Source organism: Paenibacillus chartarius, assembly GCF_042432825.1.
Classification (GTDB): Bacteria; Bacillota; Bacilli; order Paenibacillales; family NBRC-103111; genus Gordoniibacillus; species Gordoniibacillus chartarius.
In genome coordinates this window covers 1-57,671 of record NZ_JBHLWN010000001.1, presented here as the reverse complement: position 1 = coordinate 57,671, position 57,671 = coordinate 1, and the positions used below count along the sequence as shown (strand labels likewise).

Genomic DNA, 57,671 nt, shown 5'->3' with positions numbered 1-57,671 from the left:
CCTGTACGATCTTCATGCCGGCAATCCGCTCCACCAGCACGCCCGACATCCGCTCCATCTGGCGGTGCACCGACCGCCATGCATAACGAATCCGTACGTTGATATTCGTAAAGGTCAAATAATAAACGGGAAGCAGCCAGAGCGCGAGCAGCGCCAGCTTCCAGTCCATCTGAAACAGCATGAATCCGGCAAACAAGACCAGAAACAGATCGATAACCAGATTAATAACGCCGGCCCCGACCAAATTCTGCGCTCCATTCACGTCGTTCAAAATGCGGGAAACGATGCTTCCCACTTGGCGGCTGTCGTAAAACCGCTGCGACAACCGCTGCATATGCTCGTACAGCTGAAACCGGATGTCGATCACCATGGAATTGCCCATCCTGGCCATAACCCATTGCCGGACATAGTTGACGGCCGTTCCGAACACGTAAACGGAGGCCAGAACCAGGATGACCTTCTGCAGCGTCCATGCGGTTTCAGCGTTGCCGGGCAGCACCTCGTCGATCAGCACCTTCGTCATCCAAGGCACCGTGAGCGGTACGGCAAATTGCAGCACACCAAGTCCGACAATCGTCAAGATCATCAAGCGGTAAGGCTTCAGAAATTGAAAATAGCGCCGGACGAGCTTGGAGCTTCCATCCTTGTTCATATCTGCTTCCTCCTTGCGCGGCCGGACTCCGGCCGAAGCATCAGACGGCCGCATCGTTCACAGCCGGTACTGACTCGGCCGTGTTTAGCCGTCCTTCCTCCGCAAGCCAGCCGTCGGCGTCGGGAACGTCGAAATACCGCAGCATTCCCGGAATAATAAAGCTGAGCGAATCATGCTCATCGTAGAACGGTTCCCGAATCCAATCGCCGATGCTGTTCATCCGGTTGGCCAAACTAACGGAACGTACGCGGGGCTCAAGCAGGGCTGCGAGCTCCGCATACAAGGCATATTTGCCGCTGCCGTACAGCCGGATATCGGAGGAATCGATATATTTCAGCGCGGAAGCGAGCTCCACGGCCCGCAGCACGTCGTAGGTCCGCACGGCAGCCATACTGTCGCCCAGCCACATGAGCTCATCGGAATACCGGTCCATCAAACCGAACCGCTTGAACGGGCGTTCCTCCGCATTGTTGACATAAGGAAGCAGTGCGCCGATGCCCGTCGGATTCAGAACCATGGCGATCCTTCCGGCCGCGCACGTCTCTTGAATCCATGCCGCATGCTCCTCGAGCTGCTTGGTGCCCCCGTCCCATACGGCGATCGTCACGGGGAGCTTTCGGCTTGCAAGGCTCGAATCGAGAAACTGCAAGGAATGATTCAATAGCCCCGGCTGGCTCCACCATACGGTGCGGTACACCCACAGCTGCTCGATCTCCCCGCCTCCCGACGGCCGCGGGTTTAGATCGCATGCCTTGCGGCCGCCGATAACGGTCCGGCGAAGCCACTCGAGGGCGCTGCGTTTGCGCTGCCCTTCCGGCGTCGCCCGGCGCGCCGCCTCGAACGATTCGAGACGCTCCACATTTTCTTTATGCACATTCCTGGCATCCGGGTAGTCGCCGGCCACTTGCCCGCTCTTCGTACACTTCAGCTCCTGCGCCGGCAGCAGCTGAATCGCTCCGTCCTCCGGGATGACCTCGCAGCCCAGCAAATGCTTGGAGAAAAAGCCGGCCGCAGCGCGAGCTAGCGGAACCGTAAAGCGATGTACATTCTCATCCTCGGCAATATTCAGGTCGCTGCCAGCGCCGTACATCTCCCAGAAGCGGCGGTTGACCGCTACGGTATGGCGCGCTCCCTCGATCGGGACGGAGTCGTAGGTCGTGGCGAGCACAAGCACCGGTCTAGGCGCCATCGCCAGCACAATATCTTCATGATCGAAGCCGAGTGCGGAGAAGCCCGGCCATTTCTGCTCCGCGTCCTGCGCTTTGCCCGTAAGCAGAAAATACGGCCGGTTCATGATGAATCCGCCCGGCGCCGCCGCCGCAATGCGCTCGTCGTACATCATGAGCAGCGATGTTTGAGTCCCGCCGCCGGAATGGCCGGTGACGCCGATCTTCGCCGGATCCACCTCCGGGCGCGTGCACAAATAATCGACCGCTCGCACGGCGTCGTGCAGCATATACCGTGCGAGGCTGTCGCCGAGCGGCATGCACTGCCGGCCGACATTCTCATGCTCGGTTACGCTCGTCATCGGCGTCTCGCCGGACTGCGGATCGTAGAAGCCGAACCGCTCCCCTTGCCCGATCGGATCGAGCGCCATGACGATAAGACCGGCATGGACCAAGTAATGGCATACCGTCTGGTACTCGTCGCAATGCTTCGCCTGCTCGCGGTGGCCGCAGAGGAGCAGCACCGCGCCGCGTCTCCCGGTTACCCCCTCCGGTATGTAGACGTTGGCCGTTGCGTATACTTGCGGCCTCGGCTCGAAGACAACCTTCTCGACGCGGAAGCCGTTACCGGCCGCTGTTCCCGTCACTACCGCATGGAGCGGCGTATCCGAGGAGGGCATCCCGCCCAGGCAGCGCGCCAGCCCTTCGCGGATGTCCTTCTGCCTTCTCGCCAAATCCTCGAGGCTTCGCACTGCGTCCCGCGCCTTGCTGCCTTCGCCTGCGGCCCTCATCGCAGATTCATAGATCCATCTCGGCAGCTGGCTCTTGACATCGAAATGGGCGATTTGTACGTTCTCAAACTTTTCAAACATGCGCCTTTCCCCTCTCCTCTGCTTCCGCCGGCTCGAGCAAGTCGGCCAGCCGAATCGGCTTGTTCGACTGCACCGATTTCCATACGGCTTCTCCGGTCAATACCGCCAGCGCCCCCGCTTCCGCTCCCGCCATAATGTCATAAGCACGCAGCGGATCGGGTCCGAGAAACAGATCTTCCAGCAGGAGCGGATCGCCCCCGCCGTGACCTCCGGGCTTTGGCACAACACGGATCGTTTCCTTGGCGCCGAACAGCGGGAACAGCTCAATCGTCTGTTCGGGTACCGCGTGAGAGGTTCGTTTGGACATTACCTCCATCGTTTCAATCCGGCCCTTCGTCCCGTTGATCGCCAGCCGGTACCCTTCGTAAGGCAGCGAGAAATTGACGGAGTAGCTTAGCATGGCGCCTTGCTCGTACTTTACGACTGCTGCATACGTATCTTCAATATCGATCTCGGCATCGAATATACAAGCGTCGGCGCGGTATCCGGTGAAGCCTCCCGACTTCACATCAATATTCGTGACATGGTCGTCCTCCGGCACGATTTCCTTGCTGCGCGTCGACCAGCGCATGTAGTAAGCGCAGCTCGGCTTGACCTTGCACGTGCCGCAGTATCTCCCGTCCTCCTTGGCCGGGTTGAGCTCGCCTTCGGGTCCGAAATAGTTCAAGGCACCGTACGCAAACGCTTCCACTGGCTTCTGTCCGATCCACCACTGGACGAGATCGAAGTGATGCGTGCTCTTGTGCACGGACAAGCCGCCCGAGCTGCCCCGCCTCCGGTTCCAGCGCTTGAAATAGCTGGCCCCATGATACGTATCCAAATACCAGTTCAAATCAACCGAAGTAATGCGGCCGACCCTCCCTTCCAGAATCAGCTCCTTGATTCTCGTATGAATCGGACTATAGCGGTAGTTGAACGCCACATAGAGCTTGCCGCTGCTGCGTTCCTGAGCGTCAAGCACCCGCTTGCAGTCCGCTCCGCTGGTCACCATCGGCTTCTCCGAAATCACATCGAGCCCATGCTCAAGTCCCTTCACAATGTATTCGGCATGCGTATAATCGACCCCGGCGACAATAACAGCGTCGGGCTTCGTCTCCTGAATCATGCGCTCGAATTGATCCGGCGCGTATACGGGCGTTCCGGCCAAAGACGGAAACTTCTTAAAGCAATTCGCAAAGCGTCCCGGGTCCGCATCCAGCAGCCCGACGATTTCGCAGTGCTGGCCGAACGTCTCCAGCATGGGCTTGATGAACATGCCGTTCGCCCGGGTACTGACGCCGCAGATGACATATCGTTTTCGCGCCACTATCGTTCCCTCCCTTGCATCTACGGTTAAGTATACAAACAGGCAAGCGGCAAACCATTAGTATAATCTAGCGTGATTATAGGCCGATCCTGTCTTGGCAAAACAAATCCCCGCCGGTGCGGTCCGGCAGGGATTAGGTCTCGTGCTTTTAATTTAAAATGATTTGCGACTTCGCCGACGTCTTGCCGCCTACGAGATACACGGTGAACGATTGAATGTTGTTCATGTTGCTGTTTCCTTTTCTTGTATACGAAATCTTGAAATCCGGCGTAACCGTCACTTCGTCCTGCTTGGCCGGATCGGTTTCCGTATACACGATATTTCCGATAAATGCCTGCACCCCGATCAGCTCGTTGATTGGCGTAAACTCTTCAACGTTGTTGATGTCTGTCGGCGTGTCGGCTGGACATGGCGACACGTCTTTGACATTGCATTTATTCGTAAATGTGCCGTAATCGTTAGTCGTAATTTGAATTTGACCCAACAAGCTGTTGTCCCAAAGCGGAAGGCCGTTAATAGGGTTCACAGGCGTACCGTTACCGCCGGATACCGTCTTGGTTCCATTGGCTATCTTGATCCCGCTCGGCACCAAAGAGTCGACGCCGGAACCGAGTCCCTGGGTCAGTGACTTGACCCCCTGCGGGGTATCGAAGTAGACTGTGAAGTTGAATTTCCCGCTGTCCAGACCGATGATTTTTCCGATTCCCTTCTCCGTCGTATAGGCCATCGCCTTCGGGTTGTCGGAAGTGACCGCTCTGACTTTCACGCTAAGCCCGGTATCCAAGCCTTGGCTGTCTTTGACCAGCAAATTGACATCCTTGGCCAGTGCTTTGTAATGCTTGAATAAGTAGGTTGCATTCGTAACGGTATCGATCTTGTTGGCGTCATATAAAATTCTTCCGATGGCCAGCAAATCCCCGGATTTCATATCGAGCGAGTAGGTCAGATTCGGATTGTTCTGATCGTCGACATCGACAATGAGCGAATCGAAGCTAAGCGTCGACCCAATCTTGCCCTCACCGTACGTTACCAGCGATGCAGTCAGCATGTAGCTTCCTTTTTTCTTTGCATCGGGAACGAGATCGATAGATTTCCCCCCGCTCTTGCTGACGAGGTCGGTAATCTCGATAACGGAGGATGGCTTGGCATCGTTGAGAGTCACAGGCCCTTTCGTCGTGAGGGCCCCGGACTCGCCGCTCACTTTCTCCAGCTTCATCTCGACCTTATAGTCGTCCCGTTTCGTATAGTACTCGGCTCCAAACTGATCGTAAATCTTGAATACGGCCCCCGTCTTCGCTTTCGCCAAGCCGTTGATCGCGAGTATGCTTCTTGCGGAGCTGTTCTCATCCAGGACAATGGAGTCCGGCCTGCGGATCGCTTCGATGTTTAACGGCAGCGTTACGGTCTCATTCAATCCCGTTATGCGTACCGATATGAAGGCAGGCCCCGGAGCGGTCACTTGCTTAATACGAATCGCACCGCTCAGATCGACTTTAACTTGCCGGTCCTGTCCGGTTACCGGATCCTTACGGATACTCGGACTTGCTTCCAGCACAAGATTGCCGCTGCTGGACACGGAAATTTTACCGGTCGTTTCCAGGTCGGCGATTTCCGCTCCTTCCAATGCGGTTCCTGTTGAATCAATGACCTTCAAACCGATCGTTTTATCCGTATCTCCCTCCGTCAATTGGGAGGTGAGCGGCCCGATTACGACGGTGTAAGGCGTCTTCGAAGCAAGTACAGTGACGTCCTGGGATACTTGCTTGCCGTTAAACAGCAAATTCACCGTTACGGTCTTATTGCTGTCCAGGTTCGGAAAGGCTGCCAGCTGCAGCTCCGGGAAGCCGTCGTTATCGAAATCGACAAAATCGTTAGGCGAATCCATCCGGAACGAATTGCCGTAAGCTCCGGTAAACAATTTGCCAATTTGCATGTTTAAGTACTTCGGATCCACGATGCGGTTGCCGTACTGGTCGAAGGCTTTGAAGGTCAAATAGGCTCTGCCCCCGGCTTTAAACACGGTTTGCCCGCTCGGCAGCTTCACATTGCTTTCCGGGTCGCCCAAATCGAGCTCCTGAATCATCGGCGGTTCGCCGACGGTGAAGTCCTTCAGGACCGCGATATAGCTGCTCTTCTCCCAGAGCCTTACGGTTACGGTATCCTGCGGTCTGGAACCGCTCAAGTCAAGGATGATGGCATTGCTGTTATCCAGTATGGTCTGCGGCACATGGATCCCTCTTGTGTCTATGGCGAATATCTCCATATTCCCTGCCGTCAGCTTCATGTTCTCTCCATACTGGTTGACAGCCTTGTATTCAACGAGCGCTTTAGACCAAGGGAGCTTCTCGGTATCGGTCACAAACTCGATTTTGGTTACGCGCTCGTTCTCCGCCATGAACGACAGAGTACCGACCTCGACGTCAACACCGGTCAAGATGACGTCGTACCGGCCGAACTTGAAGAAATCGTCGTTCATTTCCACTACGGCTGTCGCTTGGTCATCCGACCATTCGGTCATTCCCGCATAGTCCACCGGCTTGTTGTCGGAATCCAATTCGCCGGCTTTTCGGATCATAATTTCCGCCTTGCCGCTATCGACGTCCCGGTTCAAGCGTACCGACAATTTGTTTTTGCCGATCAGCTTCACTTCGGCAATCGAGGCTTTGTCCGGCTTTGCCGACGTTTGGTGCAAGTTTAACGCTTCGTAAGCGGCTAGAGCCAGCGTTTTCCTCGTTACGTTGGACTTGCCCTCAAATTTGCCGCCCTGCTGATTGGTCATGATCTTCTGCTTGACCGCGTAGGCGACATAGCTGCGATATTCGCTGTCGACGGTATCGTCCTTCACAGGCGGCTCCGCTTCGGCATCCTCAGTGAGCCCCAAACCTTGAACGAGCAGCTTGGCAAGCTCCTGTCGCGTCACCGGATTTAACGGATTGTAGGTTTCGGCTTTATCGTTTACCAGCTTGGCCGTTCTCAGCGCCTCAATATAAGGAAAGGCCGGATCGGTGGTGCTGACATCGCGATAGCTGGACGATACCAGCGTCTTGATCGTGAGCCCCAAGGTAAGGGCGGCTGTTTTCGCCATTTGCGAACGTGTAATTTGCACATCCGCGCCGAACGTATCGTCGGACGTCTGGTCGATGGCGTACATCACCAGCAGCGTATTGATTTTTTTCCTGTCGTCCTTGGACAACGTCTTGAGATCTTTAAGCTGATCCGCCCAATACGTCTCCTCCGTTACTGTTGTTTCGGGGTTCTCGTCGGAGGTCTCATCGGACTTCTCATCGGATTTGTCTGAAGCCGCAGCTGTCGGTGAGACATCCGATGGCTGTGAAGCAGACGAACTTCCCGCCGGCGTCTGGACGGACTGGGCAGCAGGCTCTGCGGCAAGAGCCGAGGGAGCAAAACTCATTAGCAACAGCAACCACGACAAGAATAAGGCAAGCTTCTTATTCATTGGACACGCCTCCCGCAAACCGTTTGCGCCGATAAGTAAAACGCTTCCATTTTGTAGCACTCATTCGTTTTCCCGATCATATCAACCCTCTTTCCCCACATTGAATTCGATTGCATGGCCTTACTTTATTACAATAGTGTGAACGTAACCTATGGGGGAGGCGTACCTCTTTATAGGGTATTTATTTCATCCTTCAAGCTGTCGTGGCGGCAGCAGGACGATCTTTCCATCCTCTAGCAAAACCTGTATTTTGTTGGTGTTCGACAAGCCGATCGATTCGAGATAGCCGGCCGGGATTTGCAGCCTGCCCGCCCCGTCCAGCACCGCATATTCGACATGCGACCCTTCTTCTTGCTCCCGCTCCTCGTTTCCGCGCTCCGCTTCCGGCTCCAGCAGCTCCTGCTCGTACGATTTGCGCCGCAAGATTTCGGACGAGGTTTTGCCGTCGCGGATGACGACGACCCGGTCTACCTTCCTCGCCAGCATCGGATCATGCGTGACAATCACAACCGTAATCCCCAAGCTGCGGGACAGCTGGCGAAACAAATCCAGAATCTGGTTCGCCATTCGCGTATCGACCGAACCGGTCGGTTCGTCCGCCAGCAGCAGCTTCGGATGGTTGGCCAGCGCAATGGCGATGGCTACGCGCTGCTGTTCGCCGCCGGACAGCTGATTCAGCCGGTTATGCTTGCGGTGGCTTAAGCCCACGGCCTCGAGCAGCTCCAGCGCCCGTTCCCGCTTGCGCCCCCCCTGCAGCAAAATCGGGAGCTCCACATTTTCTAGCGCCGTCAAATACGGGATCAGGTTGCGGGCGTTGTTCTGCCACACGAATCCGACAGACTCCCGCTTGTAGCGGACCAAATCTTTCTCCTTCATGTTGAGAAGATCCTTGCCGTCCACGGTGAGCCGGCCTGCGGAGGGACGGTCGAGTCCCCCCAGCATATTGAGCAGCGTCGATTTGCCGCTGCCGCTGTTGCCGATAATCGCCATCAATTCGCCGGCATCCACGTGCAAATCGAGCCCCTGCAGCGCGACGACCTCCAGATCGGCGACTTTATAAATTTTCACCAGATTCTCACAATGGATCATATTAATCCTCCCCGAGCTTGACGGCTTGATGGATCCGGATCCGCGAGACGATGCGGCCCAGCACCGCGAGCCCGATCACGATCATCACCGTCACGATCGCATACAGCCGCTCGCGGTCGCGAGAGTCAAACGTGACCTGGAAAGGCGGCACCTGCGTGCCCGGATCGAACGACAGCTCGAACAGCGGCACGAACAAGTAGCTGGCCAAATTGCCCGTCAGCACGCCGATCGCAATCGCCGCTCCCGATATCATGATCTGCTCGCCGGCCAGCATGACGATCAGCTGCAGCACCGACACGCCCATCGCCCGAAAAATGCCGTACTGCAGCGTTCTCGCCGATAACGACAACACCCAGTACAGCAGAAAGCCGAAGAAGCACACGACGATGGAAATCAGAAACCCGAGCGTCATCACGCCGTTGATCGCCATCTGAAACGGATCCTTGACTGCCTCGATCAGCTTCTCCTTCGCATCGGTTACCGCCTCAATGCCATACCCGTGGTTCTTGACGGCTTCATAGACGGCATTGCTGCTTGCGTCAGGCTTCAGCTTCATCCACACCTCATAAGGCTCAAGCGCAATATTGTTCTGGATATAGCTCAAGTGACCGACAATCAGCATCGGCTTTCTCACCTTCGTGCTCGTTCCTTCTTTCGTCGTTACGGTAACCGTATCGCCCGCTCCCGGGTTCGGATTCCAGGACGGCCAATAATCGATCAAGCCGAACACCGTGAACTGCGCCGGCTCCGCATTGCCCCAGCCTACCGTAATCGTATCGCCGGCCTTCACGTCGTACTCTTCCGCGATCGATCGCGAAATCAGCACCGCTGACGGCGTGCGGGCGATCAAATTCAAATAGTCGTTTAGATGATGGTCGAGCAGGCGGTCTCGCATCCAAGCGGTTTCGCCGAAATCTTTCGTATCGATGCCCATCAGCCGGACGGTGGCGCTCGTCTTGCCCTTGGTCAGCGATGCGTCATTCTTCACGAACACCTTCGCCGCATGCTCAACCCCGGGAAATTGAGTGAACGGCAGGAAGGACGGCTCGCTGTACTGGATTCTGGGCGGAGTAGCCGCTGCACCGACGCCTTCAATATCGGAAGACGCCGAAGCTTCGCCGTCGTCGCCCTCCAAGCCGAGGAGGATGGCCGGAGGAGCGTCATTTTCCCAGTGGATTTGCATCGTAATATCGGCCCCGGCCGCATACCGGATCTTGTCGCTCGTGTTCTGATTGATAGTCCGCGTCGCACTGGCGCTGAACAGTCCTGTGGCAACCGTAATAATCAAGAACACCATAATGAACTGATATTGAATGATGGAACGGCTCACCTGAATCATCGTGGTATAGATCGAAGGCGGCCACCACCGTCTTCCGGCCCGGTACAGCAGCTGTACCGCCCATGGATACAGGCGCAGCACCAGCAGCCCGGTTCCGAGAACGAACATGGCCGGCACAAGGAACAGCATCGGATCGACCTTCAGATCCGACGATTTGAGTCCGAGCGACAGCATATCCTTGACGCGGTTTTTGTAGGAATACAGCCCGTACAGCGAGACGGCGACCAGCATGATGTCGATCCCGAATCGGTGCCAGAAGGATAGCTTCTTCAATCGGGCCGACTGCTGTTTGTGCCCGACGATCGTTACCCTTGTTGCGAGGAAAACCGGAATCAGCGTCATGACCAGCGAAGCGGATACCGCAATGAGCGCATATAGAAACGCATCCCGGTTCAGCTTCGTCTCAAGCCTGGCGCGCTGCACGAACTCGAGAAAACCGCTGGAGGCTCCAAGCACCTTCGTCATCAGCTCGCCCAAATACGGCCCGGCGATGAAAGCGACCGTCCCCAGCACAAGTCCTTCCGCCGCATAGCCGAGAATAATTTGCCGGCGGCTTGCTCCCCGGCTGCGCAGCACGGCAATCTCCGTCTTCTGCCGGTCGGTAATCAAATTCGCCACCATATATAAGTAAAACGCAAGCATCAGCATAACCGGCACGTTCAGCGACCAGAGCATCATCCGCAAATTGGCTTCTTTCACATAATAATTGCTCAGCGTCTGCAGCGCCGGCACGTTCTTGTTGTGCTCGGTATACAAGCCATCCATAAAGTTGCCGATATGATAATCATTCCAGAGGAAATCATCCGCCGACTCCAAAGTCATCTTCGTATAATCGAGAGCGTAATACCAATAACTAGACTGAACGTTCAGCTTGCCTCCCGCCGTAATGTCCCGCTCGAACAGCTGGAAATCGATCAGGAGACTGTTTTTGTAGCCGCTTGTATTGTTGTACCAGAACAGATCGGAGTAGTCGCTACGGTCGAAGACGCCGACCGGCTGCACCTTAATCGGCTCCTTGAGGCCGGGGTCCTTCACGATAAACACCGTTCCCAGCACCATGCTCAGCTCCGTCAGCGCTTCGGGACCTACCAGCGCCTCGTACACGCCGTTCACCGGCTCCTTGGCCGGAAGGCGCCCGTCGACAAGCCGGATATGGCTTTCCATTCCGTCTATGGCCGAAATATCGGCGGACCGCTGTACATTCACATCGATTTTCTCAGGCTCCGCCGGGGCGAGTTCATAGCGCTGTGTCGCCCGCTCGCGCACAAACGATTGGACCGGTACGCCGAATTTGCCGCTGACCCCAGTCAGGAAAGCCTCCGTCTTGGCGACCGTTTCCTGTTTCTGAAGATCCTGCGCAGACATCGGGGCCGAGATCCAGTAAATGCCCGGATATTGATTGCTGGCAAGCTGCAGCTGCTGCATCTCTTGAATCAAGAGCCGCTGCAGAATGGCGTTCGTATAGATCGGCATGCTGCTGGCCAGGGCGACCGACAAGATCAGCCCGAACAATAAACTAAGCTCCAGCCATTTATTGTTGATCATTTTGCGGAGGATCATGATAAATAGCGCCAAAGGGTTACCCTCCCTGCAGGAAAGCTCGGCTCTTAATTGCTCAATATAATTTGCTGGCCTTCAGTGATGCCCTTGAGGATCTCGACTTCGGTCGCAGCGACGATGCCTTTCTCCACGTCGATTTCCTTGCGGCTTTCTCCGTCAAGCACGAGCACGTAATCGCGCCCCATATAGCTGCGCAGTCCCGCCCGCGGAATGACCAGCGCATTGTCCCTCTTCTCGGTAACGATCGTAAGATCCGCCTGGGCGCCGATCGTCATGTCCGGAGGCAGATTCTTCACGTCGATCGTCAGCGACTTATTATTTTTTTCCTGTATCGCTTTATTGCTGTTCGGTGGTGCGGTTAGCGGCGTTTGCACCACTTTCCCGGCGTAGCTCTGCCCCTTGATTTTCACTTCCGCGTCCATCCCGACCTCAACGCCGGACAGTTCGCCGATGCTCCCGGCCGTATAGACGAGCTTCATCTGACTCGGGTCGGAGATCGTCACCAGCTGCTTGTAAGCGGTAACGGAATCACCCGGCTGAATCGGGTCGAGGAAGGTCACGATGCCGCTCACCTTGGCCGTCAGCTTGGAACGCTTAAGCTGGTCGCGCAGCGACTCGAGCTGCAAATGGGCGCTCTGCAAATCCAGCTTCTTGAGCCGGACTTCCGGATCGTCGGGGCTTTTGTCCATCATCTGCTGCTGCAGCGTGATTTGGCTCTTCTCCACCGCAATTTCCTGCAGCCTGATTTTCATCTCGAGATCCCCGGTCTCCGTCGTCGCTACGACGTCGCCGGCTTGGACGGCATCTCCCAGCTTCACATGAATCGATTCGAGCTTGTTCCCGGAATCTTCGAAGTACAAATAATCCATCTTATCTGCCGTGAGGGTCGCTACGCCGGTAATTTGCTTGGCGATATTGGCGCGTTTGACGACATACAAGCTGAGCGTCGCCTTGGCCGGCTCTACGAGCGACGGCTTCAGCACCTGCTCTTCAACCGGAAGCAAGGAACATCCGGCGAGTACGGCCGCCATCCATCCGAGCCCAAGTAGCGACAGCGCCGTTCGATTACGTCGATTCGACAATCTGCCCATCCTCCAATGCATATACGTGATCGGCTACCTTCATGATCGCAGGATCGTGCGTAGTGAGGATGATCGTCATCCCCTCGTTATGGACCAGGTCTTGAAATACCCGCATCACCTGCATGCCCATCTTGCTGTCGAGCTCGGCCGTCGGCTCATCCGCAAGAATCAGCGTCGGCCGGTGGGCAATGGCCCTCGCGATGGCGACGCGCTGCTGCTCGCCTCCCGACATTTCAAACGGTCTGTGCTTCATCCTGCCCTTCAATCCTACGTACTCGAGCGCGCTCTCCGCATATTCCTTAAACCTTGACGCCTTCACTCCGGCAATGCGCAGACCGAATTCCACATTCTCGTAAGCCGTCATCAGCGGGACAAGACCGAACGATTGGAAAATAAGCCCGATCTCCTTGCGTCTAAGCGCATTGCGTTTATGCTCGGAGAAAGCGCTGATTTCGCGGCCGTCGAAAATCACTTTCCCTTCCGTAGGCCGGTCAAGCGCTCCCAGAATGTTGATTAGCGTCGTCTTGCCCGATCCCGATCTTCCTCTTAAGGCAACCAGACGCCGGGGCGGAATCGAGAGACTGGCTCCTCTTAAAGCATGAACGGACGCTTGACCGCGCCCGAACACCCGGGTGATCTGATCCGCGATAACCAGGGGCCCGGCAGCGGCGTGATTCGATTGCTGATCTCTCATGGCGGTCCCTCCTGTCAAGCAGCGCATCCTCCCTGAAATGAATCTCCCCGCGGCAGGCCGCGGGGAAACTGGAACATGGCGTTACTTATTCTGAAGCGTAAACACGACGAGATTGTCCAGCAGCTTCAATGCATCATCGGTCAAGTTGTCATTGCTCCCGGATATGAAGATGTACGAAGTGCGCGCCTTCACTTCAAAGCCGCTGTCGGCCTTGGAGCCCTTATTGTAGTAATACAACGGCGACAGCTTATCCTTGCCGGGGATCGTCGCCACCTTCTTCGCTTCTTTACCGGGAATCCCATAGGCAAGGGCGGTTTTGGGATCGGTCGTTCTCAGCACATCGACTGCACCGGACAGACCGGCCGCAGCTTCATCCTTCGGATCCGCGATGCTGATCGACTTGATGTTGTACTCATTCGTGTTCTCTTCTTGAGAGGAAAGGCCGAGATAATACATACCGTGATTTTTGGCGTAAACGGTCGGAATCGCTACATCCTTCATCCATGCCGATCGGAAATACTTCGAATTGACCGTAGCACTGACGTAGATGATATCGTAGCCTGCCGTCTTCTCCAGCGTCACTTTATCGCAGTTGATCCAGGTCACGCGGAATCCGAGTGCCTTCATGCGGGCGATAATCTTCTCGTCTTCCGGATTGCTGCTCAGCGTCGCCATTTGGTTGCTTTGCCGCGTAATGAACAGCATTTTCTTGCCTTCCGGCGAAATTTTGCCGTCCGTCCCGGCCGGGGTATCTCCCGGGTTTGTCGCCGGCGGCGGCGTTGCCGTCGAACCGCCGCCTTCGTTTCCGCCGACGGAACCGCCTTCAAAAATTTGCTTTGCCGCATAGCTCGCCAGCGCCAGCATTTTACGGGTCGCCGACTGTTTGCCGCCGAACGTACCGTTATCCAGTTTGGCAAGCAGGTTTTTCTCCAGCGCAAGCGCTGCATAGCCTTTCGCCCAGTCGTCAACGGTCGAATCCGAAACCGGCTCCGCAGCTTTGGCCTCTTCCTCGAGTCCGAGACCGCGGATCAGGAAAGCGGCAAGCTCTTGGCGGGATACTTCGCCGTTAGGATTGTACTGTTTCCCTTCGGCATCGTAGCCGTTCGTAAGCCCCGCTTTCTTAAGCGCTTCAATATAAGGCAGCGACCAGTCACCCGCTTTGACGTCTTCGAACGAGGATGCTGTAAGCGCTTCATCAACAGACAATTTAAAAATTATGGAGGCCACTTTAGCAAACTGGGCGCGGTTCATTTTGACGTCAAGCCCGAACGTATCCTCGGTCATGCCGTTGAATACGCCGCCCTGAATCATCGCATCGAATTTATCCTTCTCGTCCTGCGGCAAATCTTTCAAATCCACGAAATCGTCCGCCCTCTTCACGGCGGAAGCGCTGCCCGAGCCGGTCTCGGCGGCAAATGCGAATGGCAGCAAAACGAGTGACACAATCAGCAAAGCAATTACCGAAAGCGTAAGCTTCTTCAAAACTGTTCACCATCCCAACGCAAGTTTTAGTTGTACTGATGATATTAAACTTAATACGGATTGGTTCGTCTGTTATAGGGGCTTTGAAGCAAGTTTATAGGTTCATCGCTTCATCCGTTCGCTTACAAGCCGTATTAATCGGATAGAGCCTTATCGGCTTTCTTTTGCTCGATTTCTTTCGTCGTCTTCTCTTCCGTCATGCGCAGCGCCGTTACGGAATCCTTCGATTCGCTGAAGATGAGCGGCTGGAAGATATTTTGCAGGATGGCGTCATACCATACGAGACCCTCTTGGCGGGCCGGAGGCGGCATCGCATTGTTGCCGTAAAACACCGACTGGATATTCTTGCCCTGCAATTGCGGCAAGTTTTGTCCGAACGCCGATTTAATGGCCTCGGTTTCCAGCGGTCCGATTACCCCTTCCTTCGCCAGCTCGATCTGATGCTCCTCGGACAGCAAGGCGGCGATGACCTGGAAAGCAAGATCCTTCTTCGTCGACTGTTTCGTAATGTACATGGAATATACATTAGGCTGGTACTTGATACCGGGGGCGTCAGGGAAAGATGGGACGGACACGAAATCGTAATTCAGGCTTTTGTTCGCTTCGTGGAACTTGACGACATGATCGCTCACGCTAGCTACGGCCATCGCCAGACTTGGCTTGGAAGCGAACGTCTCGACCGTATCGAACTGGTTGGCCGGAATCTCGTAAAACCGGCGCATGTTGTCGACTAGCAGCTTCCAGCCGGGCGCGCTCAAATCGGCTTTGTCCTCCGTCCGGCTGAGCGGTGACAGCGAAAGCTGGTTAAAATTCAAGTAATGCCCGGGATGCTGGGAAAATCCTTTATAGGTGATTTCCCCTTCTACGCGCGTCAGTCTCTTGGCGAGCTCGTAAATCTCATCATACGTCATGCCGTCCCTTGGATAATCGACACCGAACTTATCGAAAATATCCTTATTATAGAACAAGACGTAATCGTTGTTGTAAAAAGGAAGACCGTACAGCTTGCCGTCCGGGGTCAAGTTCCTCATCTGCGCCATGTGCGCCGGATTGAACTTGCTCGTGTCGAAGTTGTATTTCTTGATCAGTTCGGTCATGTCGTAATGCAGGTCGTTATCGATAATATACCGCTGCACGTTCATGCGCGTGTCGTCCATGATGATATCGGGGATGGTGCCGGCGGCAATCAAATCTTTATACTGCCGACCGGGATTATCCCAGGCGATATGCTTCACGGTGATATCGGGAAACTTCTTCCGGATATAATCGCCGATCTGCTTCTGAAAAATTTCTTCTTTCACATAATAAGCCGGCCATACGGTGTAAATCAGCAGCTCGTTGTCGGCCGATTGGCGGCTCGGGGATTGCTCCCCCGTTCCGCCTGGCTTGGCATCCCCGACCGGCACCTCCGTACAACCGGCCGTTAAGACGATCGTCAGCGTTAATGCGAGAATCCTGCCGAGCGGCCTACCCAACCTTCCCACCTCCTCGCGGAACGTGCCTCCGGCTCAGTTGCCGCCTGTTGTGTTTCCTGATTTGGACGCCTTCTCCGTCTGAATCGCTTTCGTACTTTGCTCCTCGATCATTCTCAGCGCCGTTACGGAATCCTTCGATTCCTTGAAAATCAGCGGCTGGAATACGTTCTGCATCGGCACGTCATACCAGGTAAGGCCTGCAGCCCGCGCCGGCGGAGGCATGGCGGTTTTGCCGAAGTAGATCGAGGAAACGTGCTTGCCGTTCATTTGCGGCAGGTTTTGTCCGAACGCCTCCTGCACCGCTTTCGTTTCGAGCGGCCCGATCACGCCTTCTTTCGCTAGTTCGATCTGATGCTCCTCCGACAGGATCGCCGCAATCGCCTGAAACGCCAGATCCTTCTTGGTCGACTGCTTCGTGATATACATCGAGTACACGTTCGGCTGATACCTGGAATTCGGCGCCTCGGCGAAGGAAGGCACGGACACGATATCGAAGTTCAAGTTCTTGTTCTGCTCATAGAAGGATACGAGATGGTCCACCGTCGCGACAGCCATCGCGATGTTGCCCTTCGTGGCGAACGTTTCCACCGTATCGAACTGGTTGGCCGGGATGTCGTAGAAGCGTCTCAAGTTATCGACAACCTTTTTCCATTCCGGCGTGTTCAAGCTGGCTTTGTCTTCGGTTAAGCTGAGAGGCGACAGCGACAGCTGGTTGTAGTTCATATAGTGGCCCGGATTTTGAGAGAAGCCCTTGTATGTAATTTCTCCCTCGACGCGAGTGAGCCTCTTGGCCAGCTCGTAGATTTCGTCGTAAGTCATTCCGTCCTTCGGATAGTCCACGCCGAATTTATCGAAGATATCCTTGTTGTAGAACAACACGAAATCGTTATTATTATACGGCAGACCGAACAGCTTTCCCTCCGGGGTCAAATTCTTCATCTGGGCGACCTGCGCCGGATTCAGCTTGGTCGTATCGAAATTGTACTTTTTGATCAGATCGCTGATATCGTACTGAAGATCGTTGGCGAATATCCACCGCTGCACGTTCATCCGGGTATTATCGAAAATAATGTCGGGGATCGTGCCGGCCGCAATCAAATCCTTGTACTGCCGGCCCGGATTATCCCAATGAATGTGCTTGATCGTGATGTCCGGAAACTTCTTCTTCAGGAATTGTCCAATCTGCTTGTCGAACACCTCCTCTTTGGCAAAGTAGGGGGGATTCACCGTATAGATCAGCAGCTCGTTCGGCGGGGACTCCGAGGCTTTAGGCTTCCCTTCCGAATTATCGGCGGTATTGCCGACCGGCGACGCTTCGCAAGCCGATAACAAAGCAAGCGAAGCGAGAAGCGCGATCAGCCGTTTCGCATGATCGACCATTCCGAACCATCGCCCTCCTTATCCGTTTTGAAGCGTCCAAAGCACGATATTATCCCACAGCTTCCAGCCGGCGTCGGTTGAGTTCTCGTGCATGCCGTTGCTCCAGTAGTAGAACGAAACACGCGCTTTGGTCACATAGCCGTTGTCCGCCTTCGCCCCTTTGTCGTAGTAGTACAGCGCCGCCTTCGTCTTATCGCCGGGAACCGTTGCCACGACCTTCGCTTCTTTCCCCGGAACTCCGTAGCTGACGCCGAAATTGTCGCCGATTTCCTTATACACGTCCACCGTGCCGGAGAGACCGGCGGCAATTTTGTGGCTGGCATCGACGATCTCGATCGTTTTGCTCTTCTTCACCGTTGTATTTTCCTCGACAGAAGACAAGCCTAAATAAAACATCCCGTGGTTCTTTACATAGAGGGTCGGAATGGCGACATCCTTCATTACGCCGCCCTTCAGAAATTTGGAGTTCATCGTCTGGCTGATGTAGATCATGTCGTAGCCTTTGGTCGCGTCGGCGGTAAACTCTCTATCGATCGAGTGCGTTACGGAGAAGCCCATCTTCTTCAGCCGGTCCATGATCGCTTGGTCTTCCGCCGGAAGCGGATCTTGGTCCCGGCCTACGAACAGCAGCTTCTTCCCTTGCGGCGAAATTTCCGGCTTTGCAGCGGGAGCCGGGTCCGGTTTAGCGGGAGCTGGCTGCTGCGCCGGCGGCTGCTGTGCCGGCGGCTCCTGTTTCGGGGGGGCTGCTGGCTGCGGATTGGATTTGGACGGTTCGGGCGCCGGGGTCTTGCTTCCGGATGGCTCGGCGGAGGCCGGCTTGGAAGCCTCACCGGCGGGAGCTGGCTTGGAAGTATCCCCCGCTGCAGGCGCCCCTGAAGCAGAACTGCCGTTTGCCGGAGACGGAGCTTGAGCCGATGCATCCGGAGCCTTCGACGCATCTTGCGACGGTGCCGGCTCCGCCGGCTTCGCCTGTTCCGTCGTGGCCGGCGCAGTATTAGACCCTGCCGGAGACGGAGCTGCCTCCTCAACCTTAGGCGTACTCGCCGTCTGCTCCGTATTGCCCGACGAGCAGGCGAACAACGACAATGCCATGAAAGCCGCAATCAGGAAAACCAAAAAACGTTTCACCATACGTTCCTCCCTTATGCTGGTTGCTTGCCGAAAGGCCCCTCCTTACGGCAGGAGCCTTTCGCGCCCTATCGCTATTGTGCGGCCTTCTCGGTTTGAATCCCTTTGGTCGACGACTCTTCCACCATCCGAAGCGCGGTTACCGAATCTTTCGACTCGCCGAAGATCAGCGGCTGGAACACGCCGTGCACCGGAACGTCGATATACGTCAAACCGTTCGCCCGTGCCGCCGGCGGCATGGCGTTCTTGCCGTAGAAGATCGCCTGCGTATGCTTGCCCTGCATTTGCGGCAGATTTTGCCCGAACGCTTCTTGGACCTTAGGCGTTTGGAGCGGCCCGATAATGCCTTCCTTGGCGAAATTGATCTGCATCTCCTCGGAAAGCAAATACTGAATCACCTGGAACGCCTGATCCTTCTTCGTCGATTGCTTCGTAATATAAGCCGCATACATGTTAGGCTGCGCCTTGACGCCCGGAGCATCCGCGAAGGACGGCATGGCGGCGATATCGAAATTCAGGTTTTTGTTCTGTTCATACCACTGTACGATCTTCTCCGAAACGTGTACGGCCATCGCGATTTTCCCTTTCGGGAAATCGTCTACCGATGTAAACTGGTTAGCCGGAATCTCGTAAAATCTGCGCAGGTTGTCGACCTGCTTCTTCCAGCCCGGCGTGTTCAGCTCGGCCTTGTCTTCGGTCAGGCTGAGCGGGGACAGCGAGAGCTGATTGTAAGTCATGTACAGGCCCGGATGGTGCTGGTAGCCCTTGTACGTGTTTTCGCCTTCGACACGGGTCAGCCGCTTCGCAAGCTCATAAATCTCGTCGTAGGTCATGCCGTCCTTCGGATAATCGATGCCGAACTTATCGAAAATATCCTTATTGTAGAACAGCACGAAATCGCTTAGCTGGAACGGCAGGCCGTAGATTTTGCCTTCCGGCGTTACGTTCTTCATTTGGGCCATCGCCGCCGGGTTCAAAGCGCTGGTGTCGAAATTGTATTTCTTGATCAGGTCGGTCATGTCGTACTGCAGATCGTTCTTCAAAATATACCGATGGAGATTCATGCGCGCGTTGTCGATGACGATGTCCGGAATCGTTCCGGCTGCGATCAAATCCTTGTATTGGCGGCCGGGGTTATCCCACTGCACATGCTTGAACGTCAAATTCGGAAACTTCTTCTTTAAATATTGACCGACCTGCTTCTCCCAAATTTCCTCCTTGGCATAGAACGCAGGATACACCGTGTAAATAAAAATTTCGTTCTCGTTCGAGGTCTGCCCGGGCGGCTTCTTCTCGGCCGTTTGATCCGGCGACGTCGTCGCTGTCGGTGCGGTACAGGCAGCCAGGGCGACTGCGGTTGAAAGCGTTAACAGAGAAGCTTTGAATGCTTTTTTCATATGAATACTTTGAACCTCCCTTTTTGGTTGATCATGGAAACGCTTATACTTTAACTTTAATCGGAGACAGCCTTAATTACATTAGGGGGTTGATTTCGAAATATAGGTCTTTCCAACCGCGAATCCTCACCCTTCACCTTCCGCCCATCGCACCGCCGCTTCGAACAGCTTCCAGCCGTGATCCGTCTGGTTGATCTCCTCCCCGCCGACCAGATAGAAGTAAACGCGCCGGGCCGGGGCCGCCTCGCCGCTCATATTGGCCGTTCCTTTCTCGATGGCGCCGATGACGGCTCTCTTCTCGTCGTCCGGTGCGGAGGCTACGATCACGCCGCCCTGCGGTACGACGAAGCCGATTTTTCCGTCCGCCTTGTAGACGTCGATATCGCCTTGCAGCCCGGCGGCCATCGGATGCTTGGCATCGCGGATGGTGACCGTCCGGCCGCTGTAATCGCCGTTGTCCTCGTCCGTCGCCTTGCCGGCAAACCCGATATCGCCGAGATTCTGGGATTCCGCATAAATGACCGGCGTCTTCGACGCGATCAGTTTATTGCCGACCCTGCCGGAATTGACCGTCGAGCTGACGAATACGAGCGAATACGCCTCCGCCGCTTCCGCAGTAAGCTCCTTGTCGGCGACCACGGCCACTTCGTAGCCGAGCGTCTTCAAATGCTTGACGACGATGGCGTCGCCGCCGCCTTCCTTCCCGACGAACAGCGCTTTCTTGCCGCGTACCGCCGTTTCCTGCGAAGCCGCACAGCCTGCCAGAGCGGCCATCAATCCCGCTAGCATCAGCAGCATCGCCAGCTGCACATAACGAATCCGTATCACGAGCGCATCTCCTCCAATTCCGAAGCGATCACCCTACTTGGTCCCGGTCGCCCAATTGACCGCAGCGTCGAACAGTTTCCAGCCGCTCTCCGTCTGATTGATTTCTTCTCCGAACATCATGTACAGGAACACTTCGCGTGCGGCAAGCGACTGCCCCCTTGTGTTCTTGGCCCCTTTGTCGAGTGCGGCGATTACAGCCTTCTGCTCGTCGTCCGGCACGGTGGCGATAACAGCTACGCCCTCTTCCGGAGTGACCCAGCCCATATTCCCGTTATCCTTGTACACGTCGACGGTCCCCTCCAGCCCGGCGGCAATCGGATGCTTGGCATCCTTGATCTGAATCGTCTTGGCCGCGTTATCCTTTTCCAGCTTGCCGTAACCGTCCGGTCCGGACATGCCGATATCGGCGGACACTTGCGGCTCGGCATAAATGGCAGGTATGGGCAGGCCGATAAATTTGTCTTTGATTCTGCCGGAGTTGACCGATTCGCTTACATAAATCAATGTAAACCCGTTAGCCTTTTCGGTCGTTACCTCTTTGTCGGACAAGACGGTAACATTCATGCCGTGCTTCTCCTTAAGCCGCTTGATCACGATCCCGTCGCCGCCGCCTTCCTGCCCTACGAAGAGCACGCTCTTCCCGTTTGATTGGTCTTTGGCCGCAGCCGGCGACGAAGGCTGATTCGTAACGGGCGGCCGTGACGGGCCGAAGCTGCAAGCGGTAAGCGCAACAAGGAACAAAGCGGCGAACGCCGCGCCGATGATACGTCGAGTCATATGGATCAATCCTCCCGGTCGGATGGTTTACTTGCTTCCGTTCTGGGCGGCCCACTGTACCGCCGCGTCTAGCAGCTTGAGGCCTTCGTCGGTCTGATTCGATTCTTCGCCTGCGGTGAAATAGAAGAACACCTGGCGGGCCGGCACTTTCTCGTTATTGATATTGCTCGCACCCTTCTCATACGCAAATACCGCCGCTTTCTTCTCATCGCCCGGGACGGTGGCAATCACGATGGCATCCTTGCCGGGAACCCCGTAGCCGAGTTTGCCGTTGTTTTTGTAAACAGCCACCTCGCCCTTCAGCCCCGCCGCCAGCGGATGCTTCTCGTCCTTGATTTGTACGGACTTCCCGCTGTCGAGCTGCCCGTAATCGAGCAAGCCCGTCAAGCCGCCGATGCTGGCAGCCTGCGGCTTGGCATAGACGACCGGCACCGGAGAGTGCCGAAGCTCCGCGTCGATCCGCGCCGAGTTGACCGTCGGGCTGATGTAGACGACGCCGAACTCCTTCGCCCGCTCCGCCTTGAATACGTTGTCGGACTCTTCAATGACCATATACCCGATCTTCTCGAAATGCTTCATCACAATCGGATCGTTGGTGCCCTCTCCCCGTTTCACATACAGCATCTTCTTCGCGTTCGCCGGTTCCGGCGCACTCCCCTGCGTCGCTTGGGAGCAGGCCGAAGCGCCGATCGCCAGCGCTGCGGCCAGTGTGCATACGATGATCCTTCTCACGAGCTGACCCCTCCGTTATCCTCAAAATTACTCGACCAAGCCGGTTCTTTCCACACCCTCAACAAACCATCGCTGCGTGAACATATAGAGCACGAGCGGAGGCATGATCATCAGGAACGTGGTCGACATCTTCACCGCTTCGTCCGTCACGGAAGGCCCGTAAGCTTCCGCCTGCTGGCGCAAGGCCGATGCGATCTTCTGAATGCCGAGCGAAAGCGGAGCCGTCTCGATATCGGGATAATACATGCTCGGCAAATAGAAGTCGTTCCAGGTCCAAATGAAGGAGAACAGGAACACGACCAGCACGGCCGGTTTCGCGAGCGGCATCATCACCTTGTAAAAAATTTTGAACACGTTCGCCCCGTCGATGCGGGCCGCCTCCTCCAGCTCCTTCGGCTGCGTCGAGAAAAACTGGCGGTAAATGATGACGAACAACGCTCCCTTCAGGCCGAGTCCGAAGAAAGCCGGAATCACGATCGGATAGATGGTGTTTAAGAGACCAAACTGCTTCGCGTACAAAATGTTGGGAAGTACCGTCACCTGCATCGGTACGATGAAGGTCAGCAGCAGGAAGAAAAACAGCAGCCTCTTGAACGGGAACTTCAGCCTGGCGAACGCATACCCGGTTACGGCGCAGGAGAGCGTCTGCAGCACGGCCACCGACAACGACAGCATCAAGCTGATGCCCAGCGCTTTCGGATACTTCATCCACTCCCAGGCTTCCTGCAGGTTGCCGAGATAAATGACTCTCGGGAACCAGTTGACGGCCGGATCGAGCAAATCCTCCGCGTTCTTCACCATCGTCGTCACCATGTGCAGAATGGGCTTCAAATAAATGTACGACGTGTCGATGAGAATCAAATAAATGAACAGCTTGAACAGCAGTCCCTTATCCGCTTCCCGGCCGAGCACCGCATACCGGATATTGCTCAAGAGCTGCAGCATTCCGGAAGCGCGGTCTTCCTTCAATTTCAGGCGGATCATGGCCTCACCCCTTCGCATAATGTGGTCGTTACGTCCGCTGCGACTTTGTTAACCGGAAAAAGATAAAGAAAATAATCGCCAGGAAGAACGCGATAATCAGGAAATAAATCCAGAACAGCGCGCTGTACTGCCCGTATTCGCTTTCCCTGACTTTGCCCAGCACCGGATTCGTCGGGAACGTGAACAGATCGACAACGGTGTAGATCAGATTCAGGAAAATGAACGGCGTCATCGCCGGCAGCGTAATTTTCCAGAACGTTTCCCATGGTCCCGCCCCGTCGATTCTCGCCGCCTCGTAAGCCGAATTCGAAATCGTCTGCCTGCCCCCGAGGAAGATCAAAATCTGCACCCCGGAATACCACAGAATCAATACGAACGAATCCAGCACGGCGATCAGCGGCGCAGACCACGTTTCGGACAAATTGGCCTGGATAAGTCCGGTCACATTGTATTTGGACATAAACCCGACGTCGCCTTCGCCCTGCGTCAGGAACTCTTTGACGACCTCGCCCGTCGACAGAATGACCGGCAGGAAGAAGACGGCCCGGAAAAACGAGCGGCCGGCGAATTTCTGATTCAGCATGATGGCGATCAGCAAAGCGAAGACAACGATGATCGGAATCATGAACAGAATCTGCCGGAGAAACGGCAGCAGCTGATTGTATAGCAGACTTCCGTCCTCAAACAGAATCTTCTGGTAGTGCTTCCATGCAACGTACTTGGTCGTCGTATTCGTCGCCGTGATCGTGACGTCCTGGAAGCTCATAAAGAGCGAATAGCCGATCGGGAACGCCATGAATACGACAAAGCCGATAAACCAAGGGGCGATAAACAGCGTGCCTTCCATGTATTCGGAGAAGGCCGACCTCATTCTCGTTTTCCGATTCACCGTCCCGCCCCTCCCTTCACAACCGCAAAGTTTTGCGGATCGACAGCAATATCCCCGCTCCGGTACGGCGTCAAATTATAGTTGACGATAATTCGCTTGCCGCTCGCGTAAGTCGTCTCCTTCACGCCGGGCGCCAGCGTCTTGTGTCCCGTTATGAACTGGTTCTGCACATCGCCGAGCGCTTCGTTGTACCGGTTGTACTGATCGACGGCGAAAGCTTCCCAGTGCGGGAAATACGTGTTGTAATACCGCAGGCCGTACGAGTTGACGAACGTTTCCGTCTCCGCTCTCGTGAAGACGAAGGAGGGGGCGGCCCCGTATTCGATGTCCCGCAGGAAGTCATGCACGTCTTCCTGCCGGTTGTTGACGTATTCGGACGAATAATGGACAAGACCGTGCACCGCGATCTGGACGAAAGGTACGGCTTCGTCCGAGAACAGATCGTAGGAATAGTCATAAGCCATCGTCTTGATATAATTCATGTAGGGCAGAGCGTACATATTCGCCTTGTCTCCCTGTACGCTCCCCAGCGCCGACTTGATGCCGCCCAAGATGCGCTCCTGAACCGTTCGGGCTTCGTCCCGCGGGGCGCCGAAGCCCGAGTTGTAATCGTTGTACAGCTGCTGCCCGAGCAAGCCCACGGCCAGACCGTCGACGCCCATCCTTTTGAACTCCGGCAAATCGCGGCTCACCATCTGTTCCACGAATTTGTAGCTCGTCACCGGTATCCGTTCTCTGGATACGAGCGGGCTGGACGTTAACGTCCGGCCGGCCAGATTGACCATCGCGTTGAATTTCGGATCGAAGCCGCCGCCGCCCGTATTGTTGAGCGAATAGGGGGTTTCCAGATAAACCTGATACCCGAGCCCGTGGGCCGTATCGATGAACGACTTCATTCCATTGCCGCCGCCGATGCGGGAATCGACCGGGAACGTCCGGCCGAAGGAGCTGTAGCCGCCCTCCTGCCAGCCCGAATACGTAACCGACATCCGGCTGATGCCGCGATCGTGCAGCGAGCCGATGATGTGCGAGGCTTCTTCCGTTGTCGTCAGTTTCAAGTAACGGTCGCTGACGACGCCCTTCTCCCGGTCGGCGCCAATGATCGTCGCATACATCGGGATGTTGGAATCGCCCGCATCAAGCGGCTTCGCGCCCTTCTCCTTGATCAAGTAGCTGCGGTACGCCTGCGCCATGCCGACGTAATCCGCCTGCCCGCCGTTCAGAATGTAATAACGCACGGTCCGGTCGCTGCCAAAGGTCCGATCCCGGTTGTAATCGACGAAGCCCCATGAATCGGGCACGTTGGTATTGCGTGTCGTAAACTGCAGGAAGCTCGAACGGAAATTCATCTGCGCGGCGACCCAGTTGTAATTGCTCAGTACGCCGGCCGGAGCGGCCACGACGTTCGCATATTCGTCCCCGTCATCGATAACGGCGAGGAAGCCTTTGTCCCCCGTCTTCATCCCGAACACCGGCATAATGACATTGCTGCGGTTGTTCTCCATTCCCGGATAGGCGGCGTCCCGCCCGTAGACGAGTTCATCGTACATTTTGTTGACGTTCAGCTGATTGCTCTTGAAGCGAATCAAGGCACCCGCTCCGTCCGGAATGAACAAATATTGGTCCGAACCGTTCGTATATTCGGCGCCGAAGAACGGAAACAGCCGGATCCAGACGAGCCCCATCTTCGTTTCCTTGACGCCTTCGCGAATGATTTTCGTCTCGACATAGTCATTCTCCACTTTGACCTGCACCGGAATCGTAAACCCGGTCGCCGGCAGCTCATAGACGAGAGTGAAGCCGCCGGGAATCATCTGAACGTCTTTCACTTGCCCGCCTTCGGCGGGAACATTGGTTTCCTTCGCCTGCAAAATATTTTTGGAGAAATCCACGTACTGGATCATGAGCGGCGAAGCCAGGTGCTTCTTCCAGGTTTCGGATATTTTCTCCTGCGGCCAGCTGGCCGGATCCGGATAAGAACGGAACACGCGTCCGCTGCGTTTGTCCTCGACAATAAAGTGGCCGGTCTTGGCGTCCAGCTTCAGGCGCAGCGTATCGCTTTCCGCTGCGGGCTTGAAATCGCCGTCCGCCGGCAGCTGCGCGAGCGCGGCCTTGGCCTCGGCTGCGGAGCCGCTTTGAGACGGAGCCGCGGCGGTACGGCGGATGTCCGTTTTGAATTCGACGGGTACGCTCAGGGCGATCACGATAAGAACCGCTGCGAGCAGGACGGTGACGATGACGGCGGTTATATTGATTTTGATTTGTCGGATCCACTTCATCGCAATGTCACCTCCTGGAACATCTCGTACAGCATCGTAAACAAATCGCTGGTCAGGCCGCCGATGAGGAAGATCAGCACGCCGATCACCAGAATCGTGCACAGCGTAAGGAAGATGTTCATGAACGTCTCCCCTACGGAGTAGTTATGAATATTTTGGATTTTCCAGAAAATCAGCAAGCCGATCCAGGCCGTCATCGCATTCGCCGCGAATTGGTACAGCGAAGCTTCGGACATCGTCAGCACGTTCGATACGATCGCCAGCGGAACGCCGATCACGATGTAAGGCACGAGGGCGTAAGCGCTGCCGATGAAAATATCGCGGAACCGTCCTTCCCCTCTGTAGATCGAGCTGACCAAATAATTCGCAACGACCCAGCCGATCCAAGCGATGAAAAGCTGCGTGAAGGTGTTGAACACATCGACGAACGTCACCTGATTGAAAGCGAAGCTGGTCGCGAACTGCTGAACGAGCTGGGCGGCATATACGCCGAACAGGATGATCGCCGCGCTGAGATAAGTGCCCTTGTTCTCGGAATGGATGGCGGAGAAGCCATCGATCGGGTGCTTGAGTATACGGAACGAAAGCTTCAAATCGTTCAACAGCCGGTTTTTCGTCCGCGGCCGGCTGCGCCATTTTTCCCGAAACGCGCTTTTGGCCGTCAGTTTATTGAACAGGAACAGCGCGAAGCCTCCGAACAAAATCGTGCTGGCGATCGTGGAAAAATGATTTTGCAGCCACAGCATCCGAATTTGCCAGAACGATTCCGAGTAGCCCTGCCGGTCTCCGGCTTCCTGATACAGCCGCATCGCTTCCTCGTATTGCTCCTTGCGGAAGGCCGACTTCGCCAGGCCCAGGTAGGCCGGCGCGAACTGGGCGTTAAGGCGCAGCACATCCCGCCACGGCTGCTCGCTGCCTTCGTAATTGCCCGCAAGCGTCTGCTGGTTCGCTTCGTCCACCTTCTGCCCGAACTCCGACAGCCGAAATACTTGCACGATATTTTCCTGATCGTCGAGAACGAACAGCTCGTTTCTCGAATTGACATCGAGGGCTACCGGACTTTTGAGCAGGCCGACCTGCGACGAACCTACAGCCGATGCGCCGCCCCAAAAATACAGCAAATTGCCTGAAGCGTCGTAATGGCTGATGTACTTGAACTGCTGGTCGACGACGATCATGTTGCCGCTTTGGTCTACGGCCACGTCGATCAGCTGCGGCTTGCCGTTTGCCTCCGGGCCGATCGGAACGTCCCAGGGAGCGATTTCCCCGAACGGCTTGGACGAGCTGCGCAGCAAATTATTGCCCTTGATGTTCAGCTTCTTTAATTGGTTCGTGCTGGCGGTTCCGCCGGTCACCGTATAAATATAGCCGTTCTTGTCGGTTGCGACGCTGTTGATCGTCTCCGGCCTCTTGGCGACTTCGTTGGCATACATTTTTTTCGTGTAGAGCATGCGCTTCAGCGCGTCGAGCGGCGACAGCACCGTGCGGTTCGCTCCGAAGAAGCCTTGAAACGTCCCCTTCGGATCGAGCATCACAAGACCTTCATAGCCCCCGTGCACGGCAATGTAAATAAATCCGCGTTCGTCGACCATCACCTTGCCCGGATCGAAGACGAACGTTTCCGGGATGTAGCGGGACTCCGGCCGCTTGTATTCCTGCAGCAGATTGCCGCTTGCGTCCAGCTTGACAACCCGCTTGTTGCCCGTATCCGCGACATAGATATCGCCGTTTTCCGTGACGAACACGCCCTCCGGCTTATTGAACGGGCTGGCCGGGAGCGAGATATACCGCAGCAGCTCGCCCGTCTCGGTCATATGCACGATCCGGTTATTGCCCGTATCGGCGATATATACCTCGTTCTTGGCATCCACGAAGATGTCCTTCGGATTTTTCATCGGCGAGCTCGCGGTCGCGTTCGGATTATTCGGATCCGGCGCGGATAAGCTTTGGCCGATAACGCCGAGCGGAAAGTAGGCCGGCTGCAGCCAAATCAAGTTGCCCCGGCTGTCCTTCGTATACGTGGAGTACTTGACCGAAGCGGACGCCGCCTCGGGCAGCAATGCAGTGCACAAGACGATCAACGCCATAAGGAGCCCCCATGCGGGTCCTGATCTTGACATGATTTACCCTCCTCCCTTTCCGTCTCTATGCGTACGGAGCCGCACGGGCTCAAACAATCCATACGGCCGCAGCTTATACTCCGGCGAATAATCGGCGCCTTCCTTGCGGAATGAGGCCCAGCTTGTCGTCGACGGATCGGCGCCCGTGTGATGAAACGGTCCCAGCATGTTGCGGGGGCTTCCCATGACTTCGATCTCGATCCGGTTATCGCCGGGAAGCAGCAGCTCCGTCACGTCGAGCCCGTTCGCCGACCGCCACGGAATATGTCCCGCCGTAACGCCGTTCACCCGCACCTCCGCCGTAACGGCGGAATATTCGCCGACCTCCAGCACGGTTTTCGCGGCTTCCGCCCGCTTAGTCCGGACGTCGAAACCGTACACCATGCTGCCGCAATAATGAGGATATCCTTGCAGACACCAGTCTCCGTATTCGAGAGCTTCGGGTTCTGGGGTTATCGCCCGATCGGGACTGACGCCGAAATCCCCGATCAGATACACATCCTCCACTTCCATCCGGTTGTGATACCGGCAGCTGAGCGTCAGCTCGTTCGTGCCCGGCTTCAGACCGCCAGGGGGCAGCGGCACCTGATCGAAGGACCGGTCGAGAAACCAGCCGCTGGGAACGCTGGGGACCGCAGCTCCGTTGAGCTCGATGTCGTACAGCTCCGCCGACTCCACGACCAGGCAAACGTCCCGTTCGGGAACGACCTCCACATGAAATGTAAAATGGAATCGTACCGGCGTCCCGTTCCCCGGATGCGGCTCGTTAATCCACTTATACCTCTGTTCGATGCCGTTGCCGTAAATTTGCCTCATTCCGAGCGCTTCCCGGACCGCTCTTTGCGCCTGCCAAACATCCATTTCGCCGGAAAGCTCGCCGGCTGCGACCGCGTACCTGCACCGGTCCAGCGTCAGTACATTCGGCATCGTACGTATAAACCCGCTTGGCGTCAGCAGCTCCGTTGTCCGGTCAACGGTCCTGTCTTCCTCTTTGCCGCAATCGGCGGAGACGCTGCCGTCCGCCGGACTTTCCCGTTCCGGCGTCCAGATGTACAGCTTGGAATCGGCAGGACCGAAGTCGGCCCGGAACCGGGTTCGTCCGTCCCCGCAGACACAGGGTACGGACTTGACCTCGCCGGTCAACGCGGTCCATTCCTCCACGCTTCCTTCACCATCCAGCGAGATCGTCACCTGCTGTGCTGCATCGCGGTCGTTATTCACGACGAACAGCGTCCGCCCAAGCTCCGTCTCTTTGAGCAAATACAGCAGCGCCTCCGCTTGGCCGGCGTCGCCGGACTCGATGCCGACTCGTCGCGGCAAAATGCTCTCGAGCGCAGCGACCGCCTGCTCCGTGTTGCCGACGACCGTCATTCGGGGATGGCCGTACAGCTCGGCTAGCCGCTCCGACGGACGCCCTTCGAGCAGCGCCGGCGGAGGCCCGACGGCCACCGCCCGCCCTCCGGCGTCCAGGAAATCCTGAAGCAGCCGGAATGTGCTGGTCAGCATGGTTCGGATTGGCGGCAGCACGACGACCCGATATTCCGCCAAGTTTACGGCGATTGAGCTGCCCCGTACCTCCCCTGTCTCCGCCATAATCGTCTCGTCGCCGAGATCGAAATCGTAATGGGCTCTCAGCAGGCTGCCGAGGAACGCATTGAATTCGTGCCCGTACCGGTTTGTCATCGACACATCCCGGTCTTTGCCGCGGGCGGGAAAGCCGTACGGCCCGGTCCCGACCATGCACCACGCCGTCGAAGACGGATGCAGCACGAGCACGTCGCGGATCGGCTTGCCTTCCGTAAGTACAGCCGACAGTCTGGCGAAATAATCTTCAACGATACCGTTGTACTTCCACCAGCTGGTGTTGTAGTTAAACACCGGCGGATAGTCCCTCTTCCTGCAGCCTCTGATCGAGTAGAGCGCCAAGTGCTGGGAACGGAGCGTGACGCCCAGGACGAATTGAAAATCCCCGATCCACCGCTGCCCCTCGAACGTAAAGCCCCAGCCGGTGCAGCCGTACGTTTCGGTAAGCACCAGCGGTCTTCCGTACTGGTTCGCGACGGAGGTGCACTGCTTCACCGTGATGTACTCGCCGGTCTGCTCGTTCAGCATGTCGATGCCGGGAACATGCTGATAGCGGTAATTCGGCATCACCGCTCCGCACACCCGGGTGGCGGTACCCAGGTTGTTCTCCCACAAGTAGTGCCCGGTGAAGGCGAGGCCGTTCTCCTCGCACCACCGGCCGATCTGCATGGAGTACGCTTCGCTGAAACGCTCCGTAACCGTCCGCCAATAATCGTGGCGCGCCTGCGGCGACAGCTCGCCGTCAAAGAACAAATAAGGGATCAGGTCGAACAGCTCGTAGCCGCGTCTGCGCCGGAAATCATCGGGAAGCGACCAGCTCCACGGCAGCCATCCCCGGCCGTCCGTAAACCGGCAGTGGCGGTCGTGCACGCTCGGCTCGTCGGTGAACACGCCGCGGACGGTCGTGCCGAAATAGTCCCCGACTTCCCGCTTGTAGGCTTCGTATGTGATGTCGATAAACGCCCGCACCGTATCCGGATTAAGCTGATCCGGCGGCGCTTCGTTGTTGAACCATTCGCTTCGCCCGGATATTTCGACCCGGAACACCAGCAGCACTTCGTTGGGCTCAAGGGGAATCCGCACGCTTTCGCCGCTTTTATCCGCTGCCGTCGAAAGGCGCTCGCAGCTGAGCAAATTGCGTTCGTCAATGACCGCTTTGAATGCGGCCGCGGCATCGTCCGGAATCGTGACATTCCGGTCCCGGACGACTTCCAGCGTAAGCCCCTTGGCCCGGAACGCGTCGCCGCCTCTCGCCTGCACAAGTCCTCCGGCGAAGCCCGACGGCCAGCGGTCCTCATCGTAAAGCCACGCCTGCATGCCGAGCTCCGAGGCGGTCTCCACCGCAGCCCGGACAAGCCGCATCCATTCGCGGCCCATATACTCCGTTTCCAGCCCGTCCCGGGAATGGATGAAGAACCCGCCCATGCCCTTATCCTTCATCTGCCTGACTTGCCGGATCAGCTCCTCCTCCTGCAAGGCATCGTTCCAGGCCCAGAACGGCAGCGACCGGCAGGAAGCGGGCGGCTCGTCAAACCGTTGACGAAGCCGTTCTCTCGATCTTGCAGCCAACTGGATCCGCCTCCTTCCGGGTTTGCCATATCGAGACGCCCTTCGGCGGGAGCTCGATGTAGGTGCCGGCTGCGCCGGTCCCCCCCAGCAATTCGATGCGTTCCGCGCCGTCCGTCTGAAGCCTTTGCGTCTCATGACCGAAATTGAGCGCAAACGTGAAGCGCTCATCTTCTTGCTCCCGAACGGTCACTTCGACGCCGGGAGGCGCTTCGCAGACGGGCTTGATCCCTTTGCTCACGCAAAGCGCGGCCAGCCACTCCCGCACCAGCTTGGGGCTCGGATCCGCCGCCGCATACCAAGCTTCGCCGGATCCGTATCGATGACGGGTCAGCGCCGGCAGCCCTTTGTAATACTCGCTTCCGAACACCGCCATCGCTTCCGCGCCTTCCGGATGAACGACCTCGCAGAGCAGCCCGCATTCGTAAGAGCCGTAAAGCTTCCCCAGCTGCCGAACCATTACCATCGTGTTCATTTGTCCCGGATGAAGGGCGTCGACTTCCTCCACCCATATGCCAAGCAGCTTGCGGAGCTCGCCCGGATAACCGCCCGGGGTCACCCGATCGCTCTCGTTCACGATGCCGCTGTAGAACGTTGTAACGAATGTGCCGCCGTCCCGGACGAAAGCCTCCAGCTTGGCGGCGAGTCCTTCCTTCACCATATATAGAAGAGGGGCAATAATCAGATCGTACTGCCGCAGGTCCGCATGAACATGAACGAAGTCGACCGGAATTTGCCGCTCATAGAGGGCGTCGTAATATTTTTGCATCTGATCCAAGTATTTGAGCCTGGAGGTCGGTCCGCCGCCAAACTCGACGGCCCACCAGTTCTCCCAATCAAACAGAATGCCTACGCGGCTTCGAATGCGCGAGCCGATCAGCCCGCCGCCCAGCTTGTGCAGCTCGTTTCCGAGCTCCGCGCATTCCCGGAACACGCGCGTATGCTCGTGACCGGCATGATCGATCACCGCGCCGTGAAACTTCTCGTAAGCGCCGAGAGAACGGCGCAGCTGGAAGAACATGACGGACTCCGCTCCGCGGGCAATCGCCTGATAGCTTTGCAGCCTCATGTCGCCGGGCCGCTTGGCCGGATTGACCGGCTTCCAATTCAACACGCTCGGCGTGCTCTCCATCAGCATGAACGGCGCGCCGCCCTTCAAGCTCCGCATCAGATCGTAACGCAGAGCCATGTAGCTCGGTTTCGCGTCGTGCTCCGGATACATATCGAGCGCGATAATGTCCAAATGAGGAGCCCATTTAAAATAATCGAGCGGCTTGTAGGTGCCGTTGCCTTGAAAATTGGTCGTGACGACCGCTTCCGGAATGCTCTCCCGGATCGCGTCACGCTCTAACAAATAGCATTCCAGCCAGGAGTCCGAGTTGAACCGGTAATAATCCAGCGTAATGCCTTGAAAAGCCGTTTGTTCGCCTCCCCCCAGACCTTCGCTGAGTCCGCTGGGCAGGACGATTTCATTCCAGTCATAGAACGTATGTCCCCAAAACTTCGTGTACCAAGCTTCATTGAGCCGCTCCAGCGTGCCGTAGCGCCGGCGGAGCCATTCCCGGAACGCCTTCTCGCAGTTGTCGCAATAACAGCGGTTGCCGATTTCGTTATTCACATGCCACAGCAGCAGAGCCGGATGCCCCTTGTACCGCTCGGCCAGCTTCGCCGCCATCCGAGGAGCGAAACGGCGGAAGGTCGGGCTGTGCGGACAGGAATTGTGTCTTCTGCCGAACTTCCGCTTTTTCCCGTCATAGGTGACGGACAAAATATCCGGGTGCTTCTCCGCCATCCACGCCGGATGAGCAGCCGTGCTAGTTCCCATGCACGCGTATACGCCGCCGGCGTGCAGCTTATCCATCACCTCGTCCAGCCATTCGAACCGGTACGTCTCCTCATCGGGCTGATTCAACGCCCACGAGAACACGTTGACCGTAGCGATATCGATGCCGGCAAGACGAAACAGCCGCATGTCCTCATCCCATACTTCCTTTGGAAACTGCTCCGGATTATAGTCTCCGCCGAACAAGATTTTCGGGAACACCTTATCGTTCATAGACCATTCACCTCCAAGGGCTCGGGATGCATGCGATACAGCTGCATCGGCGATATATCTCTTGCGCAAAACGGCTTCATCCGTACTGCAAATTGCATCCGCTCCGGCTTCAGCAGGTATGTATCGAGAGGCGGCGCTTCGCCGCAGCTGTGATTGCCGATCGGCGCCTGCCGGTCATCCAGATTGACGAACGTACCGCTTTGCCTGATCAGATCAGTCGTATGCTTCGCATTCGTCACGTTGGCCATATCGTAATGAGAGGCGCTGAAGTCCAGCCTCGGCACGCCCCCGAAAAATAATCCGACGCCCACCGCATTCGTCACGGCGGCCCAGCGCGCATCGGCTTTGTTTCCGTTCTCCTGCGGCTTGATGTACGGTACCCACTGCTCCTGCACCGATCCGGCGTACACGCCGAGCTTTCCGCTTTGCTTCCGGTCGGTGTAGCATTCATGCGGTCCGAGACCGAACCAGTTCATCCGGTTGAACTCCCCGGGCATCGCCAGCTGCAGTCCGAGTCTGGGCAGGGGGGGAAGCGCATCCCGCCGGGGATCGAAGAGAACGGAAACGACCATGTCGCCGGTTCCGTACACGTCGTACCTCACGACCGACGAGAAGACGACACCGAGCCCTGCCGCACCAAGTACGGCCTGCGCTTCGACGGTTACGGCCCCTTCGTGCGCCTTACGCACGGTCAGTCCGGTCAAGCGCTGCTGCAGCGCATCGTAGCCGGCCTTCTTCCATTCTTTCGACTGGCGGGAATCGTTGTCGATCGTCGCCCGCCACACATTCACCTTAGGGCCTGCGGTTAGCAGCGGGATACCGCCAAATTCGAACGCACTCATCGCACCGCTGTCCTTCCGGAAGCGAGCGGTGAAATCGGTGCCGATCACGCGAACCTCCGTCTCCGTCTCCTCCGATCGCAGCTTGGGCATCGCCGCCGTCTTAATGTGCGGGGCCGCCGGAGGCTTGACCGGGAGCGGCACATCGGCCCAAGCGATCTCATGGCCCTGCGGCGCCCAGAGCGTTGCATCCCGCCCCGTGAAGCGGATATGCAGCCAGCATTCGCCACAGCACCGATCCGGCACATCGCCGAGCGGAATCGTCAGCTCCTTGCGGCCTCCGGGCGGCACATCGAGCGCCGGCAGCTCGCCCTGCTTCACGACTTCCCCGTCGCACCATACACTCCAAGTTCCCGCCAAGTGCTCCAGATTCAAGAAATCGTAGCGGTTCTCCAGCACGACCGTTCCCGCCTGGCCGTCGACCGGAAATACCTTAACGGGCTCGAACACCTTCTTCGCTTCCAGAATGGACGCTTTGAGCTGCCGGTCCGGGAACAGCAGTCCGTCGATGCAGAAGTGGCCGCTGTGCGGACGGTCGCCGAAGTCTCCTCCGTAAGCGAACCATTCCGTACCGTCCTCCGTTCGCTGCCGGATGCCGAGATCCGCCCATTCCCAAATCAAGCCGCCCAGCAGGCGCGGATAGCGGTAGACGGCGTCCCAGTATTCCTGCAGATTGCCGACCGAATTGCCCATCGCATGGGCGAACTCGCACATGAGGAACGGTCTCGGATCGTCGGTCTTCTCTCCTTCCGCAATCAGCGCATCCAAGGAAGGATACATGCAGCTGACGACATCGACGACCGGCGCGTCCTTGGCCCGTTCATAATGGATCGGCCGGGTCGGATCGGCCTCCCTCACCCACTCGGCCATGGCGTCATGGTTCGGTCCGTAGCCCGACTCGTTGCCGAGCGACCAGAGGATGACCGAAGGATGGTTCTTGTCGCGCTCCACCATATGGCGGGCTCTGTCCACGAACGCCTCTCTCCATGCCGGATCCTGCGCCAGATGGCTTTCATTGTCGATAAAATGGCAGCCATGCGTCTCCAAATCGGCTTCGTCGATGACGTACAGCCCATACCGGTCGCACAGGTCGAGCCATCTCGTATCGTTGGGATAATGCGAGCAGCGCACCGCGTTCATGTTGTGCCGCTTCATCAGCTCGATATCCCGGAGCATCGATTCCAGCGGAATCGCAAAGCCGAGATCGGGATGAAATTCGTTGCGGTTCGCACCTTTGAGAATGACCGGAGAGCCGTTGACCAGCAGCCTCCCGTCCCGCACGGCAATGTCGCGAAAACCGACGGAAACGCTTCCACATTGCCGCAGGTTTCCCGATTCGTCGAGCAGCGTCCACACGAGATTATATAAATATGGCGTTTCCGCCGACCATTTGCGGGGTGCCCGGACCGGAACACGCGTCACAAGCTCGGCTTCCGCATGCGCGTCCAGCGATTCCACACCGCCTGCTTCACCCTCATATACCGTGTTCCGCTCTTCGTCGAGAAGCGCGATGCGCACGCTGTGCCGGCCGGACGTGTGCCCGCTCCCGTTCTTGACGTTGATTCGGAAGCTGAGGCCGGCGTCCTCATACCGCTCGTCGAAGCTGGTCCGCACCTCGAAATCCCGAACGCGCACGTATGGAGCGGCCAGTACATAGACATCCCGGAAAATGCCGCTCAGCCGCCATTTGTCCTGGTCCTCCAAGTAGCTTCCGTCGCACCACTGATACACTTGTACAGCGATTGTATTTTCACCCGGATGAAGCAGCTCCGTAATGCAAAATTCGGAATGCAGATGGCTGCCCTGGGCGTAGCCTGCCGGCTGCCCGTTGACCCATACGTGAAAAGCGGAATCGACTCCCTCGAAGACGAGGAATATCGAATGCCGCTGCCAGGACTCCGGTACGGTAAAGCTTCTCCGGTAGCAGCCGACCGGATTGTCGCCGGGCACATGCGGAGGGTCGATCGGAAACGGATAGTAGCTGCTCGAATAGTGCGGACGGCCGTATCCCTGCATCTGCCAATTGCCGGGTACCGTAATCCGTCCCCAATCCCCGGTGCTGAAGCCGGGCTCGTAGAAGCGTTCGGGAGCCTGCGCCGCACTGTCCGCATACCGAAACGCCCAGCTCCCGTTCAGCGACATGAAATACGGGGAAGCCGCCCGCTCGCCGGCCAGCGCGGACTCCGCTTCTCCGTACGGGATAAAGCTTGCATGCGGAGCTTCCGTTCCCCGCCGCAGCACACTCAGATTCGCCCAATCCGGCATTTTCTTATCCTCCACCTGATCTTCCCTCCATCCGAATCGTTCATCCGGCCGCAGCCGCATCCCGGAACCTCAGCGCGTTGTGCAGCACAAGCGCAACGACCCAGGACGGGTTCCACCGGTTGCTGTGTCCCCGATGGTTCCAATGGGTTTGAAAGAAACCTTCTCCTTGCTCGCCGATCACATCGAACCCCCACTCGCCGGGCTTCGTGCATATGCCTTGCCCGAGAGCGTCCCGAATCATCCGCCCCAAACGCTCATATTCCGCATTGCCGGTCAATCGGCCGTAATGCCAAAGCTCGAATGTCGGAAAGAAAACGTCCAGATGATGATTTTGCACGCTGACCCCCGGCCAGAAGGCGGCTTTAAAGCCGGCGTTGCGGAACGCCGAGCCGCGGTCGTACGCCGGGTTCCACAGGTAGACGAACGTGAGCAGCCAATCCGCCGCCAGATCCGCCCATTCCCGGTACCGTTCGTTCCCCGTAATCAGATACAATTCGTAAGCGGCCAGGAAGAAGTACATGCCCGCTTCCTTATCCTCGCACTTCGCGTCCAGCGTCGAGCGGGCGAACGGACGGTCGAACGTCTCCGCATGAAGCTCGTAATACCGCCGCATGGCCGCTTCGGCATGCGCAAGGCGCCGCTCTTCCCCTGTTAAGCGGTACAGCTTCGCCAGCGCGATGACGCACGGCAGGCCGGCGGCGGTGACGATCGACTCCGCCGGCGTGCCGTCCATCCGCCACGAAGGCGGGTAAATGCCCGACGGCAGCAGGCCCTCTTCCATCATCACCGCCGCTTCATTCAGCGCATTCAGCCAGCTGCCCGGAACTTCCCTTCCATTTGCCCGGAACAATGAAACGATCTCCGCCAGGTCGGCCATCGTCTCGCCGTAAGCACGGCTGGATACGACCGGCTGCCTGTTCCACTGGAAGTCGCTCCATTCCCCGTCCCTCAGCCGGTAAGAGCCGTGTCTGATTCCCGGTACACCGGCTGCGCTTTCGCGAACATAAAAATCGGCAGCCCTTGTGCAGCGCTCGATCCGCTCTTCCTCGCCAAGCCGGAAACCGAGATGCGCGTCGCACCACGCCAGCTTCAGGCATTGTCCCGTCCAGCCGTACATAAAGTGCAGCGGATGCTTGGATACGTTGCCGAAGGCGTTCGAATCGCTGAACTTTACATAACCCGCAGCGCCTCGCTCATCGGTTCTCCACCGATCGTCCAGCGCATTCGTTTTCAGCCGGATCATCTCGTCAAGAGCAAGCGGATTCGCTCCTTGGGGCTTGAACAGCGCGAGCCCTGTACGGACCGCCTCGCGATAACCGCGGCCCGCTGCGGTAGCAAGCCCGAAATCAAGCGCATAGCTCTTGGTCAGAGAAAACCCGGGCGGGAAATCCACATAGCCGCCGTCATACGGCTGCGTCCGGTTTTTCGCGATGCACACCGTATCTTTGCTGCCGTTGAACACCACCACGCCGCTGAAGGCCGCAACCGTCATCCGGCTCTCCTCCCGGATCGCCCCGAGCGACCCGTAATGCACCCGGCCCTCGCCGTCTTCCCAATAGGAGGGGATCGAGTATAAGGTAAAATAGCGCGTCCCTTCCCTTGGCGAAGCATCGTCGGGGTTATCGGCCGCATAAGGCCACTCCACGTTCACGCAAGGGATCGGCAGGCGGTGCTCCTCGCAGATGAAGGCTCCGCCAAGCCCCTCGCCCAATCTCGGAACGATGCGGTCCGGATCGGAGGACGGGTTGTTGTTGTAGATCATGTGGGGAATCGTGATCCTCTCCCCCGCACGTCTCGGCAAATCGAACAGCAGTCCTGCCGCCGCATCCTTCTGCGTCTCGCCGGTCCGGTTCGACCAAGTGACGTCGATGCGCAGCAGCCCCCGCTCATCAAAGCTCAGGCTTAGTGCCGCATGGAAGCTCCCCAGCCGGCAGCCGATGCGAATCCGCTCCGCTTCAGCCGTCACCTGAACCTCCTCTAGCCCGTTTCGGTTCAGCTGCCATGGTCTGCCTTCGGAGACGGTAAGCATATCCTCCAGCCGGCCGCTGAAATATGGAGCCGACTCGCCGGTACGATGCAAGACCAGCGTCATTTCCCCCGTAGCGTTCGTTAGATCTGCTCGTCGTTGCCGATCTCGGCTAACAATGGCGTACAAGCGCTGCACCCCCGATAACTGTGTACGATATCCAGAAGCAGCCGGTCCAGCGTCGGGTTCACGCCTACTCTGCCGGAGAGCGGCAGGCAAACGAAGAACATCTGCCCGCGGCCGACCGCCTTCACCGCGACCAGCGGCAGCTTCCGCTTCCCTTCGGCTCCTCCTTGCCGATCGTAGGCGAACACGAGCGGCTCCAATCCTTCTCCGGTCAGATGGCTGCCCGCTATCCCGTCGATCCGGTCCGTATGCAGATTGTAAAAATAAGCGAAATCGTCCGCCCGCAGCCACGGAAACCGGCTGCTTGCGTCACGTACGGCCAGCGCGTAAATATCCCGCAATTTGGCAGTGCCGACCGCCGTATCCTCCAGCTGCCACTCTCCGCCGTCGGCATGCTTCAGCACGCACAAGACGGTGGCCCCCTCCTTCGCTTCGTTTAGCAGGAAGGAGCGGTTCTGCACGAACGCTTCCCGCGAAGCGACGACCAGCGGCGCTCCTTGCGCGGAAGTCCCGTCGCTTCTCCTGCCTTGAAGCCCCAGCAGAGAGCACAGCAGCTCGGCTTCGGCATCGAAGCAAACGGCGTCGCGAGGACCGGCGGCAGACAGCGGTTTGGCAAACGCCTCGAAGCCGAATCGCTCCGCATTGATCGTGCGTCCGTCTCCGTCCTGCAAACAAGCGTCCACATACAGCTGCTTCCTGTCCGCCACTTGCGGGACGGACAAACGGACCGAGCCTGCATAAGCCGAGCTCGCCGCCGGCAGCTCCACCGGCAGCTCGTAGTGGCCGTAATCCCGGTTGTCGTCCCGCAGGGTGGCGACGATGCGGCACTGCTCGTAGCTAACCGCCGTATCGTTGAGCAGCCATGCCTCAACCTCCAGCGTCTCCCCTTCGTAAGCTTTCCATCTGTCGCATCTGAGGTTGACGCGCACCGGCTCCAGACACGCTTTATACGTAAAATACGCCGGTTTCGGGATGCGGTCCACGCCGACCAGAGCTTTCATCCAGCCGGCCGGCCAAGCGTCGATCAGCAGATGAATCGCGGTCGACACGATCCGGTCGGCCCGCCGCCGCCAAGCGTCCGTCATCAGCTTGGTCGCGAGCATTTGGTGATGCTGGCTGGCTTCGATCCAGTCGCGAATATTGCCCTGCTCGGCATACCAATCGCCATGAAGGCTAAACGTCTGTGCGCCGTGAATCAACCTCGGCTGCCAAGGCTCGCCCTCTTCCGCCGGCAGCCATTCCTGCGGATAACGGCTCTTCATCAGCTCCAGCCGGTCGAGCCCTTCGGTGCCGTACTCGCCGCAGCCGGCCTTCCACCCGTCGCGGATCGGCGGGAGGTAGCCCTTATACATTTTGCCGACGGAAATGACATTGTTCGTATACCACATGTTATAGCAATGAAAATCGGGTAAGCCCTCGCGGGTCGGCGGATTGTAATCGCCTTCCGCATTTTTGACGACGCGGTCGGGATTTTCCACATAAATGGCCTGTCTTGACGCTACGAAGAACGCTTCCAGCTCGCTGCGGTGCAGATGCCGGTGTCCTTTGCGCCGCTTCTCCGTCCGGGAGGGCTCATTGATCAGCGATACCATGATCGAGGACGGGTGGCTGCGGATCAGCCGTTCCATCTCGGCCGCCTGCCGGACGCCTTCGGCGAATTGGTTGCGGCGGATAAAGCCGAACGTAGGCAAATCGCACTGATGCATCATCCCGAGCATATCGAAATAGTCGTAAATTTCTTCCTGCACCGGCCGCTGCGTAATCCGGTAATAATTCATATGGGCCAGCTTCGCGATCAGGATATCGTCGATCAGCTGCTCGAAATTGCCTGTCATTACGCACTGCTGCAGATGTCCCATTTCGTTGGCGCCACGCAGCAAGATCGGACGGTTGTTCAAGTACAAGGTGCCTTTTGGCTCGCCTTCCTCGTCCATATGGAACTTCCTCATTCCGAAGACGCGGTCCTGGCTGTCCGCCTCCGGCGTTCCCGGCCGGAGGCCGATGCGCGCAGTGTACAACCACGGCTGCTCCGGCTCCCAGAGACGAAATTCCGGCAGCTCGGCTTTGTAACGGAAGTAGTTGATGCCGGGACCCGCATAGGCGACCTGAAACGTTAAGGGGCCTAACGACGGTCCAGTGAAATTTCTCGGCATGATGTCCAGCTGCAGCTCGAATTGCTCGATCAGGGAGCTCGTCGTATTGACCGCGTCGACCCATACCTCCACGCTGCCGTCATCGATATTCGGCCTTACGAATACGTCCTGAATGAACAGCTCGGGCCGCTGCTCCAAGTAGACGCTGTTGTAAATCCCCGCTCCCGGCGGGCAATGATTCCAGCCGCTGTTCGGATCGTCCCAGCCGGGACCGGTCGCCGCATAGATTTTATCGCCGTCCAGCTTTGTGCCGTTCACGCCGAGCATCGGATAATCGTTCTGAACCTCGACGACAAGCGTATTCGCGTCCTGCAAGTAGTCCGTAACGTCGAATTCGAACGGGGCGAAGAAGCCTTCATGACTGCCTACGCATTTATGATTCAAATAGACGGTCGTTTTGTAATCGACACCCTTGAAGACGAGATACACCCGCTTCCCTGCCGGAACGCGGCCGTAGGCAAATTGGCAGCGGTAAAATCCGGTCCATTTGCCGTTCTCTCCGGTAGGACCGCGAAAATCAGGGATCGTGACGGACTCCCAATCGCCGGCACCGTCCAGCACTCGGGTGAAATCGGCATCCTCGGGCGTTTGGTAGCGGAATTGAAACCGATCGCACGGCCTGCGGTCTCTGGACACTGCCGGAGCCGCCGCCGAATTAATCATGAACGGCGCATATTTCTCGCGTAGCCGCTTCAGCTCTTCGTGAAAGAGCGTCAGCTGCGCCTCATACGGCAGCTCGGATGCATCCGCAGCCTTATTCACGGATGGCCTGAAATACGATTTATTTACGATAACGGGAGGAATATCCCGCAGTTGTTCCGGATGTCCGGGATGCTCCCGGAACGCGATTTCCGCAAACTGGTCTTGCCCATTCGTAGCCCCCATGCGATCTCCACCTTACTCTTCGTCATCCCGTTACGATTTCGAAATCCAGCGTAAACCCGTCTTCGTCTTTCGGGTACATTCTTACTTCCGTATTGCCGAAGCGCTGCGACCAGCAGCGCTCGTCTCCCAAGAATGGATTTACCGCTTCCCTGACGCGTTCCTCCAGCATATGCCCGGTGACAAGCCAGCGCCCGCTCCCCAAGCTGCCGCTGCGCTTCAGCTTCGCCGGACCGTCCGCGGGGAGCAGCCACTCGGCGATCACAACGACCGCGCCCTCCTCCGCCAGACGGGCGACAGCCGCCAGCGTCCTAGCGGAAAGCAACGAACCGCCGACCAGAATCAGCTTCGGTCTGCCGAGCTGCGATACATCCGCCTGTTCGTCGAAGACCAGCACATTTCGAACCGGGTAAAACAAAGGATGTGCCCCTCGCGTGACGCCGTCCGGAGCGCCGCTCTCGAGCGGGAACCGCTCCAGCGGCACGTTCCGCTTCAGCCGGTGACGCGGGAAATCGTAGCCTGGAATGTGCATGCAGCTGCCATGATCGGGAATCGCCCCGCGGCTGAGCAGGTGCCACATATGGAACACGCTGTCCGAGCGGTCCCCGCCGGCCGGCTCGCGGTTGCCGTACAGCCGCTCGTTTTGCCCGTAATTGCCGTCGTCCGAATGAATGACGGCGATATCCGCTTCGGCATCCCGGTAACTCCATGCCAGCGGATGCGCCGGGACGAAGCTTCGCGCGAATTCGGTCCATACTTCGCCGAACTCGGTCTTGACGAAGCCGCTTGATTCATGCTTCATCAGGACGTCGATATTTTCCGCAAACAAATGAGTCGGTCCCATCAAATAGCCCATCCGCAGAGCCGATTCGAATTCCTGCGGCGAGTGCCCCGGAAAGCCGGGAAACCGGGTAAACCACGGTCCTGTATCCGGGCCCCACAAATCCGCGCAGATCCACAGCCCTCTGCCGTATTGTTTGGCCGCACCCAAGGCGGTGGCGAGCTGCAGCGATTGGAACGATTCCTTCATGATCTTCGGACATAGATCCATGCCCGCCCGCGCAAACGTATGGAACATGGTCGGAAACACGTGCTCGGCGATTAACGGCATTGCCGGTAAAGCGCTTGCAGATTCGGTCCCGGCGCTTCCCAACACGGAGCTAACATGCCGCACCCGGGAGCGCACCTCCTGTTCCACCTTGCGGCGCGCCTGTTCCAGGCTTAACCCGTCGGTGCCGCCCCAGTGCGGATACCAGCCGTCCTTGCGGTACTGCCCGGCGTTGATTTGCAGGTGCTCCGGCTCGTCGTACAGCAGACCGATGCATCTGCCGCCCGCCGCCTTCCGAATCGTCTCGTCAGGCACGTCGTAGCGGTTCGTGCCCGGCACCCAAGGCCCGTTGATATTGCCGTATTCGTTGCCGAGACAAATATCGAAGCCTGCCGCCGCTGCGTCCGCGGCTACCTGCTCCGTGCGCCCCTCGGCCCCCGGAATGACGTGATGCACGTAAAAATCCGCTTCCAGCTCGCGCAGCATAGCGAGGAACCCGGACACATCCGGCATCGGGTCCTGCGAGGGACATACGCTCCCGGTCCCCGTCCGCATAATGCGGTCGGAGGCGGGGCCGGCCCACGGATCCTGCCAGGCGACGACGGGGCCTTGAATGCCGAGCTTCGGCTTATGGCGTTTAGCTGACATAGCCGCCGCTCACTTCCTTGCCGGGCTTCGCCTTATCGAAAGCGCTGCGGATGAGGCGCATGCACTCCGCCGCCTCTTCCGGCTTCGCATGCTCCAGAATGAGCGGCACGTCAGGCAGCCGCTCCGTGAGCAATGCCGCATAGACGTTCCAATCCGCTTGGCCCGCCCCGACTCTCGGCGTTGTAAAGCCGTCCTCGCTATACAAGGCATCCTTGGCATGAGCGATCGGGCAGTAGCCGCCGATCTGCTCGAACATCGCCGCCATCGCTTCGTGCTGCCGCGTCAAAGCTTCCTGCGTTAAATAATTGAACGGATCCATCACGAAGGCGAGACCGTCGGCGCCAAGCCGTTCGAGCATCCGGAGCGCCTGCCCGGTGCTGGCCAGAACGTTGTTGACGAACCCCTCGACCAGCAATACCCCCCCGTTCTTCACCGCTCTGCCGCGCAGCCGGTCGACGATGGCGATCAGTTCCTCCCAGGCCTGCTCCGAACGGTTCTCCTCGCAATCGCGCCATGCGTTCGTCGGGTGCAGGCTCCCGGTTTCCGTCGCGATATACCTAGTTCCGTACGCCGGACATAGGTCGATCATCTGCTCCAATTGTTTCAGCTTCTCTTCCCGCTTCTCGAGATTCGGGTTCATCAAATTCGTATAACCGGACAACCCTGCGATACCGATGCCCCTGCTTTCAAAGATGCGCCGGATTCTCTCGATGCGTGCCGGCGAGAACGGCTCGTCGTCCATCACCTGCAGCTTCTGCTTCGGATCCAGCTGGATCTGCGTCAGACCCAGTTCGGCGGCGTGCTCCGCCATCGCTTCCGCGCTCCACCCCATATACACGTAGCTCATAAAGCCGAGCGAATTCATGCCGGAACACCGCCTTTCAGCACTTCTTCCCTTTCCACTGCTCGGCCCTGCTCGCTGGAACGTACCATCGCCGTCGTCATCGCCACGGTCTGCAAATTATCCTCCGCCGTCACCGGCGGCTTCTCGCTGCGCTCCATCGCGGCGATGAAGGCGATCATCGAACCGGCGAAGGCGTCCGGGAACCAGGCACCCTTCAGCTTGATCTCATGCACGACGTTCTTGTGCTTGTTCAGAGCCATATACAGCGTATCCTGCGTACACCACAAGCTTCCTTCGGTGCCGTCGATCCACCACGTATGGCTGTGGGACCGGCTCGCTTTGACGATATTGTTGAAGTGCAGCGAAGCCATGAGCGGGTTGCGGCCGCCGACCGGCCCGAATTCGACGTTCGCCGCATAGATCAGCGGGCTGACGGCATTTTGCCCGCTTACTTGAGCGGTCGTGCAGTGTACCCTGGACCATTCCTGCGGGTACGGATTGAAATGCCGGCACAAGTCGACATAGTGGACGCCGTGATCGACGATATTGAAATCTTTCATCTTCGTCCACCACCAGTCGGCCTGATCCTGGTACGACCGCATATAGTGATGCATGCTGTACACGTCGCCAATCAGATCCTGCTCGAGCACCAGCTTCAGGGCCCGATGCGCCGGTGCCCAGCGGGCTTGCTGGTTGACGCCCAGCACGATGCCGAGCTGATCCGCTTCCTCCTTGATACGCTTGGCATGCTCCACATCAAGCGCGAGCGGCTTCTGGCACAGCACCGGGCGCGGCGCCTTGCCGATCAGCTTCAACACCTCCAGCCTCGGCCCGGGGTGAATCGCCATATCGATCACGCCGACATCGTCCCTGGCCAGCAGCTCGTTTACATCGGTCGTCCAGAACGGGATGCCGAACTTTTCCGCCGTAGCCCGAGCCGCTTCCTCATTCACATCGCAGCATGCTGCGATGGGCAGGCCGTATTTGCGGTAGGCGGGCAAATGCGCCGTATTGGCGATGCTCCCGCAGCCGATCAGGCCGATTCCGTATCGGTTCACATCCATGATGTGCTTCTTGTTTGGCATATAATGCTCTGGTCTGATAAATTCCATATTCCCACCTCTTTACGCTTAACATTACACTAGTGCCCGAAAACATTTATAGGGTGTTCATGCTATTTTGTAGGGAGGATTCAACCACGTTGGCTGCGGTTTCAGTGTGCTCCATGCGCTCCCTCCGCCCACGCGAATAGACCGGGCCTCCATGCTTGCGCATGGATCCCGGTCTATGCCGTTACGCCAATATTTGCTCCAGGCTGTGTGCTTGCCTGCTAGCGGTCAGCACATACGTTTTCCCCGCCTCCGCACGGAATTGGATCGTAGCTTCGTCCGCGGCCGAGGCTTCGACCGGCACGCCTTCCGCTTCGACGGTAAGCGGCAGCGGCGTCCGCTTGCAGATGACTGTGCACAGCTGATCCTTGGACGCTCTCAGCACGCAGCGGGCCAGCTCGCCCCGCTCCCACTTCAAGTCGATCTCAAAACCGCCTCGGGCCCGCAGACCGCGTACACTGCCGTCGGACCATTCGTCCGGCAGCGCCGGAAGCAAATTGATTTCCCCGCGGTGAGACTGCAGCAGCATCTCCACGATCCCGGCCGCACCGCCGAAATTACCGTCAATTTGGAACGGAGGGTGGTTGTCGAATAAATTCGGCAAGGTGGATTGGGACAGCAGCAGACGCAAATGCTCATACGCCTGTACGCCGTCCTCCAGACGCGCATAGAAGTTGACGATCCATGCCCGGCTCCAGCCGGTATGGCCGCCGCCGTGCTCCAGCCTGCGCTCGAGCGTCTTTCTTGCCGCTTGCGCCCATTCCGGCGTATGCCGGACGTGGATGATTTCACCCGGATGCAGAGCGAACAGATGGGAGATATGCCGATGTCCCGGATGCACTTCGTCCCAATCCTTTACCCACTCCTGCAGCTGCCCGTGCTTGCCGATTTGCGGCTGAGGCAGCTTGCGGAGCACCCGCTCCCATTCCGCGCGCAGCTCTTCGTCCGCTTTCAGAATGTCCGAGGCATCCAGGCAGGCGCGCAGCAGCGTGTAAATGATTTGGGCATCCATGGAAGGGCCGACGGTCAGACAACCTACGCTCTGATCCGCTCCGATGAATTTATTTTCCGGTGAAGTGGACGGCCCGGTGATGAGACGCCCCTCTTCGTCTTCAAACAAATAATCCAGGAAAAATTCGGCCGCTTCCTTCATGACCGGATACGCTCTTTCCCTTAGGAACCGCTCGTCGAGATTGTAGCGGTAGTGCTCCCACAGATGGAGCGTCAGCCAGGCTGCCCCCATCGGCCAAATCGAGCCCGGCATGAAGTTGCCTTCAATCTGGGTCGCCCCCCACATATCCGTATTGTGATGAGCGACGAAGCCTCTGCAGCCGTATACGGTTTGCGCCGTTTTCCGGCCGTTTACGCGCATGCGGTCGATCAAATCGAATAAAGGCTCGTGACATTCCGCCAAATTGCAGCTCTCGGCGGGCCAATAGTTCATTTCCGTATTGATGTTGATCGTATATTTGGATTCCCACGGCGGGGTGAAGCTTTCGTTCCAGATGCCCTGCAAGTTTGCCGGATTGGAGCCCGGTCTGGAGCTGGCCATCAACAGGTAGCGTCCGTATTGGAAATACAGCGCAATCAGTCCCGGATCTTTGCCGCCTTCCTTGAATCGCTGCAGCCTGGCGTCGATCGGCAGCGAATCCGCCTCGGCCGGATCCTCGGCGCTGCCGATTTCCAGCTTTACCCGGCGGAATTTGGCGGTATGATCTTGAATATGATCCCGCTTGACCCGCTCGTAGCCTTTGCTCGCGGCCTGCTCCAGCTGGCGGATGCAGTGTGCCTTCGGATCCTCGTACCGGAACGTCGTCCCTGCTGCGATATAGATCGTAACCGCAGGCGCTTGGACGATCAGGAAATCGCCGATCGCCTTCACCGATCCGCCGTCCGGTACCGCTTTCACAGCGGCGCAGTACGCAACGCCGTCCTTCCCGGCATTGCCGCTCATCAGCAGCGTATCGTTTGCAATCCGCTGCGTGCCTTCGTCAAACGGCCTGCGGCTCAAATGCATGCGCAGATTCAGATTGCCCGGCTTGTCGCAATGGATACGCACCACGATGACCTGATCGACGGCGCTGCTGAACATTTCCCGCACATGCTGAATGTCGTTCAAGCAGTAGCTCACATGCGCGATCCCTTGATCGATATCCAGGTCGCGGTAATAATTCGAGATCATTTTCTTCTCGCCGTCATGGTAAATATGAAAATCCCCCAGCGGCTGATACGGATGCAGCGACTTCGGAATCGACATCATGCCCACTTGGGCAAGCTCCTCCGCCTCGATCTGCTTGCCTTTCATCAAGAGCTTTCGCACCTCGGGGAAATACAGCTTGCCTTCGGGATTGTCTCCATGCACCGGGCCTCCGTACCAGACGGAATCTTCATTCAGCTGCAGCCTCTCCGTGTTGACCTTTCCGAAAATCATCGCCCCCAGCCGCCCGTTGCCGATCGGCAGTGCGTCGGTCCAGGCTCTCGCCGGCTTCTCGTACCAAAGTTTCGTCCCCCACGCCGAAGAACGTGTAAATTCCATGGAATCCTCTCCCCGATTACGTATCGTTCACTGCTTCGCGCCTTCCGCGCGTCGAATCCGCAATGCATAGTAGAGCTCGCCGGGCAAATCGATGCGAAAGCGTCCTTCGAAGGTGCCTTCCAGCTCGTGGACCTTCATATTCCACGTATCGATAACATCGACCTTGTACTGTCCTTCGGGCAGCGCAAATTCCCGGAACGCAAAACGGTGCAGGCCGAAATACTGCAAATAGTATTCCCCGCGCACCGATATCGTAGCGGCGTCGTAGCTGTCGCTCGTATAGAGCATGCGTGCCGGCGCCTCCTCCACGATGCGCCGCAGGAAGGCGATCCGCGGAACGCTCTCGCCTCGCAGCAGCCCGCCATGCAGCCGCCATAACAGCCCGTCCGGGTGCTCGTAGGATTCGCTATGGCCGACATAGCCTCCCCGGAACGTGCCTTCCCATACGTGCATCACCAGCTCCTCGGGCGTCAGGCTGCCCCAGCGGTCGGGCAAATTCCCTTCAGCTCCGCATTCGTCGATGATGGCAGGCTTGCCGTACTGCCTCGTGCAATCGGACGCCACCTTGACATCGGCGTGCCGGAGACTGGCGTGCGTGATCCAGGGAAGACCGGTATCGTACCAAGTTGTCCTCCCCGATATCGACCTTACGTGTCCGCCGGAGTCGTATTCCCCTATGATCCGGAACAGCCGCCGCCAATCCTCGGAACGTTTATGCTCCAATAGATCATATTCGCACGCCAGCGACCACCAGACGTTGCTGAACGCCGCCAAGCGGGCCACCACGTAACGCACATACCGGTCATCGTCCTCCGCCCTCATCCGGTCGAAACCCCATCGTCGGTCGCCGTAGGGATGAAACAGGATCAGCTCCGCCTGAATGCCGAGCTCCGCCAATTGCTTGATGCACCGCTCCAAATGAGCGAAGTACGGAGGATGGAAGCGGGTGAAGTCGAACCCGGCCTGCGGCGAGCCTTCGAACGGGAATAAGCCGAAATCATCCGTGCCTGCGCCGCCGGCAATCGGCAGCACGCACATCCGCAGCTTGTTGAAAGGCGCTTCCGCCAGCGTTTGCAGCGTTCTGCTTCGTAATGTCTCGCTCTGCAAATGCCAGGCGAGGCTCGTCGTGCCGAACGGCGCATACCTCGTTCCGTCCGAATGTCCGAAATGTACGCCGTTCGTCACCCTGACGGGTCCATGCTCGCCCGGGGAAGCCGCTCTGCAGACAAACTTCCCTTCAATGCCGTCAAGCGAGGAGCAGCCGCTCTCCGTTACGTAAGTCCATTCGCCCTCCTCGCAAGGCATAAAGCGTATCCGGTAGATTCCGTCCCCATCGTAAAACCCTTCTGCCTCCGCATAGTTCGGCCCGCTGCGGAACCGGGCGCCGAGCCGGACGTCTTTGTATGGATTTCCTTGCGCCGGCCCTTCCAGCTCCAGCTCGAACAAGCCAAAGCGCGGAACCGTATCGGGGGCGTTCTGTGCGTTCTGTGCGTTCAGTGCGCTCAGTCAGAATCTCCTCCTTCCGCGATAGTGAACCGTCTCATAACCGGCGAATCCGAAGCGCTATGTAAGGTTTGCCCGGAAGCTCGACCCTGCAGCAGCCCCGGTACGTCCCGTCCAGCGCCGCAATCGTCATGTTCCACGCATCGATCAGCTCGATCCGATGCAAGGCGTCTTCCTCCAGATCGACGATAGCATATGCGGGCTGGCGCCGGCCGAAGTACATCAGCCTGTACGTGCCGTCCCGCGCCCCAGCGATGAGATCCTCGGGTCCATCTTCCATCACCTTGCGCAGAAAGGCGATTCGCTCCACGCTTTCGCCGTACAGCTTGCCGCCGGACGAAATCCAAGCTCGCGTCTCGCGGTCGATGAACGATTCGCCGTGCCCGACGAATCCGCCCCGCGCCGCTCCTTCCCAGAACCGGTGGGTCAGTTCCATGCCGGATATGTTGCCCCATCGTCTGGAGCTGTTGCCCTCGTAAGAAATTTCATCGATTACGATCGGCTTGGCCACCGCTTCTCTCCAGACGGAGGTCAGCTCGGCGTCCCAATGCTGTATGCTTTGATGCGTAATCCACGGCTTGGAAAAGTCGTACAGATGGGACGATTTGTACATCTTGGTGCCGTTATGGATCGAACGCAGATGCTGATAAGGATCGAAGCGCTGGGTCAGCTGCAGCAGCCGGTCCCAATCGGCAACCGTTTTGTACGTATTGAAGTCGTATTCATTGCAGAGCGACCACCATACGTTGCGAAACGACGCGAGCCTGGCGATCACGTACCGCAAATAGAAAGCATCGGTTTCGGCGTCCATGTTGTCAACGCCCCAATAGCCTTTGTCGTACGGATGGAATAATACAAGATCCGCTTCGATGCCAAGGCGCTGCAAATCGTCGATCCGCCTCTCCAGATGAGCGAAAAATTCCGGATTGAACCTCGTCTTGTCCACATCCTCCGGACATGTTCCGGGGAAGACAAGCTGCAGGGGCGGCTTCATATCCTTCGTCGGAAGCAGGCACATCCGCACTTTGTTGAACGGCGATGCCCGCAGCGTCTGCAGCGTCATCTCCTCAAGCTCCGTATTCCCGTCATGCGTCCAATGATAGCAGGTCGTGCCGAACGGCAAATACCGGGTGCCGTCTTCATAGGCGAACAAGTAATCGCCCTTCACCCTCACCGGACCATGATTCCCCTCGGAGGGGGGCGTACAGACGAACTCCCCCGAATGACCATCCAGCTCGGCGGCGCTGCTGCTCGTGATATAGCGCCATACGCCCGGCCGGTCCGGCATGAACCGGATGCGGTACGTCCCGTTTCCGTCATAGAATCCGTCCGGCTCGAAGACCAGATTCTTGTATTGGAACTTGGCCGACAACCGCACCTCCTGGAACGGATTTCCCGTCGAAGGTCCGGGCAGCGTCAGCTCGAATCGGTCCCAGCACTCCACTTCCATTCCGCTTTTTCCATAGTCCATCGGCCCATCCCCCTAAGCGGCAGCAGGTTTACTTGATTCCGGAATGCGCCATCGTCGCGATGACTTTGCTCTGGAATACGAGAAACATAATCAAGTTCGGCAGGAACAGCAGCAGCGCCGCTGCGGCGGCGGCTCCCTGCCTCGCCACGCTGTTCGCCATGCCGCTGGTCAGCGTTTCGACGTAGAACGGGAACGTCCGCATCGCCTCCTCCTGCATGTACAGCGTCGACGTTTCGGAATTTTTCCAAGCGGAATCGAAGGCGATAATCCCGATCGTCGCTACGGCAGGCATCAGCATCGGAATAACGATGCGGGTGAACAGCACGAGCTCGCGTGCGCCGTCCATTCGCGCCGAATCCAGCAGTTCGTCCGGCAGCTGGTCGATGAATTGTTTCATAAGGAATACACCGGTAGGCACAGCGACGAGCGGCAGTACGTGCCCCCAATAGGTGTCGAAGATGTGCAGCTTGCTGACGACCAAATATTTGGGGATTTCCACCGTCTCCGGCACAAACACGAGCGTCAGCAAAATGGTCCCGAAAATAAATTTGTGCCCCGGAAATTTATGCTTGGATATTGCATACGCACACATCGCGCTCGTCATCGTAATCAGGAATACGGCCAACACCGTAACGACAACGCTGTTAAACAAATACCGCGTCACCGGAATCGCCGTCGTCTTCGTCGTGGCTAGCAGCTCCAGGAAGTTTTGAAAGGACGGCTCCCTGACCAGAATTGTCGGCGGATAAATAAACAGCTCCTGGTACGGCTTGAAGGCATGATTGAAAATGTAAACGATGGGCAGCAGCATAAATACGCTTAAGGCGATAAGCACTACCATCGTTATCGTCTCGAACGGACTCAGACGGCGAAGCCCTTTGCGTCTTCGCCATGCGTCCAATCGGCGGTACCAACCGAAGCGCTTCATGCTACTCGCCCTCCTTCGTTCCGAACAGCTTCCAGCTCAGCTTCTGGGCAAAATAAACGATCGTGAGCAAGCATACCGTCAGCGCCGTCGCGTAGCCGAGCTCGAAACGCGTGAGGCCGTAGTCGTCGATATGCGACGTGATCATGTGTCCCGCGTACTCCGGTGTCGGAGTCATGCCGGACAGGGCCGTACCGATGGAGGATATTTGGATCGCCGAGACGATCGCCATGACCGCGCCGAACAGCATTTGCGGCTTCGTGGACGGAATCGTGATATACCATACTTCCTCCAGCCGGCTGCGGATGCCGTCGAGCCTTCCCGCTTCATAGAGCTCGGGATTCACATTGAGAATGCCGGCCAGCATGCCGAGAAAGCCGATGCCCATGCTTTTCCAAAGCGATACGACCACCATCGAGGTCATCAAATGCTCTTTGCTCGTCACCCACGCAATCGGCTCGCTGATCAGGGACAGCTTGAGCAGGAAGCTGTTCAAATACCCGATCCTGTCGCTGGACAACAGCGGCGTCCAGATAATGCTCATCGCCACCAGGCTGGCAAGCGACGGGGTATACATCGCCAGCGTAAACCATTTGCGGTACACCCCGGGCAAGATCGCGATCATCCAGGCCAGCACAAAGGCGCAGACGTAACCGCCCGAGCCGACGATCAACGCGAAAGTCAGCGTGTTGGGCAGCGCGTATTTAATGAGAATCAGGTCCTGCGACAGCATATCGCGGAAATTGTTCCAGCCGATAAAGCGCGGAGCCTCGATTGCATTATAATACGTAAAGCTGAGCGCTACCGCCGACACGACCGGCAGCAGGATGAACACGATAAAGCAAATCATGAACGGCGCGATGAACAAATACGAAATTCGGTATTTCCAGATCGACTGCACAGCCGCAAGTAATTTGTTATCCGGCTGGAGTTTGGCGGGAGCCAGCATTCCGGGCAGCGACTGCGCATCACTTTTTAACATACTTATCCACTCCCTCCCACGGCTCCGGGACGCTGATCAGCTGCAGCGGCCTCACGATGTTCCCTTGACCGTCGATGAAACGAAACTCCTGCATTTTGCGGCGGACCTCCCTGTCGATTTCTTTGACCGCCGTCTCCAGCGAGGTCCGGTAATTCTCCCCGTTAATGACGGTTCGCGTCCAGGCGTTCTTGAGCTCGCGCTCGGTATAGTAGCTGCCGGGCACCTTCGCCACCTCACGGAACCATCTCCACTGCTCCAGAATGGCCTGCAGGTCATCTTCTTTCCAAGGAAGCTGGACGAAGGCATCGATGTTGGCCGTATACCAGCGGAACGTCACGCCGTAGAGTGTCTCCAGATCCGTGGCATATTGAACCTGAACGTCGGCGGACATCCACCATTTCAGGAACTCCCAGCTCTCCTGCGGTTTCTTCGTTTGCTTGAAAATTGCCGTAGCAAGCTGGTCGCCGCCGTTGCCCTCCGTCCACCTCGCGACGGTTCCGTCCGCTTGCTTGACACCCGGGATAGGCGCTACTCCCCATAAGCCGTTCAGCTCGGGAGCCGATACGAGCAGCTGAATATAAGCGTTCAAATCGGCGATGCCGATCGGATACGAGCCGTCGCGGAAATGCTGATAGAAGCTTTCGGAACGCTGGTCGATCCCGAACTTATTCTGCAGGTCGGTCCACGCCTTGAACGCCTGGATGCCGGCTTCCGTGCCGAGCCCGGAGCCCGATCCGTCCTGCTTGTAATACTGCGCGCCATGCATTTGCAGAAACATCCCCTGCTCGGTCGGCGTGAAATTCATATTGTTCTGCTGCAGAATCGGCAAGATCCGATAAACGTCGTCCCATGTGTCCGGAACGGCTAAGCCCAAACGTTCCAGAATGTCTTTGCGATAGAACAGCATCGAGAACGTCTGCGTTTCCGGTACCGCGTAATAGCCGCCATCATAGTAGTAGGGGATCCAAGATCCCGGCGAGAATTGCCTGAATACCTCCTCAAAGTCCGGGAACTGCTTCAGATCGTACATCCCGCCGCGAAGGGCGTAATTGAACGGCGTTTCCTGCGGCAAGCCGATGGCCACGTCCGGCGCCATTCCCGCAGCATTCATGAGCAGGAGCAGCCTTTCGTCCTTGAGCAGGTTGACCTTTACCTTGATCCCTGTCTTCGGCGTAAAGCTTTCATCCGCCATCCCCTGCAGCATGTTGACATAATCCCGGTTGCGGTTCATCCAGACGTTCAGCACCTGGCCGTCGTCTTCGCCCGGGCCAGAGGCCGACTTGAACGAGTTGAAGAAGTTGAAGACGAAGCCTTCGATTTTCTCCATCGTCGTAGCTTCCATCTTCGGCAGCGGCTTCCCTGCGGGCACGACATAAATGCGGTCAAGCTGAAGCGGCTGGCGGCTCATCAGCTGAATTTGTTCGGAGAGCTTGCCCTGCAGCTTGTTGAGCCGGTTCGGATCGTAAGGGATCTCGTCGGGGTAGCGCAGCATCGATTCCATATCCTTCTCGATGGTAACCAATGCTTGGGAAACCGCATCCGGACTTCCGTTAATTTGAATCAGCCGCTCCCGGGTTGCGATCAGACTGTCGTTCAGCTCGCTGAACGTCTCGACGAAGCCGGGCAAATCTTTCTTCAGCTCCCAGGTCCGGTTCTTGTCATCCACGCCGCCGGTAAGCGTGCGCAGTTCTGCGGTCAGCTTCGTCAGGACGCCGATTGCCCGGTCCATATCGGAAATGATCGGCCGAAGCGGTGCTTGCGTCACCCGCATCGAGATGGTATTCGTCCCCTTGGGCAAATAAAACTCGTACGGAGCTCCCCGTTCATCCGCAATCGGGGCTCCCTTCCAGCCGGAGGCGTACTTGAAGCGGTATGCTTTCAGCTCGCTGAACGGGATCTTCCCGTTAATGAGAATAGACCGGAACGACGAACGGTTGGATACGAATGCCTGCTGCTGGCGGAAGGCAATTTGATAATATCCGCTCTCCGGCACTTCGAAGCTCCAGCTGATCTGCTGATTATTCGTCGCCCAGCGGTCTCCGTCGAGCGTGTTGTAGGTAATATGGCCGCGGACAAACGGACTGTTTGCAATATCGTTATCGAAAGCGAGTGCGATTGCGGAATCGTTCTTCCACTGCACCTTCTCCGCTTCGATCACGATCGGATCGGCCTCGACGGGCCCTGACTGGGGCCATGATTGCCGTGCGGTTTCGTAAGTTTCCGTTTTGGCGGCGGGCTTGAACGTGATCGATTCCAGCGCCATCGGATCGCTGCCCGCCAAGCGGATGATATGCTTGCCCGGCGTCAGCCTCCAGAGCAGCGGATCCTCGTAAGCCCCCGACAAATCGCGCAGCTCCCACTGCATCCAGCCGGAAATATCTTCGGCCACCGGCCTGATCTCATCTCCGTTCGCATCCTTCTGCGCAGGCAGCTTATCCCGCCAATGCCGGTACAGCTCCAGCGATTTCGATTCGAGAAACGGCGTAGCGCCATCCACGGTCAAATTGAGCGCGATCGGCTTGCGGTTCTTGGAATCGACGAACGGATGGTACGACATTTCGATAGCATACAAGCCGCCTTGCGCAACGTTGACTTCAAATTCGACCCATTCGTCGCCGTTGGCCTCCCAGACAAGAACTCCGTCCTTCCCCTTATACGATCCGATGCTGACATCGGCGTTGGGCGAGAAGGCGACGAATTTCGATCCGGGCACGGTGACGGTGGCGTTATGATCGGCGACAGCCCCTTCCTTCTTCCACTGCTCAAGCACCTCATAATACTGGGGATCCCGGGTTTCGGACCCGAACTCCGACTGCCCTCCCGTTTGCTCGTTGACGCCGGTCCTCGCTCCGCCCGCAGCCGGAGCTCCGCCATCGGCCATAACGGGAACCGACGAACCGAGCGCAAGCGTAAGCGCCAGTACGGCGAACCTCCATCCCCGTGTTCGAAACAACGCCTTCAACTCCATCCCTCCGCCTTGCTTGATTTAGTAGGCCAAATTGTCCGTAGTATCCTTGTCGAAGAACAACGCCTTCTCCATATCCAGTGTAAGCGTGAGCTTCTCGTTCTCGATAAATTCGTGATCCGCACGGGCTCTGGCGATCAGCAAATTCGGCCCTCCGATGTCCAGATACAGATACATGTCGGCGCCCATTAGCTCGCTCAGCTTCTGGATCCCGGCAATTTGCCATTTCGGGCGTCCCTCCGCCATCGCCGGGTCGACATGGATGTTTTCGCTTCGGATGCCGAGAACGACGTCGCGACCGGCTTTATGCTTCTTCCGCAGGATGTCCGCATGCCGTGGAGGAACTTTGACTGAGTACCGTTTCGTATGGAACTCCAGCTCGCCGCCGCCGCTTTCCAGGACTTTGCCTTCGATGAAATTAATCGGCGGGGTGCCGATGAATCCGGCCACAAACATGTTTCTCGGATTGTTGTAGATCATCTTCGGCGTGTCGACCTGTTGAATGACGCCGTCCTTCATCACGACGATCCGGTGCCCCATCGTCATAGCTTCGACCTGGTCGTGCGTCACATAGACCATCGTCACTCCAAGTTCTTTATGCAGCTTGATGATTTCCGTTCTCATCTGCACCCGAAGCTTGGCGTCCAGATTGGACAGCGGCTCATCCATCAGGAACACCTGCGGGTTGCGGACAATCGCCCGCCCCAGCGCCACGCGCTGACGCTGGCCTCCCGATAGCTGGCGGGGCTTGCGTTCCAGGAACTGCTCGATTTCCAGCACGCGCGACGTCGATTTCACGGACTGGTCGATCTCGTGCTTCGCCATCTTGCGCAGGCGCAGACCGAAGGCGATATTCTCATACACGCTCATGTTCGGATACAATGCGTAGTTCTGGAACACCATGGCGATGTCGCGGTCCTTCGGAGGCAAGTGGTTGACCAGTTTGTCACCGATATAGAGCTCGCCGGAGGTGATGTCTTCCAGTCCGGCGATCATGCGGAGCGTCGTCGATTTCCCGCAGCCGGAAGGACCGACCATGACAATGAACTCCCCGTCTTCAATTTCCAGGTGGAAGTCCTTTACAGCGTATGCTCTTTCTTTGCCGAAGCGTTTCTCCACATGGTTTAACACAATCCGCCCCACAGCGGCACCTCCTATAGTCATAAACCATCCAAAGATGATAACGGTTTCAATAGCAGCTTAATTATACTGCGTTGCGTTAGTGCGATTATAGGCGATCATTGCTCTGTTATAGGGGGATTCCTGCTTTCCGTAATGGGAGTCCCCCGGCTGTGGCACGCAGTGCTTGCTGCTCGGCAGCTATCCTTGTTGCACCTCTGCTGGCCCCGGGCTAATCGCAACAACGCCCATTCGGGCTTTGTTGCACCGCTGCCGCCCTAGGGCCAGCCGCTACAACGCCCATTCGGGCCTTGTTGCACCGCCGCTGCCCTCGGG

The 57,671-nt window shown here is 57.6% G+C and carries 35 protein-coding genes (1 of these 35 running past the window's edge); all 35 read right to left on the bottom strand.

The features are described from left to right. Window positions 1-652: the beginning of an ABC transporter ATP-binding protein gene (locus ACFFK0_RS00175; protein ID WP_377467411.1), read on the bottom strand. It extends 1,274 nt beyond the left edge of the window; the window shows 652 of its 1,926 coding nt (coding positions 1-652); it begins with the start codon at window positions 650-652; the stop codon falls past the left edge of the window. A gap of 40 nt (window positions 653-692) precedes the next feature. After that, the gene (locus tag ACFFK0_RS00170; RefSeq protein ID WP_377467409.1) at window positions 693-2,690 is read right to left on the bottom strand and encodes an alpha/beta hydrolase family protein; all 1,998 of its coding nucleotides are present in this window, start codon (window positions 2,688-2,690) and stop codon (window positions 693-695) included. Beyond that, entirely contained in the window at window positions 2,683-3,996 is a 1,314-nt protein-coding gene (locus ACFFK0_RS00165) for a Gfo/Idh/MocA family protein (RefSeq protein ID WP_377467407.1), read from the bottom strand. The genes ACFFK0_RS00170 and ACFFK0_RS00165 overlap by 8 nt, the downstream gene beginning before the upstream one ends. A 148-nt stretch (window positions 3,997-4,144) precedes the next feature. Next, the gene (locus ACFFK0_RS00160; RefSeq protein ID WP_377467405.1) at window positions 4,145-7,453 is read right to left on the bottom strand and encodes an S-layer homology domain-containing protein; all 3,309 of its coding nucleotides are present in this window, start codon (window positions 7,451-7,453) and stop codon (window positions 4,145-4,147) included. Window positions 7,454-7,639: 186 nt separating this feature from the next. Next, window positions 7,640-8,542, bottom strand: coding sequence for an ABC transporter ATP-binding protein (locus ACFFK0_RS00155; protein ID WP_377467403.1), 903 nt, complete (start codon window positions 8,540-8,542; stop codon window positions 7,640-7,642). Window position 8,543: 1 nt separating this feature from the next. Continuing rightward, window positions 8,544-11,456, bottom strand: a complete 2,913-nt coding sequence (locus tag ACFFK0_RS00150; protein WP_377467401.1) for an ABC transporter permease — start codon at window positions 11,454-11,456, stop codon at window positions 8,544-8,546. Window positions 11,457-11,488: 32 nt separating this feature from the next. Next, on the bottom strand, window positions 11,489-12,532 hold the full coding sequence (locus tag ACFFK0_RS00145) for an efflux RND transporter periplasmic adaptor subunit (protein WP_377467399.1): 1,044 nt from the start codon (window positions 12,530-12,532) through the stop codon (window positions 11,489-11,491). Beyond that, window positions 12,507-13,217, bottom strand: a complete 711-nt coding sequence (locus tag ACFFK0_RS00140; RefSeq protein WP_377467397.1) for an ABC transporter ATP-binding protein — start codon at window positions 13,215-13,217, stop codon at window positions 12,507-12,509. The genes ACFFK0_RS00145 and ACFFK0_RS00140 overlap by 26 nt, the downstream gene beginning before the upstream one ends. A gap of 81 nt (window positions 13,218-13,298) precedes the next feature. Then, entirely contained in the window at window positions 13,299-14,699 is a 1,401-nt protein-coding gene (locus ACFFK0_RS00135) for an S-layer homology domain-containing protein (RefSeq protein WP_377467395.1), read from the bottom strand. 134 nt (window positions 14,700-14,833) lie between these two features. Then, window positions 14,834-16,174 carry an ABC transporter substrate-binding protein gene (locus ACFFK0_RS00130; protein WP_377467393.1) on the bottom strand — a complete coding sequence of 447 codons (1,341 nt, stop codon included), beginning with the start codon at window positions 16,172-16,174 and terminating at the stop codon, window positions 14,834-14,836. A 33-nt stretch (window positions 16,175-16,207) separates the two neighbouring features. Next, on the bottom strand, window positions 16,208-17,554 hold the full coding sequence (locus tag ACFFK0_RS00125; protein ID WP_377467391.1) for an ABC transporter substrate-binding protein: 1,347 nt from the start codon (window positions 17,552-17,554) through the stop codon (window positions 16,208-16,210). Between the two features lie 18 nt (window positions 17,555-17,572). Further along, on the bottom strand, window positions 17,573-18,685 hold the full coding sequence (locus ACFFK0_RS00120; protein WP_377467389.1) for a hypothetical protein: 1,113 nt from the start codon (window positions 18,683-18,685) through the stop codon (window positions 17,573-17,575). A 71-nt stretch (window positions 18,686-18,756) separates the two neighbouring features. Continuing rightward, entirely contained in the window at window positions 18,757-20,079 is a 1,323-nt protein-coding gene (locus tag ACFFK0_RS00115; RefSeq protein ID WP_377467387.1) for an ABC transporter substrate-binding protein, read from the bottom strand. Window positions 20,080-20,205: 126 nt separating this feature from the next. Further along, a complete protein-coding gene (locus ACFFK0_RS00110) occupies window positions 20,206-20,907 on the bottom strand; it encodes a hypothetical protein (RefSeq protein WP_377467385.1) in 702 nt (233 codons plus the stop codon). A 33-nt stretch (window positions 20,908-20,940) separates the two neighbouring features. Beyond that, entirely contained in the window at window positions 20,941-21,684 is a 744-nt protein-coding gene (locus ACFFK0_RS00105) for a hypothetical protein (RefSeq protein ID WP_377467383.1), read from the bottom strand. 27 nt (window positions 21,685-21,711) lie between these two features. Next, window positions 21,712-22,416 (bottom strand): hypothetical protein, encoded by a 705-nt coding sequence (locus tag ACFFK0_RS00100; RefSeq protein WP_377467381.1) that lies wholly within the window; start codon window positions 22,414-22,416, stop codon window positions 21,712-21,714. Between the two features lie 27 nt (window positions 22,417-22,443). Further along, window positions 22,444-23,400: a carbohydrate ABC transporter permease gene (locus ACFFK0_RS00095; protein WP_377467379.1), complete on the bottom strand. Its 957-nt coding sequence runs from the start codon at window positions 23,398-23,400 to the stop codon at window positions 22,444-22,446. Between the two features lie 28 nt (window positions 23,401-23,428). Then, entirely contained in the window at window positions 23,429-24,271 is an 843-nt protein-coding gene (locus ACFFK0_RS00090; protein WP_377467442.1) for a carbohydrate ABC transporter permease, read from the bottom strand. Between the two features lie 14 nt (window positions 24,272-24,285). Beyond that, window positions 24,286-26,568 (bottom strand): DUF5696 domain-containing protein, encoded by a 2,283-nt coding sequence (locus tag ACFFK0_RS00085; RefSeq protein WP_377467377.1) that lies wholly within the window; start codon window positions 26,566-26,568, stop codon window positions 24,286-24,288. Beyond that, on the bottom strand, window positions 26,565-28,688 hold the full coding sequence (locus ACFFK0_RS00080; protein ID WP_377467375.1) for a YIP1 family protein: 2,124 nt from the start codon (window positions 28,686-28,688) through the stop codon (window positions 26,565-26,567). Before ACFFK0_RS00080 ends, ACFFK0_RS00085 begins: the two co-directional genes overlap by 4 nt. Before the next feature lie 3 nt (window positions 28,689-28,691). After that, window positions 28,692-31,841: a glycosyl hydrolase gene (locus ACFFK0_RS00075; protein ID WP_377467373.1), complete on the bottom strand. Its 3,150-nt coding sequence runs from the start codon at window positions 31,839-31,841 to the stop codon at window positions 28,692-28,694. After that, on the bottom strand, window positions 31,801-33,894 hold the full coding sequence (locus ACFFK0_RS00070; RefSeq protein WP_377467371.1) for a beta-galactosidase: 2,094 nt from the start codon (window positions 33,892-33,894) through the stop codon (window positions 31,801-31,803). The genes ACFFK0_RS00075 and ACFFK0_RS00070 overlap by 41 nt, the downstream gene beginning before the upstream one ends. Beyond that, window positions 33,891-37,013, bottom strand: a complete 3,123-nt coding sequence (locus ACFFK0_RS00065; RefSeq protein ID WP_377467369.1) for a glycoside hydrolase family 2 TIM barrel-domain containing protein — start codon at window positions 37,011-37,013, stop codon at window positions 33,891-33,893. Before ACFFK0_RS00065 ends, ACFFK0_RS00070 begins: the two co-directional genes overlap by 4 nt. Before the next feature lie 25 nt (window positions 37,014-37,038). After that, complete coding sequence (locus ACFFK0_RS00060; protein WP_377467367.1) at window positions 37,039-39,090, bottom strand: glycoside hydrolase family 88 protein; 2,052 nt, start codon at window positions 39,088-39,090, stop codon at window positions 37,039-37,041. A 17-nt stretch (window positions 39,091-39,107) separates the two neighbouring features. Next, complete coding sequence (locus tag ACFFK0_RS00055; RefSeq protein ID WP_377467365.1) at window positions 39,108-42,188, bottom strand: glycoside hydrolase family 2 protein; 3,081 nt, start codon at window positions 42,186-42,188, stop codon at window positions 39,108-39,110. A gap of 22 nt (window positions 42,189-42,210) precedes the next feature. Further along, window positions 42,211-43,881 carry a hypothetical protein gene (locus tag ACFFK0_RS00050; RefSeq protein ID WP_377467363.1) on the bottom strand — a complete coding sequence of 557 codons (1,671 nt, stop codon included), beginning with the start codon at window positions 43,879-43,881 and terminating at the stop codon, window positions 42,211-42,213. Next, entirely contained in the window at window positions 43,871-44,746 is an 876-nt protein-coding gene (locus tag ACFFK0_RS00045; RefSeq protein ID WP_377467361.1) for a sugar phosphate isomerase/epimerase family protein, read from the bottom strand. The genes ACFFK0_RS00050 and ACFFK0_RS00045 overlap by 11 nt, the downstream gene beginning before the upstream one ends. Beyond that, window positions 44,743-45,837, bottom strand: coding sequence for a Gfo/Idh/MocA family protein (locus ACFFK0_RS00040; protein ID WP_377467359.1), 1,095 nt, complete (start codon window positions 45,835-45,837; stop codon window positions 44,743-44,745). Before ACFFK0_RS00040 ends, ACFFK0_RS00045 begins: the two co-directional genes overlap by 4 nt. A 181-nt stretch (window positions 45,838-46,018) precedes the next feature. Further along, the gene (locus tag ACFFK0_RS00035) at window positions 46,019-48,370 is read right to left on the bottom strand and encodes a glycoside hydrolase family 95 protein (protein WP_377467357.1); all 2,352 of its coding nucleotides are present in this window, start codon (window positions 48,368-48,370) and stop codon (window positions 46,019-46,021) included. A gap of 27 nt (window positions 48,371-48,397) precedes the next feature. Then, window positions 48,398-49,867, bottom strand: a complete 1,470-nt coding sequence (locus ACFFK0_RS00030) for a DUF5605 domain-containing protein (RefSeq protein WP_377467440.1) — start codon at window positions 49,865-49,867, stop codon at window positions 48,398-48,400. Window positions 49,868-49,910: 43 nt separating this feature from the next. After that, window positions 49,911-51,344 (bottom strand): DUF5060 domain-containing protein, encoded by a 1,434-nt coding sequence (locus ACFFK0_RS00025; RefSeq protein ID WP_377467355.1) that lies wholly within the window; start codon window positions 51,342-51,344, stop codon window positions 49,911-49,913. Window positions 51,345-51,372: 28 nt separating this feature from the next. Further along, window positions 51,373-52,272 carry a carbohydrate ABC transporter permease gene (locus tag ACFFK0_RS00020; protein WP_377467353.1) on the bottom strand — a complete coding sequence of 300 codons (900 nt, stop codon included), beginning with the start codon at window positions 52,270-52,272 and terminating at the stop codon, window positions 51,373-51,375. 1 nt (window position 52,273) lies between these two features. Beyond that, on the bottom strand, window positions 52,274-53,218 hold the full coding sequence (locus ACFFK0_RS00015; RefSeq protein WP_377467438.1) for a carbohydrate ABC transporter permease: 945 nt from the start codon (window positions 53,216-53,218) through the stop codon (window positions 52,274-52,276). A 19-nt stretch (window positions 53,219-53,237) separates the two neighbouring features. Then, a complete protein-coding gene (locus ACFFK0_RS00010; protein WP_377467351.1) occupies window positions 53,238-56,204 on the bottom strand; it encodes an extracellular solute-binding protein in 2,967 nt (988 codons plus the stop codon). 33 nt (window positions 56,205-56,237) lie between these two features. Next, on the bottom strand, window positions 56,238-57,359 hold the full coding sequence (locus ACFFK0_RS00005; RefSeq protein ID WP_377467349.1) for an ABC transporter ATP-binding protein: 1,122 nt from the start codon (window positions 57,357-57,359) through the stop codon (window positions 56,238-56,240). Between the last annotated feature and the right edge of the window lie 312 nt (window positions 57,360-57,671).

Coding starts and splice junctions, on each gene's coding strand:
- ACFFK0_RS00170 (WP_377467409.1), bottom strand. CDS start 2,690: ATGTTTGAAAAGTTTGAGAACGTACAAATCGCCCATTTCGATGTCAAG.
- ACFFK0_RS00160 (WP_377467405.1), bottom strand. CDS start 7,453: ATGAATAAGAAGCTTGCCTTATTCTTGTCGTGGTTGCTGTTGCTAATG.
- ACFFK0_RS00155 (WP_377467403.1), bottom strand. CDS start 8,542: ATGATCCATTGTGAGAATCTGGTGAAAATTTATAAAGTCGCCGATCTG.
- ACFFK0_RS00145 (WP_377467399.1), bottom strand. CDS start 12,532: ATGGGCAGATTGTCGAATCGACGTAATCGAACGGCGCTGTCGCTACTT.
- ACFFK0_RS00140 (WP_377467397.1), bottom strand. CDS start 13,217: ATGAGAGATCAGCAATCGAATCACGCCGCTGCCGGGCCCCTGGTTATC.
- ACFFK0_RS00125 (WP_377467391.1), bottom strand. CDS start 17,554: ATGGTCGATCATGCGAAACGGCTGATCGCGCTTCTCGCTTCGCTTGCT.
- ACFFK0_RS00120 (WP_377467389.1), bottom strand. CDS start 18,685: ATGGTGAAACGTTTTTTGGTTTTCCTGATTGCGGCTTTCATGGCATTG.
- ACFFK0_RS00115 (WP_377467387.1), bottom strand. CDS start 20,079: ATGAAAAAAGCATTCAAAGCTTCTCTGTTAACGCTTTCAACCGCAGTC.
- ACFFK0_RS00105 (WP_377467383.1), bottom strand. CDS start 21,684: ATGACTCGACGTATCATCGGCGCGGCGTTCGCCGCTTTGTTCCTTGTT.
- ACFFK0_RS00095 (WP_377467379.1), bottom strand. CDS start 23,400: ATGATCCGCCTGAAATTGAAGGAAGACCGCGCTTCCGGAATGCTGCAG.
- ACFFK0_RS00090 (WP_377467442.1), bottom strand. CDS start 24,271: ATGAGGTCGGCCTTCTCCGAATACATGGAAGGCACGCTGTTTATCGCC.
- ACFFK0_RS00085 (WP_377467377.1), bottom strand. CDS start 26,568: ATGAAGTGGATCCGACAAATCAAAATCAATATAACCGCCGTCATCGTC.
- ACFFK0_RS00080 (WP_377467375.1), bottom strand. CDS start 28,688: ATGTCAAGATCAGGACCCGCATGGGGGCTCCTTATGGCGTTGATCGTC.
- ACFFK0_RS00070 (WP_377467371.1), bottom strand. CDS start 33,894: ATGAACGATAAGGTGTTCCCGAAAATCTTGTTCGGCGGAGACTATAAT.
- ACFFK0_RS00060 (WP_377467367.1), bottom strand. CDS start 39,090: ATGACGCTGGTCTTGCATCGTACCGGCGAGTCGGCTCCATATTTCAGC.
- ACFFK0_RS00055 (WP_377467365.1), bottom strand. CDS start 42,188: ATGGGGGCTACGAATGGGCAAGACCAGTTTGCGGAAATCGCGTTCCGG.
- ACFFK0_RS00050 (WP_377467363.1), bottom strand. CDS start 43,881: ATGTCAGCTAAACGCCATAAGCCGAAGCTCGGCATTCAAGGCCCCGTC.
- ACFFK0_RS00045 (WP_377467361.1), bottom strand. CDS start 44,746: ATGAATTCGCTCGGCTTTATGAGCTACGTGTATATGGGGTGGAGCGCG.
- ACFFK0_RS00040 (WP_377467359.1), bottom strand. CDS start 45,837: ATGGAATTTATCAGACCAGAGCATTATATGCCAAACAAGAAGCACATC.
- ACFFK0_RS00035 (WP_377467357.1), bottom strand. CDS start 48,370: ATGGAATTTACACGTTCTTCGGCGTGGGGGACGAAACTTTGGTACGAG.
- ACFFK0_RS00025 (WP_377467355.1), bottom strand. CDS start 51,344: ATGGACTATGGAAAAAGCGGAATGGAAGTGGAGTGCTGGGACCGATTC.
- ACFFK0_RS00020 (WP_377467353.1), bottom strand. CDS start 52,272: ATGAAGCGCTTCGGTTGGTACCGCCGATTGGACGCATGGCGAAGACGC.
- ACFFK0_RS00015 (WP_377467438.1), bottom strand. CDS start 53,218: ATGCTGGCTCCCGCCAAACTCCAGCCGGATAACAAATTACTTGCGGCT.